The organism is Micromonospora sp. NPDC049559 (genome assembly GCF_040676675.1).
GTDB lineage: Bacteria > Actinomycetota > Actinomycetes > Mycobacteriales > Micromonosporaceae > JBFAPK01.
Map to the genome: position 1 here is coordinate 1 of NZ_JBFAPK010000049.1, position 56,640 is coordinate 56,640.

52 protein-coding genes and 2 pseudogenes (1 of these 54 only partly in view) are annotated in these 56,640 nt (G+C 73.6%); 21 read left to right on the forward strand and 33 right to left on the reverse strand.

Annotated elements, in window-relative coordinates; genetic code table 11:
- Positions 1–92: 92 nt before the first annotated feature.
- The 4 genes from dxs to AB0J86_RS34520 form a co-directional block, all read right to left on the reverse strand.
- A complete protein-coding gene (gene dxs / locus AB0J86_RS34505; protein ID WP_363861898.1) occupies positions 93–2,078 on the reverse strand; it encodes a 1-deoxy-D-xylulose-5-phosphate synthase in 1,986 nt (661 codons plus the stop codon).
- A gap of 309 nt (positions 2,079–2,387) precedes the next feature.
- On the reverse strand, positions 2,388–3,551 hold the full coding sequence (locus tag AB0J86_RS34510) for an anhydro-N-acetylmuramic acid kinase (RefSeq protein ID WP_363861899.1): 1,164 nt from the start codon (positions 3,549–3,551) through the stop codon (positions 2,388–2,390).
- Positions 3,552–3,607: 56 nt separating this feature from the next.
- Positions 3,608–4,831 carry a TRAM domain-containing protein gene (locus AB0J86_RS34515; RefSeq protein ID WP_363861953.1) on the reverse strand — a complete coding sequence of 408 codons (1,224 nt, stop codon included), beginning with the start codon at positions 4,829–4,831 and terminating at the stop codon, positions 3,608–3,610.
- 104 nt (positions 4,832–4,935) lie between these two features.
- Positions 4,936–7,047 (reverse strand): APC family permease, encoded by a 2,112-nt coding sequence (locus AB0J86_RS34520; protein ID WP_363861900.1) that lies wholly within the window; start codon positions 7,045–7,047, stop codon positions 4,936–4,938.
- A 172-nt stretch (positions 7,048–7,219) separates the two neighbouring features.
- Between AB0J86_RS34520 and AB0J86_RS34525 the strand changes: the two genes are divergently transcribed.
- Both AB0J86_RS34525 and AB0J86_RS34530 read left to right on the forward strand, forming a co-directional pair.
- Positions 7,220–7,885, forward strand: a complete 666-nt coding sequence (locus tag AB0J86_RS34525) for a TrkA family potassium uptake protein (RefSeq protein ID WP_363861901.1) — start codon at positions 7,220–7,222, stop codon at positions 7,883–7,885.
- A gap of 2 nt (positions 7,886–7,887) precedes the next feature.
- Positions 7,888–8,577, forward strand: a complete 690-nt coding sequence (locus AB0J86_RS34530) for a TrkA family potassium uptake protein (RefSeq protein ID WP_363861902.1) — start codon at positions 7,888–7,890, stop codon at positions 8,575–8,577.
- Positions 8,578–8,623: 46 nt separating this feature from the next.
- Here AB0J86_RS34530 and AB0J86_RS34535 read toward each other — a convergent pair whose 3' ends face one another.
- The 4 genes and pseudogenes from AB0J86_RS34535 to dut form a co-directional block, all read right to left on the reverse strand.
- Positions 8,624–9,295 carry a DUF3159 domain-containing protein gene (locus tag AB0J86_RS34535; RefSeq protein ID WP_363861903.1) on the reverse strand — a complete coding sequence of 224 codons (672 nt, stop codon included), beginning with the start codon at positions 9,293–9,295 and terminating at the stop codon, positions 8,624–8,626.
- A gap of 43 nt (positions 9,296–9,338) precedes the next feature.
- Positions 9,339–9,719, reverse strand: a complete 381-nt coding sequence (locus AB0J86_RS34540) for an OB-fold nucleic acid binding domain-containing protein (protein WP_363861904.1) — start codon at positions 9,717–9,719, stop codon at positions 9,339–9,341.
- A gap of 395 nt (positions 9,720–10,114) precedes the next feature.
- Positions 10,115–10,738: pseudogene (locus tag AB0J86_RS34545) on the reverse strand (DUF3710 domain-containing protein); the annotation flags it as partial.
- A gap of 19 nt (positions 10,739–10,757) precedes the next feature.
- The gene (gene dut, locus AB0J86_RS34550) at positions 10,758–11,243 is read right to left on the reverse strand and encodes a dUTP diphosphatase (protein WP_363861905.1); all 486 of its coding nucleotides are present in this window, start codon (positions 11,241–11,243) and stop codon (positions 10,758–10,760) included.
- Between the two features lie 160 nt (positions 11,244–11,403).
- Between dut and AB0J86_RS34555 the strand changes: the two genes are divergently transcribed.
- Complete coding sequence (locus AB0J86_RS34555; protein WP_363861954.1) at positions 11,404–11,913, forward strand: DUF3093 domain-containing protein; 510 nt, start codon at positions 11,404–11,406, stop codon at positions 11,911–11,913.
- Positions 11,914–11,994: 81 nt separating this feature from the next.
- On the opposite strand, the gene AB0J86_RS34560 is transcribed toward AB0J86_RS34555, so the two are convergent.
- Both AB0J86_RS34560 and AB0J86_RS34565 read right to left on the reverse strand, forming a co-directional pair.
- Positions 11,995–12,894 carry a hypothetical protein gene (locus AB0J86_RS34560; RefSeq protein ID WP_363861906.1) on the reverse strand — a complete coding sequence of 300 codons (900 nt, stop codon included), beginning with the start codon at positions 12,892–12,894 and terminating at the stop codon, positions 11,995–11,997.
- A gap of 160 nt (positions 12,895–13,054) precedes the next feature.
- Positions 13,055–13,351, reverse strand: a complete 297-nt coding sequence (locus AB0J86_RS34565; RefSeq protein ID WP_121159124.1) for a DUF4193 domain-containing protein — start codon at positions 13,349–13,351, stop codon at positions 13,055–13,057.
- Positions 13,352–13,790: 439 nt separating this feature from the next.
- On the opposite strand from AB0J86_RS34565, the gene AB0J86_RS34570 reads away from it, so the two are divergent.
- Positions 13,791–14,315, forward strand: coding sequence for a LytR C-terminal domain-containing protein (locus AB0J86_RS34570; protein ID WP_363861907.1), 525 nt, complete (start codon positions 13,791–13,793; stop codon positions 14,313–14,315).
- Between the two features lie 98 nt (positions 14,316–14,413).
- Here the strand turns inward: AB0J86_RS34570 and AB0J86_RS34575 are convergent, their stop codons facing one another.
- Positions 14,414–15,238 carry an inositol monophosphatase family protein gene (locus AB0J86_RS34575; protein WP_363861908.1) on the reverse strand — a complete coding sequence of 275 codons (825 nt, stop codon included), beginning with the start codon at positions 15,236–15,238 and terminating at the stop codon, positions 14,414–14,416.
- A gap of 286 nt (positions 15,239–15,524) precedes the next feature.
- Here AB0J86_RS34575 and AB0J86_RS34580 point away from each other — a divergent pair, with 286 nt between their 5' ends.
- Positions 15,525–17,132: an RNA polymerase sigma factor gene (locus AB0J86_RS34580; RefSeq protein ID WP_363861909.1), complete on the forward strand. Its 1,608-nt coding sequence runs from the start codon at positions 15,525–15,527 to the stop codon at positions 17,130–17,132.
- A 244-nt stretch (positions 17,133–17,376) separates the two neighbouring features.
- Positions 17,377–17,610: a hypothetical protein gene (locus tag AB0J86_RS34585; protein WP_363861955.1), complete on the forward strand. Its 234-nt coding sequence runs from the start codon at positions 17,377–17,379 to the stop codon at positions 17,608–17,610.
- Between the two features lie 175 nt (positions 17,611–17,785).
- Here AB0J86_RS34585 and AB0J86_RS34590 read toward each other — a convergent pair whose 3' ends face one another.
- The 3 genes from AB0J86_RS34590 to AB0J86_RS34600 all read right to left on the reverse strand — a co-directional run bounded on the left by AB0J86_RS34590 (position 17,786) and on the right by AB0J86_RS34600 (position 20,710).
- Complete coding sequence (locus AB0J86_RS34590) at positions 17,786–19,510, reverse strand: DEAD/DEAH box helicase (RefSeq protein ID WP_363861910.1); 1,725 nt, start codon at positions 19,508–19,510, stop codon at positions 17,786–17,788.
- A 228-nt stretch (positions 19,511–19,738) separates the two neighbouring features.
- Positions 19,739–20,452, reverse strand: a complete 714-nt coding sequence (locus tag AB0J86_RS34595; protein WP_363861911.1) for a TRIC cation channel family protein — start codon at positions 20,450–20,452, stop codon at positions 19,739–19,741.
- 39 nt (positions 20,453–20,491) lie between these two features.
- Positions 20,492–20,710 carry a DUF3039 domain-containing protein gene (locus AB0J86_RS34600; RefSeq protein ID WP_363861912.1) on the reverse strand — a complete coding sequence of 73 codons (219 nt, stop codon included), beginning with the start codon at positions 20,708–20,710 and terminating at the stop codon, positions 20,492–20,494.
- A gap of 112 nt (positions 20,711–20,822) precedes the next feature.
- Between AB0J86_RS34600 and AB0J86_RS34605 the strand changes: the two genes are divergently transcribed.
- The gene (locus AB0J86_RS34605; RefSeq protein ID WP_363861913.1) at positions 20,823–21,755 is read left to right on the forward strand and encodes a pseudouridine-5'-phosphate glycosidase; all 933 of its coding nucleotides are present in this window, start codon (positions 20,823–20,825) and stop codon (positions 21,753–21,755) included.
- On the forward strand, positions 21,752–22,666 hold the full coding sequence (locus AB0J86_RS34610; protein WP_363861914.1) for a PfkB family carbohydrate kinase: 915 nt from the start codon (positions 21,752–21,754) through the stop codon (positions 22,664–22,666). The genes AB0J86_RS34605 and AB0J86_RS34610 overlap by 4 nt, the downstream gene beginning before the upstream one ends.
- Before the next feature lie 80 nt (positions 22,667–22,746).
- On the opposite strand, the gene AB0J86_RS34615 is transcribed toward AB0J86_RS34610, so the two are convergent.
- On the reverse strand, positions 22,747–23,106 hold the full coding sequence (locus AB0J86_RS34615; protein WP_363861915.1) for a DUF3099 domain-containing protein: 360 nt from the start codon (positions 23,104–23,106) through the stop codon (positions 22,747–22,749).
- A gap of 127 nt (positions 23,107–23,233) precedes the next feature.
- Between AB0J86_RS34615 and AB0J86_RS34620 the strand changes: the two genes are divergently transcribed.
- The gene (locus AB0J86_RS34620) at positions 23,234–23,521 is read left to right on the forward strand and encodes a hypothetical protein (RefSeq protein ID WP_363861916.1); all 288 of its coding nucleotides are present in this window, start codon (positions 23,234–23,236) and stop codon (positions 23,519–23,521) included.
- A gap of 12 nt (positions 23,522–23,533) precedes the next feature.
- Complete coding sequence (locus AB0J86_RS34625; protein WP_363861917.1) at positions 23,534–23,845, forward strand: hypothetical protein; 312 nt, start codon at positions 23,534–23,536, stop codon at positions 23,843–23,845.
- Positions 23,846–24,105: 260 nt separating this feature from the next.
- On the opposite strand, the gene AB0J86_RS34630 is transcribed toward AB0J86_RS34625, so the two are convergent.
- The 3 genes from AB0J86_RS34630 to AB0J86_RS34640 all read right to left on the reverse strand — a co-directional run bounded on the left by AB0J86_RS34630 (position 24,106) and on the right by AB0J86_RS34640 (position 26,186).
- Positions 24,106–24,687: an HhH-GPD-type base excision DNA repair protein gene (locus AB0J86_RS34630; RefSeq protein WP_363861918.1), complete on the reverse strand. Its 582-nt coding sequence runs from the start codon at positions 24,685–24,687 to the stop codon at positions 24,106–24,108.
- 70 nt (positions 24,688–24,757) lie between these two features.
- A complete protein-coding gene (locus tag AB0J86_RS34635; RefSeq protein WP_363861919.1) occupies positions 24,758–25,129 on the reverse strand; it encodes a nuclear transport factor 2 family protein in 372 nt (123 codons plus the stop codon).
- 175 nt (positions 25,130–25,304) lie between these two features.
- Positions 25,305–26,186 carry a helix-turn-helix transcriptional regulator gene (locus AB0J86_RS34640; RefSeq protein WP_363861920.1) on the reverse strand — a complete coding sequence of 294 codons (882 nt, stop codon included), beginning with the start codon at positions 26,184–26,186 and terminating at the stop codon, positions 25,305–25,307.
- Positions 26,187–26,650: 464 nt separating this feature from the next.
- Between AB0J86_RS34640 and AB0J86_RS34645 the strand changes: the two genes are divergently transcribed.
- The 4 genes from AB0J86_RS34645 (at position 26,651) to dtd (ending at position 29,505) form a co-directional block, all read left to right on the forward strand.
- Positions 26,651–26,905: a hypothetical protein gene (locus AB0J86_RS34645; RefSeq protein WP_363861921.1), complete on the forward strand. Its 255-nt coding sequence runs from the start codon at positions 26,651–26,653 to the stop codon at positions 26,903–26,905.
- A gap of 8 nt (positions 26,906–26,913) precedes the next feature.
- Entirely contained in the window at positions 26,914–27,402 is a 489-nt protein-coding gene (locus AB0J86_RS34650) for a cupin domain-containing protein (RefSeq protein WP_363861922.1), read from the forward strand.
- Positions 27,403–27,542: 140 nt separating this feature from the next.
- On the forward strand, positions 27,543–29,027 hold the full coding sequence (locus AB0J86_RS34655) for a methyltransferase (protein WP_363861923.1): 1,485 nt from the start codon (positions 27,543–27,545) through the stop codon (positions 29,025–29,027).
- 4 nt (positions 29,028–29,031) lie between these two features.
- Positions 29,032–29,505, forward strand: a complete 474-nt coding sequence (gene dtd, locus AB0J86_RS34660; protein WP_363861924.1) for a D-aminoacyl-tRNA deacylase — start codon at positions 29,032–29,034, stop codon at positions 29,503–29,505.
- Between the two features lie 68 nt (positions 29,506–29,573).
- Here the strand turns inward: dtd and AB0J86_RS34665 are convergent, their stop codons facing one another.
- On the reverse strand, positions 29,574–30,362 hold the full coding sequence (locus AB0J86_RS34665; protein ID WP_363861925.1) for a sporulation protein: 789 nt from the start codon (positions 30,360–30,362) through the stop codon (positions 29,574–29,576).
- A 282-nt stretch (positions 30,363–30,644) separates the two neighbouring features.
- On the opposite strand from AB0J86_RS34665, the gene sigB reads away from it, so the two are divergent.
- Positions 30,645–31,682, forward strand: a complete 1,038-nt coding sequence (gene sigB / locus AB0J86_RS34670; protein ID WP_363861926.1) for an RNA polymerase sigma factor SigB — start codon at positions 30,645–30,647, stop codon at positions 31,680–31,682.
- Positions 31,683–31,778: 96 nt separating this feature from the next.
- Here the strand turns inward: sigB and AB0J86_RS34675 are convergent, their stop codons facing one another.
- A complete protein-coding gene (locus AB0J86_RS34675) occupies positions 31,779–32,279 on the reverse strand; it encodes a MarR family transcriptional regulator (protein WP_363861927.1) in 501 nt (166 codons plus the stop codon).
- Positions 32,280–32,440: 161 nt separating this feature from the next.
- Between AB0J86_RS34675 and AB0J86_RS34680 the strand changes: the two genes are divergently transcribed.
- A complete protein-coding gene (locus AB0J86_RS34680) occupies positions 32,441–33,739 on the forward strand; it encodes an MFS transporter (RefSeq protein WP_363861928.1) in 1,299 nt (432 codons plus the stop codon).
- Positions 33,740–33,858: 119 nt separating this feature from the next.
- Here the strand turns inward: AB0J86_RS34680 and AB0J86_RS34685 are convergent, their stop codons facing one another.
- The 3 genes from AB0J86_RS34685 to AB0J86_RS34695 form a co-directional block, all read right to left on the reverse strand.
- The gene (locus tag AB0J86_RS34685) at positions 33,859–36,414 is read right to left on the reverse strand and encodes a GNAT family N-acetyltransferase (protein ID WP_363861929.1); all 2,556 of its coding nucleotides are present in this window, start codon (positions 36,412–36,414) and stop codon (positions 33,859–33,861) included.
- Positions 36,415–36,444: 30 nt separating this feature from the next.
- Positions 36,445–37,626 carry an acetoin utilization protein AcuC gene (locus tag AB0J86_RS34690; RefSeq protein ID WP_363861930.1) on the reverse strand — a complete coding sequence of 394 codons (1,182 nt, stop codon included), beginning with the start codon at positions 37,624–37,626 and terminating at the stop codon, positions 36,445–36,447.
- Between the two features lie 80 nt (positions 37,627–37,706).
- Positions 37,707–38,558, reverse strand: coding sequence for a sulfurtransferase (locus AB0J86_RS34695; RefSeq protein ID WP_363861931.1), 852 nt, complete (start codon positions 38,556–38,558; stop codon positions 37,707–37,709).
- A 150-nt stretch (positions 38,559–38,708) separates the two neighbouring features.
- On the opposite strand from AB0J86_RS34695, the gene AB0J86_RS34700 reads away from it, so the two are divergent.
- From AB0J86_RS34700 to AB0J86_RS34710, 3 genes are all read left to right on the forward strand, one after another.
- Positions 38,709–39,395, forward strand: a complete 687-nt coding sequence (locus AB0J86_RS34700; protein ID WP_363861932.1) for a metal-dependent transcriptional regulator — start codon at positions 38,709–38,711, stop codon at positions 39,393–39,395.
- Between the two features lie 336 nt (positions 39,396–39,731).
- Positions 39,732–40,805 carry an MBL fold metallo-hydrolase gene (locus AB0J86_RS34705; RefSeq protein ID WP_363861933.1) on the forward strand — a complete coding sequence of 358 codons (1,074 nt, stop codon included), beginning with the start codon at positions 39,732–39,734 and terminating at the stop codon, positions 40,803–40,805.
- Between the two features lie 92 nt (positions 40,806–40,897).
- Entirely contained in the window at positions 40,898–41,467 is a 570-nt protein-coding gene (locus AB0J86_RS34710) for a DUF4232 domain-containing protein (RefSeq protein ID WP_363861956.1), read from the forward strand.
- Here AB0J86_RS34710 and AB0J86_RS34715 read toward each other — a convergent pair.
- The 6 genes and pseudogenes from AB0J86_RS34715 to nrdR all read right to left on the reverse strand — a co-directional run bounded on the left by AB0J86_RS34715 (position 41,464) and on the right by nrdR (position 48,683).
- Entirely contained in the window at positions 41,464–42,012 is a 549-nt protein-coding gene (locus tag AB0J86_RS34715) for a hypothetical protein (protein ID WP_363861934.1), read from the reverse strand. The genes AB0J86_RS34710 and AB0J86_RS34715 overlap by 4 nt on opposite strands.
- A 167-nt stretch (positions 42,013–42,179) precedes the next feature.
- Positions 42,180–43,532: an L-2-hydroxyglutarate oxidase gene (gene lhgO, locus AB0J86_RS34720; protein WP_363861935.1), complete on the reverse strand. Its 1,353-nt coding sequence runs from the start codon at positions 43,530–43,532 to the stop codon at positions 42,180–42,182.
- Between the two features lie 128 nt (positions 43,533–43,660).
- Positions 43,661–43,906, reverse strand: a pseudogene (locus tag AB0J86_RS34725) (DUF5522 domain-containing protein); the annotation flags it as partial.
- A gap of 108 nt (positions 43,907–44,014) precedes the next feature.
- The gene (locus AB0J86_RS34730; protein WP_363861936.1) at positions 44,015–44,998 is read right to left on the reverse strand and encodes a hypothetical protein; all 984 of its coding nucleotides are present in this window, start codon (positions 44,996–44,998) and stop codon (positions 44,015–44,017) included.
- Positions 44,999–45,215: 217 nt separating this feature from the next.
- Positions 45,216–48,104: a vitamin B12-dependent ribonucleotide reductase gene (locus AB0J86_RS34735; protein WP_363861937.1), complete on the reverse strand. Its 2,889-nt coding sequence runs from the start codon at positions 48,102–48,104 to the stop codon at positions 45,216–45,218.
- Between the two features lie 66 nt (positions 48,105–48,170).
- Complete coding sequence (gene nrdR / locus AB0J86_RS34740) at positions 48,171–48,683, reverse strand: transcriptional regulator NrdR (RefSeq protein WP_363861938.1); 513 nt, start codon at positions 48,681–48,683, stop codon at positions 48,171–48,173.
- Positions 48,684–49,323: 640 nt separating this feature from the next.
- On the opposite strand from nrdR, the gene lexA reads away from it, so the two are divergent.
- Positions 49,324–50,103 (forward strand): transcriptional repressor LexA, encoded by a 780-nt coding sequence (gene lexA, locus AB0J86_RS34745; protein ID WP_363861939.1) that lies wholly within the window; start codon positions 49,324–49,326, stop codon positions 50,101–50,103.
- 193 nt (positions 50,104–50,296) lie between these two features.
- On the opposite strand, the gene AB0J86_RS34750 is transcribed toward lexA, so the two are convergent.
- Positions 50,297–52,279, reverse strand: coding sequence for a hypothetical protein (locus AB0J86_RS34750; RefSeq protein WP_363861940.1), 1,983 nt, complete (start codon positions 52,277–52,279; stop codon positions 50,297–50,299).
- 64 nt (positions 52,280–52,343) lie between these two features.
- Positions 52,344–53,795 carry a GTPase HflX gene (hflX, locus tag AB0J86_RS34755; protein WP_363861941.1) on the reverse strand — a complete coding sequence of 484 codons (1,452 nt, stop codon included), beginning with the start codon at positions 53,793–53,795 and terminating at the stop codon, positions 52,344–52,346.
- 235 nt (positions 53,796–54,030) lie between these two features.
- On the opposite strand from hflX, the gene AB0J86_RS34760 reads away from it, so the two are divergent.
- The gene (locus tag AB0J86_RS34760) at positions 54,031–55,554 is read left to right on the forward strand and encodes an NAD-dependent malic enzyme (protein WP_363861942.1); all 1,524 of its coding nucleotides are present in this window, start codon (positions 54,031–54,033) and stop codon (positions 55,552–55,554) included.
- A 106-nt stretch (positions 55,555–55,660) separates the two neighbouring features.
- Here AB0J86_RS34760 and dapF read toward each other — a convergent pair whose 3' ends face one another.
- Together dapF and miaA are read right to left on the reverse strand one after the other, a co-directional pair.
- Positions 55,661–56,533, reverse strand: a complete 873-nt coding sequence (gene dapF, locus AB0J86_RS34765) for a diaminopimelate epimerase (protein ID WP_363861957.1) — start codon at positions 56,531–56,533, stop codon at positions 55,661–55,663.
- A gap of 8 nt (positions 56,534–56,541) precedes the next feature.
- Positions 56,542–56,640, reverse strand: partial view of a tRNA (adenosine(37)-N6)-dimethylallyltransferase MiaA gene (gene miaA, locus AB0J86_RS34770; protein ID WP_363861943.1) — the final stretch only. 828 nt of this gene lie beyond the right edge of the window; the window shows 99 of its 927 coding nt (coding positions 829–927); its start codon lies off the right edge, out of view; the stop codon is at positions 56,542–56,544.

Genomic DNA, 56,640 nt, shown 5'->3' on the forward strand with positions numbered 1-56,640 from the left:
GCCCGCCGACGAGTTGGCGGCGCACGGCGTGGCCGAGCGGGACCTGGACGCGCCGCGCGCCGGCGGTCCCGGTGGCGCCGCCGACGGCTCGCTCACCCCTGGCGGGTGGTGTGCCCCTTGCCCGCGCCGTTACCGGCCGTGCCGCCGTTGGCCGGTACCCGGACCGGTTCGATCGACTGGTCCAGCAGGGAGATCCAGCCGGTCACGTCCCGCGCCACGTCCTGGGCGGTGAGGCCGAGGTCGGCGAGGATCTGGGCGCGCGTGCCGTGCGGGTGCCACTGCGCCGGTACGCCGAGGTCGCGCAGCGGCACCTGGACGTCCGCGTCGCGCAGCGCCTTGGCCAGGGCGTCGCCGACGCCGCCGGTGCGTACGCCGTCCTCGACCGTCACCACGAGCCGGTGCGCGCCGGCCAGCGCGACCAGTTCCTCCGGCACCGGGCGCACCCAGCGCGGGTCGACCACGGTCACGCCGTAGCCCTGCTCGGCCACCCGGCTGGCCACCTCGACGCCGAGCTGCCCGAACGCGCCGACCGCGACCAGCAGCACGTCGGTACGGGCCGACTCGGCGAGCACGTCCACGCTCCCGATCCGGCGTACCGCCGGCAGGTCGGCGGCGACGGTACCGGTCGGGAAGCGCAGCACGGTCGGGCCGTCGTCCACGGCCACCGCCTCGCGCAGCTCCTCGCGGAGCGTGGCGGCGTCGCGCGGCGCGGCGATGCGGATGCCGGGCACCACGCCGAAGACCGACATGTCCCAGATGCCGTAGTGGCTCGGCCCGTCCGGTCCGGTGATGCCGGCCCGGTCGAGGACGAAGGTGACCGGCAGCTTGTGCATCGCCACGTCGAGCAGCACCTGGTCGAAGGCGCGGTTGAGGAAGGTGGCGTAGACCGCCACCACCGGGTGCAGCCCGCCGAGCGCCAGCCCGGCCGCGGAGGTGGCCGCGTGCTGCTCGGCGATGCCGACGTCGTAGACCCGCTTCGGGTACTTGCGGGCCAGCGCGGCGATCCCGGTCGGCTCGGCCATCGCGGCGGTGATGCCGACGACGTCGGGCCGCTCGTCGGCGATGGCGACCAGTTCGTCGGCGAAGACGTGGGTCCACTTGACCGACGGGGCGGCCAGCAGCTTGCCGGTCTCGATGTCGAACGCGCTGCTCGGGCCGTGCAGGCGGTCGGCCTCGTCCTCCTCGGCCGGGCGGTAGCCGTACCCCTTGCGGGTGACCGCGTGCACGATGACCGGCCCGCCGAAGTTCTTGGCGGCGCGCAGCGCCGACTCGACCGCGGGCAGGTCGTGCCCGTCGACCGGGCCGACGTACTTGATGCCGAGGTCCTCGAACATCGCCTGCGGCGCGACGGCGTCCTTGATGCCCTTCTTGACCGCGTGCAGCACCTCGTACATCGGGCGGCCGACCAGCGGCGTCGACCCCAGGGCGTCCTTGACCACGTCGAGAACCTTCTCGTAGCCGGGGTTGAGCCGCAGCGTGGAGAGGTGCTCGGCCAGGCCGCCGATGGTCGGCGCGTACGACCGGCCGTTGTCGTTGACGACGATGACCAGCGGGTTGCGGGCGGCGGCGATGTTGTTCAGCGCCTCCCAGCACATCCCGCCGGTGAGCGCGCCGTCGCCGACGACGGCCACCACGCTGCGCGGCTCGCCCCGCAGCGCGTACGCCTTGGCCAGCCCGTCGGCGTAGGAGAGTGCCGTGGAGGCGTGGGAGTTCTCGATCAGGTCGTGCTCGCTCTCGGCCTGGCTCGGGTAGCCGGAGAGGCCGCCCCGCTGCCGCAGCCGGTCGAAACCGTCCTGCCGCCCGGTGACCATCTTGTGCACGTACGCCTGGTGCCCGGTATCGAACAGGAAGCGGTCTCTGGGGGAATCGAAGACGCGGTGCATGGCGAGCGTCAGCTCCACCACCCCGAGGTTGGGCCCGAGGTGGCCGCCCGTGCGTGACACCTTCGCGACCAGGAAGTCGCGGATCTCGGCGGCGAGCAGCCGCAGCTCCTCGGTCGACATCCGCTTGACGTCCTGCGGACCGCGTACCGACGCGAGCAGGCGGCCGTGGTTGGCCGAACCGTCTTCAACACTCATGACGGCAGAGTCTATCGGTCATGAGGACCGGCGCAGGCCGAGACGAGATCATCTTTACCGGACCCTCACAACCGGAGGGTGCCGCCCGCCACGGGCTTCCCGCGTCTGCCGCGCGTGACGGCCCCGGAACTCGCGGTGCCGCAACTGTGACACGCCCGAGGCGCGACACGCCGACCGGCGGTACCTACGACGGCGGCGCGACCGCCTATCCGACCCGGGGCGAGGCCCGCGGCGGTACTCACGAGCCGCCCGTCCGGTGCTCAGGTCGGCCCGCCGGCCCGGTGGCCCCCCGCACCTGCGGTAGCGCCGTCAGCGGTCCACCCGCAGCCGCCGGGGCGCCGGCACGGGTCCCGGTGGCCGGGGCGGCCCGCTCGGCGTCCAGGAGCCCAGCACGGCGGCCTCCCGCGCGCCGGTCACCGACGGCAGCGCGCCGGGCAGGCCGTGCCAGGAGAGCCAACCGAGCAGCGCGAACGCGTACGCCTCCTTCGCCTGCGCCGGTACGCCCAGCTCGTCGACGGTGCGCAGCCGCCAGCGGCCGGCGCCCAGCTCGCCGAGGCGGCGCCAGAGCACCGGATTGCGCACCCCTCCCCCGGCGGCGACCACCTCGCCGACCCCGTGCCGGTCGCAGGCGTCCGCGACGATCCGGGCGGTCAGCTCGGTCAGCGTCGCGACCAGGTCGTCCGGCGCCACGGCCGCGTCCAGGGCCGCCAGCCGGTCGTCCAGGTAGCCCGGGTGGAAGAGTTCCTTCCCCGTCGACTTCGGCGGCGGCGCGGCGTAGTAGGGCTCGGCGAGCAGCAGCTCCAGCAGCCGAGGGTGCACCCGCCCGGCCGCCGCGTGCCGCCCGTCGGCGTCGTACGGCTCGCCGTACCAGCGCCGCACGGCCGCGTCGACCAGGGCGTTGGCGGGCCCGATGTCGTACCCGATCACCGGCGCGTCCGGGGCGAGGACGGTGAGGTTGGCGATGCCGCCGAGGTTCAGCGCGGCCCGGGGCGCCCCGCCGTCCGGTGCGAGCAGCAGCGCGTCGAAGGCGGGGACCAGCGGCGCGCCCTGCCCGCCGAGCGCGATGTCGGCCCCGCGCAGCCCGCTGAGCACCGGTACGCCGGTCCGGCGGGCGATCCAGGTCGCCTCGCCGAGCTGGAGGGTGCCCCGGGCCCGGCCGCCCTCGACCCAGTGGAAGACCGTCTGCCCGGGCGAGACGACCAGGTCGGCCCGGCCGCCGGCCAGTTCGAGCCCGGCCGTGGCCGCCTCGGCGAAGACCTGGCCGAGGCGGGTGTCGAGCCGGCAGACCGCCTCGATGGTGGTGGCCGCCGGCGGCAACAGCCCCGAAATCTCCGCCCTCAGCTCCTCGTCGTACGGCAGGCTCCGCTCGCCCAGCGGTCGCAGCCGGAGCGTCTCCCCGTCGACCCGGAACGAGGCCACCGCGACGTCCACCGCGTCGTACGAGGTGCCCGACATCAGCCCGATGATCCGCACGCCGAAACGGTAGCGGTCCCCCCGCCCGGCGCGCCGCCCGCCGCCCGCCGGGCGCCTCAGCGGCCCGGCGGGAGCAGCAGCCCGACCAGCTCGACGTGCTGGGTCATCGGGAAGAGGTCGTAGCCGCGCAGCGCGGCCAGTCGCCAGCCGGCCGCCCGGAACGTGCGCACGTCCCGGGCGAAGGCGGCCGGGTCGCAGGCCACGTAGGCCACCGCCCGCGCACCGGCGTCCGTGATCGCGCGGGTAACGGCGGCGCCGGCCCCGGTACGCGGCGGATCGAGCACCACCAGGTCGACGGGGCCGGTGATCCGGCGCCGGGCCAGCGCGGTCTCCACCCGGGCCGCCACCACCTCGACCCGCGGCAGGTCCCGCAGGTTCTCCCGGGCCGCGGCCACGCCGGCCAGGGCCGCCTCGACCAGGGTGATCCGGCCGTCCGGCCCGGTACGGCCGGCGAGCGCGGCGGCGAAGAGCCCGGCACCGCCGTACAGGTCCCAGGCCGACTCGCCCGGCCGGGGGTCGAGCAGCTCCAGCACGGCCGCCGCGAGCGTCTCCGCCGCCGCGGGGTGCACCTGCCAGAACGCCTCGCCCGGCAGCACCCACTCGCGTCCGACCGCGACCTCGCGTACCGCCGCCGGGCCGCGTACGGCCCGCGCCTCGCCCTCGACCAGCTCGTAGAGGGCCACGTCGCCGGCGGTGGAGGCGACCGCCTCGACCGCGTCGGCGTCCGGCCACCGGTGCCCGTCGGGCGCCAGCACCGGCAGCTCCTGGATGGCGGGGTGGGCGATCAGGCACCGGTCGATCGGCACCACCTCGTGCGAGCGGTGCTTGAGCAGTCCGGCCCGGCCGGCCGCGTCCACCGCGTAGCGGACCCGGGACCGCCAGCCGAGCTGCCCGCCGGGCAGCGCCTCGACGCGTACCGCCAGCGCGTCCAGCTCGGCCTCGGCCAGGCCGCCCAGCCGGTGCAGCTGTTCGCGCACCACGGCGGCCTTCCAGTCCCGCTGGGCGGCGGGCGCGACGTGTTGCAGGTCGCAGCCGCCGCAACGGTCGGGACGGGCGTACGGGCACGGCGGGGTGACCCGGTCGGCGGCGGGTTCGAGCACCTCGACCGCGTCGGCGCGAAGGAACCCGCGGTGCACCTCGGTGATCTCGGCCACCACCCGCTCGCCCGGCAGCGCGTGCCGCACGAAGACGACCTGCCCGTCGAGCCGGGCCACGCAGTGCCCGCCCGGGGCGGGCGCCCCGACGGTCAGCTCGACCCGCTCGGCCTCGCCCACGCCCACCGGCGCCGCGCGGTCGCCCGCCGGGTCGGCACCGTCCAGGGGGCGGGCGTCGCGGGGACGGCGATCCCGGGGGCGAACCTCGGCTCCGCCGGGCCGTTCCGCGCTCACCGCGGCCGCGCCGAGGGGTCGGGGTCGGTCTCCGAGGCCGTCCGGCCGACCGCTCCGGGCGCGGGCGGCGCGGCGGTCTGCACCCGGGGCGGCGGCGAGGGCGCGAGCAGGCCGCCGAGGCTCGCGCCGCGGGGTCCGCGGGCGGGGCCGCGGCTGAGCGTCGCGTCGAGGCGGTCGAGGTTCTTGTTGGCGGTGGAGGCGAGCTGCCACGGCACGCTGGTGACCATCACGCCGGGCTCGAAGAGCAGCCGGCCCTTGAGCCGCAGCGCGCTCTGGTTGTGCAGCAGGTTCTCCCACCACTTGCCCACGACGTACTCGGGGATGAAGACGGTGACCACGTCCCGCGGGGACTCCCGGCGGACCGAGGCCACGAAGTCGAGGATCGGCCGGGTGATCTCCCGGTACGGGGAGTCGACGACGGTCAGCGGCACCGGTACGCTGCGCCGCTCCCACTCGGCCTGCAACGCCCGGGTGTCCTTCTCGTCCACGTTGACGGTCACCGCGGTCAGCGTGTCCGGGCGGGTGGCCTGGGCGTACGCGACGGCCCGCAGGGTCGGCTGGTGCACCTTGCTGACCAGCACGATCGCGTGGTTGCGGGCGGGCAGCACGGGCCGGCCCTCGTCCGGGGTCAGCTCGCTGGCGACCCGGTCGTAGTGCCGCCGGATGCTGAGCATGAGCAGGTAGATGACGGCCATGGCGACGATCGCGATCCAGGCACCGAGCAGGAACTTGGTGACCAGGACGATCACCAGCACGGTGCCGGTCATCGCCATGCCGAACGCGTTGATCGCTCGGGACCGGGTCATCTGCCGCCGGGCCTGCGGGTCGCGCTCGGTACGCAACAGCCGGTTCCAGTGCCGGATCATGCCGCCCTGCGACAGGGTGAAGGAGACGAAGACCCCGACGATGTAGAGCTGGATCAGCCGGGTCACCTCGGCCTGGAAGGCGATGATCAGCAGCGAGGCGAAGAGCGCCAGCATGATGATGCCGTTGGAGAAGGCGAGCCGGTCGCCGCGGGTGTGCAGCTGGCGGGGCAGGTACCGGTCCTGGGCCAGGATCGAGCCGAGCACCGGGAAGCCGTTGAAGGCGGTGTTGGCGGCCAGGAAGAGGATCAGCGCCGTCATGCCGGCGACCACGTAGAGCAGCACCGAGCCGTTGCCGAAGACGGCCTCGCCGAGCTGGGTGGTGACGGTCTTCTGCACGTACCCGGCGGGGCCGGAGATGATCTGGGTGGAGGGGTTTTCCACGAACTGCAGCCCGGTCAGCAGGGCGAGCCAGACGATGCCGACCAGCATGGTGATCGCCACCAGGCCGAGCAGGAGCAGGGTGGTGGCCGCGTTGCGGCTCTTCGGCGGCCGGAACGCCGGTACGCCGTTCGAGATGGCCTCCACGCCGGTGAGGGCGGCGCAGCCGGAGGAGAAGGTACGCAACAGCAGGAAGACGAGTGCGAATCCGGTCACACTGTGCTCGGCGCGGATCTCCAGTCCGGCGCTGGGGGCCTGGATGTGGTCCCCGAGGACGAAGACCCGGAACAGCCCGGTGAGGATCATGCCGATGATCACGATCATGAACCCGTACGTGGGGATCGCGAAGGCGGTGCCGGATTCGCGCAGCCCGCGCAGGTTCATGGCGGTCAGCACCACCACCGCCGTGACCGCGACGCCGACCCGGTGCTCCGAGACGAACGGCACGACCGAACCGAGGTTGGCCACCCCCGAGGAGACCGAGACCGCCACGGTCAGCACGTAGTCGACGAGCAGGGCGCTGGCCACCCCCAGCCCGGCCCGCCGCCCCAGGTTGACGGTGGCGACCTCGTAGTCGCCGCCGCCCGAGGGGTAGGCGTGCACGTTCTGCCGGTAGCTCGCCACCACCGTCAGCATGACCACGACGACGGCCAGGGCCACCCATGGCGAGAACAGGAACGCGGAGGCACCGGCGATCGAGAGCGTCAGCAGGATCTCGTCCGGGGCGTACGCCACGCTCGACAGGGCATCGGAGGCGAAAACGGGCAGGGCGATGCGTTTGGAGAGCAGGGTGTGCTGGAGCCGGTCGGAGCGGAAGGGCCGACCGAGCACCAGTCGTTTCAGCATGGAGGTGGGACTGGCCACAACCGGTAAGGGTACGGCGCGCCGGGGGCCGTCGCCGATGGGTGCCTGGTCACCTTCCCTGCCGGCCGAGGCGGTACCGTCGGCGGCGGCGGCCGGCACCGGCATGGCACCCTTCTGGTGAGACCCGGTCCGCGATGCGCGGGTCACGCGGTTCACCCCAGGAGGAACAGCCGTGCACGTCGTGATCATGGGTTGCGGGCGCGTCGGGTCGACGCTCGCCCACAGCCTGGAAGCCCGAGGGCACTCGGTCTCGGTGATCGACCAGGACGCCGACGCCTTCCGTCGGCTCGGCCCCGACTTCGGTGGGATCACCGTCACCGGGACCGGCTTCGACGGCGACGTGCTGCGCCAGGCCGGCATCGAGCGGGCGGACGGCTTCGCCGCGGTCTCCAGCGGCGACAACTCCAACATCATCTCGGCCCGGCTGGCCCGGGAGACCTTCGGCGTCAGCCGCGTGGTGGCCCGCATCTACGACCAGCGCCGGGCGCAGGTCTACGAGCGGCTCGGCATCCCGACCGTCGCCACGGTCCGCTGGACCGCCGACCGGGTCATCCGCCACCTGGTGCCCGAGGGGACCGTGGAGATCTTCCGGGATCCGACCAGCACCGTCTCGATCATCGAGGTACCGGTGCACAAGGACTGGATCGGCCGCCCGCTGCGCGACCTGGAGGCGGCCGGGGGTGCCCGGGCCGCGTACCTCAACCGGTTCGGCATTGGCACGCTCCCCACCGCCTCCACCGTGCTGCAGGAGGGGGACCAGCTGTTCATGCTGGTCACGGACGACATGGCGGCGTCGGTGACGACGGTCGCGGGGGCTCCGCCCGAAGGAGGACAGTGATCATGCGGATCGCGATCGCGGGCGCCGGCAACGTGGGTCGCTCGATCGCCCAGGAGCTGATCGAGAACGGCCACCAGGTGATGCTCATCGAGCGGAAGCCGAAGATGCTGCGCCCGGACCGGGTACCGGCGGCCGAGTGGGTGCTGGCCGACGCGTGCGAGGTGGCCAGCCTGGAGGAGGCCGACATCGCGGGCTGCGACGTGGTGGTGGCGGCCACCGGCGACGACAAGGTCAACCTGGTCGTCTCGCTGCTGGCCAAGACCGAGTTCGCGGTGCCGAGGGTGGTGGCCCGGGTCAACCGGGCCGAGAACGAGTGGCTCTTCACCGAGCAGTGGGGCGTCGACGTGGCGGTCAGCAAGCCGCGCGTGATGGCCGCGCTGGTCGAGGAGGCGGTCACCGTCGGCGACCTGGTCCGGCTGATGACCTTCCGGCAGGGCGAGGCGAACCTCGTCGAGATCACCCTGCCGCCGTCGGCCCCGTACGTCGGGCACCCCATCCACGCCGTGCCGCTGCCCCGGGACGCCGCGCTCGTGGCCATCCTGCGCGGCAAGCGGGTGCTCGTACCGAGCCCGGACGACCCGCTGGAGGCGGGCGACGAGCTGATCTTCGTCTGCACGGCGGACACCGAGGACGCGGTACGCGCCGTGATCCTCGGGGCGGACAGCGTCGAGCGGACCCGCGAACTCGGCTGAGCCCGCCCGCGCCGCCCGGTACCGGCGGTACCGGGCGGTCCGCCGGTCAGTTCGCCAGCGCCGGCTCGGTACGGGTCACGCGGCGCACCGTCCAGACGGTGATCGCCAGCAGCAGCGCGTACGGCGGGTAGCCCAGCAGCAGCCGGGCCACGCCGAGCGCGTTGTTCATGTGCGCCGCCCAGAAGACCGCCTGCACCCCGACCTTGAGCAGCCAGACCACGCCCCAGAGCACGGTCAGCCAGGTGAAGGTGCGGACCAGTCGGGGATCGTCGCGCCACTCGGAGCGCCCGCCCGCCATCAGTACCGACCAGAGCCAACCGACCAGCGGCTGACGGATCGCGGCGGAGAGCAGCAGCGCCAGCCCGTAGCCGATGCCCTGGAGGATGCCCGGCAGGTAGAAGTCCCGCTCGTCGCCGGTGCGCCAGGCGATGAAGGCGCCGATCGCGATGCCGAAGAGGCCGTTGACGGCGTGCCGGATCGGGCGGCGCTGGGCCAGCCGTACCGCCGCGATCGCCACCGCGACGGCGACCGAGGCGATCAGCGCGGGGTTGAGCTCGCTGACGACGTTGACCAGGACGAAGACGACGACCGGGATGCTCGACTCGGCCAGCCCGCGCCAGCCGCCGATCTGCTCGGCGACCTGCTCGGCCATGCTCGGCAGCGGCGCGTCGTCCGGGTCGGTCTCCGCCTTCTCGGTGTGCTGCGGTCCAGTCGTCATCTACGCGTCTTCCGTTCGCCGGTGTCGCTGTTCCGCCGCTGGCTCACCGCGGCAGTTCGAGCTCGTAGTGCGGGTTGTAGATGACTTTACGGTCATCGCGCATCGCCACGCGACCACGCGCGATGACTTGCCGGCCCGGTTCGATGCCCGCGATGTGGCGGCGACCCAGCCAGACCAGGGTGACCACGTCGCTGCCGTCGTAGAGGTCGGCCTCCAGCGTCGGCAGGTTGGTACGCGGGGTGTAGACGACGGTACGCAGCCGCCCGGAGACGCACACCACCTGACCGCGCCGGCACTGCCCGGCCGGCATGCCGCCGGCCTCCTCGCTCTCCCGCTGCAGCTCCTGCGCCTCGATCTCCGCCTCGCTGGCGGTCAGCCGGTGCAGCAGCCGCCGGAACGACGTGCGACCTCCGTCGGTCGTCATGACCCGGTCTCACCCCTCTGGGCGCGTTCGGAACCGCCGGGGCGCCCGCTCCGGCCCGGCCGTCACGCCGGCCGTAGCGCAAAGCGTACGCCGGGTGGGCCTCTGGCAGCCGTCCGGCGGGTACGCCGCCGGGGCGGCCGGCGGTCGGGGCGGGACCGGTGGTCGGGGCGGGGCCGCTTCTTCCCGGGCGGGACGGCGAAGGGCCCCTGTTCCGCGCCGGAAACGGCGGGAAGGGGCCCTTCGGGACGGTTCGGGGGTCAGATCGAGCCGCGCGGTCGGGGGGAGGGTCGGCCCGGGAAGCCGCCGTCGCCGGGGGCGCCGTTGACCTGGCCACCCTGGCCAGCCGGGGGCCCGACCGGAGCCCCCGGCGCCCCGGCGTCCTGCTGTCCGGCCTGCTGCTCCGCGACCTCCCGGGGCAGCCGCAGCGGCAGCGGTTCCCGTACCGGCTTCGCCTCGCTGCCGCGGTCGACCACCAGGCCCTCCAGGCACTCGGCCAACGGGCCGGCCGCGCCCGGGTCCGCGGCGGCGGCGCCCTGGTAGACCCCGCGCACCATCCAGCGGGGCCCGTCGATGCCGACGAACCGCAGGTCGGTCAGCCCGTCGGGGCTGGAAACCCGGGCCCGCAGCTCGACGCCGTACTCGCCCTCGATCTCCTCGGCGGCCACGCCCTCGTTGAACAGGGAGGTACGGATCTCCTCGCGTACCTCGTCCCAGATCCCCTCCGAGCGGGGGGCGGCGAAGACCCCGAGCTGCAGGGCGCTCTGGCCGTGCACCAGCACGACCTGCTGGATGGTGCCGTCGGGATTCGCCTGCACCCGCACCTCGACGTCCTGCACGGCCGGGATGTGCAGGCTGCCCAGGTCGAGCCGCTGCACGTCGTCCGGGGCCGCCGAGATGTCGTACGGACCGCGCGCCGGAAGCTGGGCCTCGGCCTCGACGTGCTGCTCCTGCGGATCGCTGTCCCGCCGGCGCGACCGGGAGTGCTTACCGGAGCCGCCGCGTCCTCGGGAGAAGATCACTTTATCCGCCTTCCGTTCCTCAGCTCTGCTCGCTCGCGCCCGGCGGCGTGAGCAGCCCGGCGTGTCCGCCGGTCGACCCGTGCCCGCCGGCGCCCCGCGCGGAACCGGGCAGTTCGTCGACGATCTCGAACCGGGCCCGCTCCACCCGCTGCACCACGAGCTGCGCGATCCGGTCACCGCGGGCGATCTTCGCCGCGGTGGTCCGGTCGTGGTTGATCAGGTTAACCAGAATCTCGCCCCGGTAGCCGGCGTCGACCGTACCGGGCGCGTTGAGCACCGTGACGCCGAGCCGCGCGGCCAGGCCCGAGCGCGGATGCACCAACCCGACGAAGCCCTCCGGCAGGGCGATGGCGACGCCGGTACGCACCAGCGCCCGCTCCCCCGGCGGGATCTCCACCTCCTCCGCCGCCACGAGATCCGCGCCGGCGTCGCCCTGGTGGGCGTACGTGGGCAGCGGCAGATCCGGGTCGAGCCGGCGCAGCGGTACGGGCACAGCCTGGGTCACGCTCTGGCCCCTTTCCTGGGTCCGAGGGTCAACGCTTCGGGTCCGGCGGTCGTCGGTGCCCCGGGCTCCCGGGGTCGTCCCCCGTCATCCTGCCGGTTACGACGGCTCCCATCCTGCCCGGTACGGACGCCACGCCGCGCCGTACCCTCGAACCGTGGCACTGTCCGAATCCTCACCCGCCGCCGCGCCGACCTCCGCCCCGCCGGACGGCGCGGGCTACACCGAGCGGCTGCGGCTGCCGTGGTGGCTGTGGCTGGCCGGACTGGCCGCCGCGGGGCTGCTCGCCACCGAGGTCTGGATGGGTGCCGACGGCGTACGGGCCTGGCTGCCGTTCGTGGTGCTGCCGCCGCTGACCGTGGCGGCCCTGTGGTGGCTCGGCCGGATCCGGGTGGCCGTACTCGACGGCGAGTTCCTCGTGGACGACGCCCGGCTGCCGGTGCGCTTCGTCGCCGACGCGATCGCGCTGGACGCCGACGGCCGCCGCGAGGTGCTCGGCGTGGGCGCCGACCCGCTCGCGTTCGTGGTGCAGCGTCCCTGGGTGGCCGGTGCGGTGCAGGTGGTGCTGGACGACCCGGCGGACCCGACCCCGTACTGGGTGGTCAGCTCCCGCCACCCGGTCCGCCTCGCCGGGGCGATCCTCGCCGCCCGCGACGCCCCCGCCCGGGGCTGAGCCGCCGCGACGGAGCACGACGAGCCGATCCACCGCGACGCCGCCCACCGGGGCCGCCCCGCCGCGACGCCGGGCCGGCGGCTAGGCCGGTCCGGCGGAGATCATCTTTCGCTGTTGACGGCGCAGGTCGTCGCGGATCGCGTCGCCCAGCCCCCGGGTGGCGCGCCGGTTGAGGAAGCTCGCCACGGCGGCACCCGTGAGGAACGGCCCGAGCGTGGTGAGGTTGCGCCCGAACCGCCGCAGCAGCGTCTCCCGCAGCTCCCGGCGGGCCGCCGTACCGAGCACGGCCGCGACGCCGACGCCGGGCGTGAGCGGGTTGATGCCCCGTCGGGTGGCCCAGGCGTGGATCAGGGCGACCGCGCGCTGGGTGCCGGTCCCGGGCAGCGGTACGCCGTACGCCTCGTGCAGCTCGCCGATCAGCTTCAGCTCGATCGTCACCACCGCGACGGTCTCGGCGGCGAGCAGGATCGGCGCCGAGAGCAGGGTGGGCGTGACCGTCCACTCCACCGCCGCCAGTCCCCCGCCCGCCGCGCCGACGCCGGCCGTCGCCCGGGCGGCGTTGCGGACCAGCCGTTCGGCGAGCGCGTCGCCCTCCAGCCCGCCGAGGTGACGCCGGAGCGTCTCCTGGTCCCGGATCGGGATGCGCGGGGCGATGTCGCCGACGACGTCGGTCAGCCAGCGGATCGCCGCCCGTGGCTTGAACAGGTCGCCGACCCCGCGGGTACGCAGCTCGCCCACGAGCCGGCCGAGCAGGTGCCGCCGCCGGGCCGTGTCGATCTCGTCCTCGGCCAGGGCGGCGACCGTGGCGCCGAGCCGGCCGTCGTCCGCCCCCGAGCGGCCGATCTCCTCCACCGGCGCGCCCGTACCGCCCGGGCCGTCTCCCGTGCCGCCGCCCGGCCGGTCCCCCGTACCGCTCGGGCCGGCGACCTCGGTCCGGTCGGCGGCTGTCGGCTCCTCCGGTGCGCGGTCGGGACGGCTCATGCTCTGACCTCCAGCCGGGTCGATCGGTCCAGCGGCAACGCTCTCGCGACCATCAAGGTACCCATGCCGGGGCAAGCGAACTCGCGTCTCGCCCGCGCACCTCAGCCGTACCGCGGCGACCTCCACACCCGAGGCCGCCGCCCCCCTTCGTCTCCCTCGGTCAGGCGCACTCGCGGCAGATCAGTTCGCCGTTGCGCTCGACGGCGAGCTGGCTGCGGTGGTGCACCAGGAAGCAGCGCGCGCAGCGGAACTCGTCCGACTGCATCGGCAGCACCTTGACCGTGAGTTCCTCGTCGGCGAGATCCGCCCCGGGAAGCTCGAAGCTCTCGGCCACTTCAGCCTCGTCGACGTCCACGGCACCCGACTGTGAGTCGACCCGCCGGGCCTTGAGCTCCTCCAGGCTGTCCTCGCCGAGGTCGACCTCGTCGCGACGCGGAGCGTCGTAGTCGGTGGCCATCGGTTTCACTCTCCCATATCGATATTGTCGCCTGCGGTTGTAACGCCCGACGACACTGTTTCGGTTCCCGCTGGCCGGCCCTGTTTCCGGTCGCTCGGTCCGGCGTGTGCGGCCGGATCGCAGCCGCCAGGGCGAACCACCCCGGCGAGCGCGGTACCTTACCCCCCTTTTGGGAAGGCATGTATACCGCCCTCGCGGCAAAGTTGTACGCCCGCGCGCGCGGAGATGTTCCCAATGTGACTCAGGCGACACGAAGATAGGGGCAGGAGTACCCGGATCGCCGTCGGCGCGCCGGCATGAGCGGCTGTTTCCGCGCGCGCGACGGACACCCGCTAACCTCAGCGGCGTACTCGGTAGCCGTCGCCGGCGGGTCCGACCCTGCCCACGGTATCCGGCCAACACACAGCACGGGGAGAGCCTCCGGATGAGTTTTGCGCGGGTGCGAGCCCTCGTTGTCGTCGGCGCGCTGGTGGTCTGTGCCCTGATCTTCGTCGTGGTCGCCATCGTGCGGGACAGCCAGGGCGGGCAGGTCAGCGCCGAGAACTGCCCGAAGGGCTTCAAGCTGGCCAACCTGACGTTGCCGGACGAGAAGGACGTCAAGATCAACGTCTACAACGGCACGAACGAGGCCGGCCTCGCCACCGGCGTCGGCAACGACTTCAAGAACCGCAAGTTCCAGGTCCTCAAGACCGGCAACGACCCGAAGAAGAAGGGGTACGACGGGGTCGCCGTACTCCGCTACGGCCCGAAGAGCATCGGCGCGGCCACCCTGCTGCAGGCGTACTTCCTGCGGCAGGCGGAGAACGACTTCGACATCAACCGCGACGACGACGTGATCGACGTCGTGATCGGCGGCGCGTTCCAGCAGTTGGCGACGCCGACCGAGAAGAACCAGTCGCTCGGCGACATCGGCCGCCCCTCGCCCGAGCCGGGCACCTGCCCGTCGCCGGACAAGGACAGCTGAGCCGCGTACCGCCGCTCGTCGCCGGCCCGATCGCGCCCGGCGCGGCCCCACCGGGCGCCGCGCCGGATCCGAGCCTCGTCCGCGACGGTGGGCGCCCGTCAGGGGCCGCCGGCGGCGTCGAGCCGGGCCAGCCGGTCGTGCAACTGGTCGAAGAGCGCCGGCGGCGCGGCGACCACCAGGTCCGGGCCGGGAGCCGCGCCGTGCAGGCCGGCGACCCGCAGACCGGCCTCGGCGGCGACCAGCCCGCCGGCCGCGTGGTCCCAGGCGTTGAGGCCCTTCTCGTAGTACGCGTCGACGGCGCCCTCGGCGGCGAGGCAGAGGTCCAGCGCCGCGGCGCCGAACCGGCGGATGTCGCGCACGTACGGGATCAGCCCGACCAGTACGTTCGCCTGGTGCGTACGGCGCGCGGCGTCGTAGCCGAAGCCGGTGGCCACCAGCGCCTGGCCGAGGTCCGTCTCGGTCGAGGCGCGCAGCCGCCGCCCGTCCCGCCAGGCACCGCCGCCGCGTGTCGCGGTCCACTCGTCGCCGGTCGCCGCGTTGCGGACCACCCCGGCCACCACCTCCCCGTCGACCTCGGCGGCGAGCGAGACGGCGTACTGGGGCAGCCCGTAGAGGTAGTTGACGGTGCCGTCGATCGGGTCGAGGATCCAGCGCACGGCACCCGGGGCGGCCGTGGCACCGGCGCCGCTGTCGCCGTACTCCTCGCCCAGCACCGTGTCGTCCGGGCGCAGCCGCCGCAGCTCGGCCACGGCCTGGCGCTCCACCGCCCGGTCGGCCGCCGTCACCACGTCCGTGGCGGTGCTCTTGGTGGTCACCCCGGAGACTCCCTCGGCCCGCATGGCCTGGGCGGTCCCGGCCGCCTGGCGCGCGACCGTGACGGCGATCTCCAGTAGCTCCGCCGGAGCCGGTGTACTGCTCTGCATCACGTCCCCTTCCCGCACGAGTGCGGCGTCCCGCGCCCGGCGCGAGTATCATCCTTACAAAGTCCACATACGTTCCAAGTCGGCGGCCTGGCCGCCTGTCCGGCGTGCGGCGCGGGATGATCGCCCCAGACGGCGTTACAATTCACGCCTGCCCACGTGCCACGGACCACCGCCGACCGGCCGGCCCGGAACATGGGGGCCCTCAACCACATCGGCCCGGCTCGACGCCCCGCGCTGCGCTGGCCGATCTCGGCCGTGCTCGTTCATCGCCTCCGGAAGGTCATTCGTGACAGAACCCCGCCACACCGGCGCCGACGTTCGCTCGCTCACCGACACCCTGATCGCCCACGCGCAGAACGCCGGCGGCCAGCTCACGTCGGCCGAGCTCGCGCGCACGGTCGAGTCCGCTGAGGTGACTCCGGCCCAGGCCAAGAAGATTCTGCGCGCGCTCTCCGACGCGGGCGTGACCGTCGTCGTCGACGGCTCGGCGAGCACGACCCGTCGCCGGGTCGCCGCCGCCCGCTCCGCCACGCCCGCCTCCCGGGCCACCACCGCCAAGACCACGAAGAAGGCGGCACCGCCCGCGCCGAAGCAGGCACCGGCGGCCGAGGAGTCCGCGGCGCCCCGCAAGGCGGCACCCCGCAAGGCGGCGGCCGCCACGAAGACCGCCGAGGCGCCGGTGAAGGCCGCCACGAAGGTCACCCGCGCCGCGAAGGCCGCGCCCGGTACCGGCCCGGCCAAGGCCGCGAAGGCCGCCACCAAGGCCACCAAGGCCGGCCCCGACGGGATCGAGGGGGACATCGACCCCGAGGAGCTCGCCGCCGAGATCGAGGACGTCGTCGTCGACGAGCCGGTCGAGCTGACCAAGGCCGCCGAGGCCGACGCCGCCGACGCGGCGACCGACAACGACTTCGAGTGGGACGACGAGGAGTCCGAGGCGCTCAAGCAGGCGCGTCGCGACGCCGAGCTGACCGCCTCCGCCGACTCGGTCCGCGCCTACCTCAAGCAGATCGGTAAGGTCCCGCTGCTCAACGCCGAGCAGGAGGTCGAGCTGGCCAAGCGGATCGAGGCCGGCCTCTACGCCGCCGAGCGGCTGCGCGCCGCCGAGGAGGGCGAGGAGAAGTTCCCCCGGGAACTCGCCCGGGACCTGGGGTGGATCTCCCGGGACGGGGAGCGGGCCAAGAACCACCTGCTGGAGGCGAACCTGCGGCTGGTGGTCTCGCTGGCCAAGCGGTACACCGGTCGCGGCATGGCCTTCCTCGACCTGATCCAGGAAGGCAACCTCGGCCTCATCCGCGCCGTCGAGAAGTTCGACTACACCAAGGGCTACAAGTTCTCCACCTACGCCACCTGGTGGATCCGCCAGGCCATCACCCGCGCCATGGCCGACCAGGCCCGCACCATCCGCATCCCGGTACACATGGTCGAGGTGATCAACAAGCTCGGCCGGATCCAGCGCGAGCTGCTCCAGGACCTGGGCCGCGAGCCCACCCCGGAGGAGCTGGCCAAGGAGATGGACATCACACCGGAGAAGGTGCTGGAGATCCAGCAGTACGCCCGGGAACCCATCTCCCTCGACCAGACCATCGGCGACGAGGGCGACAGCCAGCTGGGCGACTTCATCGAGGACTCCGAGGCGGTCGTCGCGGTCGACGCGGTCTCCTTCTCGCTGTTGCAGGACCAGCTCCAGCAGGTGCTGCAAACGCTCTCCGAGCGTGAGGCGGGCGTGGTACGGCTGCGCTTCGGGCTCACCGACGGCCAGCCGCGCACGCTCGACGAGATCGGCCAGGTCTACGGCGTGACCCGGGAACGGATCCGCCAGATCGAGTCCAAGACGATGTCCAAGCTGCGTCACCCGTCCCGATCGCAGGTCCTGCGCGACTACCTGGACTGACCATTTCCGTCAACCAGTTGTGTCGGAATGATCACCAGACGTACAACAGGCATTGGTGATCGGTTGGTTACCCGGTCGTGATCGTTGACGTGGCACCCTTGGTGCACGGCACACTGTGCCTACCACGTGTGAGTTCGGTCCCCCGAGGGCACACTGGGAAGGCAACACCCCGCCAGGGTGTTGCACGATGGGTGAGCAACGACCGAAGAGAGTGTTCATCGGTGACGACCCGAGGAGGAAGGCGATGACCCCGACCCTCACGCCGCCGCCCGAGACGGTGGCTCCCCCAGCCGCCGATGAACGGTGCGACCGCTGCAACGCCGCCGGCAAGCTCCGGATCACCCTGGCGGGTGGGAGCGAGCTGGTTTTCTGTGGGCATCACGCGAACAAGTACGCGGAAGAGCTCGTGAAGATCACCGTACGGTTCGCGGCCGACCCGGAGTTCAGCTGGCGTGGCGCCGATCTGATGGCGAACTGAATCCGCAAACCGACATAGTCGACCGGAGGTACCCACCACGGGTGCCTCCGGTCGACTATTTCCGCCCAGAACACCCACCCGGCCCGCGGCCGGACCGGGAACGCGGACCAGCCAGGGCGCGCGGACCGGACAGAGCACCCGGACCGCGCGGACCGGTCAGAGAGCGCGGACCGGGTCAGAGCGTCTGGACCGTGGCGATCCGCTCTTCGAGCTGCTCGATCGTCGCCTGCGCGCTCGGCGGCCCGCCGCAGAGCCGACGCAGCTCAGCGTGGATCTTGCCGTGCGGCTGGCCGGTACGGTGGTGCCGAGCGGCGACCAGCGCGTTGAGCTGCCGCCGCAGCGCGACCCGCCGCTCCCCCGCGCTCAGCGGCGCGGGCGGGACCTGCGGGGCCGGAGCCGGTTCCTCCGCCGTCTTCCGGCGGCGCTGGGCCGCCAACTGCTCCGCCTGGCGCTTGTTCAGCAGGGTGGCCACCTGGTCGGCCGTGAGCAGCCCCGGCAGCCCCAGGTACTCCTCCTCCTCGGGCGTACCGGCCTGGGCCGCGGTGCCGAACGAGGCGCCGTCGAAGATGACCTGGTCCAGCTCCGCGATCGAGGAGAGCGGCTCGAACCGCTTCTCCAGCTCCCCGCTCGCCTCCTCGTTGCGCTGGGCGCGTTCCAGCAGGTCGTCGTCGAGGCCGTCCCCCCGCTTCGGCGCGCCGAGCACGTGGTCCCGGGCCGCCTCCAGTTCGCTGGCGAGTCCCAGCAGGTGCGGAACGCTCGGTACGAAGACCGAGGCCGTCTCGCCGGGGCGGCGGGCCCGTACGAACCGCCCGATCGCCTGGGCGAAGAAGAGCGGGGTCGAGGCACTGGTGGCGTAGACCCCGACCGCCAGGCGGGGAATGTCGACGCCCTCCGAGACCATCCGTACCGCGACCAGCCAGCGCTGGTCCGAGGCGGAGAAGGCCGCGATGCGGGCCGAGGCACCGGCGTCGTCGGAGAGGACCACCACCGCCTTCTCGCCGGTCAGCCGCTCGATCAGCCGGGCGTACGCCCGGGCGGCCTGCTGGTCCGTGGCGATGACCAGGCCGCCGGCGTCGCTCATGCCGCCGGCCCGCAGCACCTGCAGCCGGGCGTCGGCGGCGCGCAGCACCTGCGGCATCCAGTCGCCGCGGGGGTCCAGCGCGGTACGCCACGCCTGGGCGATCAGCTCCTGCGTCATCGGTTCGCCCAGGCGGGCCGCCAGCTCGTCCCCGGCGCTGGTCCGCCAGCGCGTCTCGCCCGAGTAGGCGAGGAAGATCACCGGACGGACGACGCCGTCGCGCAGGGCGTCGGCGTACCCGTAGACGGAGTCGGCCCGGGAGCGCTGCAGCCCGTCCTGGCCCCGCTCGTAGAGCACGAACGGGATGGGGTTGTCGTCGGAGCGGAAGGGCGTACCGGTCAGCATCAACCGGCGTACGGCCGGCTCGAACGCGGACTTGACGCCGTCGCCCCAGGAACGCGAGTCGCCGGCGTGGTGGATCTCGTCGAGGATGACCAGGGTCCGTCTGGTCATGGTGTGCCGGCGGTGCACCTGCGGCGCCATCCCCACCTGGGCGTAGGTGATCACGGTCCCGTGGAAGTCGGCGGAGGAGTGCACGTCGGCGTTGCGGAACGACGGGTCGAGCTGGATGCCGACCCGGGCCGCGGCGTTGGCCCACTGGGTCTTGAGGTGCTCGGTCGGGGCGACCACGGTGACCGCCTCGACCGTGCCGTCGACCAGCAGTTCGGCGGCGAGGCGCAGGGCGAAGGTGGTCTTTCCGGCGCCCGGGGTGGCCACCGCCAGGAAGTCCTCGGAACGGCGGCGCAGGTACTCCACCAGCGCCTTGCGCTGCCACGCGCGGAGTGCGGGGAAGGAATCAATCGACGGTGGTCGGGCAACCAACGGGACGCTCCTCCTCGAATCGGGCAAGCGGTCTGCTCGTCAGCGGCCGAGCGAGGGCCACGAAAACGCCTCCGCGGATCCGGCGGAGCGCGAAGGCCACCCCAGCATAACCAGGAGTTCCCGCCGGCCCCAGTCGACACCAGCGGTCGCCCCGGCCCCACCCGTCACGCCGTGCGACCGGGGTCGTCCGACCGGTCACAAGGCCGCGCGTCGCGGTCCCCGGCGGGCTCAGTCCGCCCCGGACCGCCGGTGCCAACGGCGGCGCCCGGTGAGACCGCCGCCACCGTCGTCCGGGTCGGGCTCGCCGCGCTGGCGGGGCGGCCGGCCGCGCGGCGGGGCCACCGGCGCCGACCAGCGCCGGCGCAGCGCCACCAGGCGTACCAGGAAGACCAGGACCGCGGCGGCGACCAGCGGCACCGGCCCGGCCAGCCCGGTACGGTCCAGCGCCACCACCGCGAACGAGCCGGCGAGCGCCGCCACCGCGTAGATCTCCCGGCGCAGCACGACGGGGATCTCCCCGGTCAGCAGGTCCCGGCCGAGGCCGCCCCCGATGGCCGCGAGCATGCCGATCACGGCGGCCCCGGCCCCGGGCATCCCGGCGTGCAGCGCCTTGAGGGTGCCGGTGACGGTGAAGAGGGCCAGACCCGCCGCGTCGAGCACCAGTACGGTCGTACGGAGCCGGGCCAGTTGCGGGTGGAGCCAGAAGACGGCCGTCGCGGTGGCCGCCGCGACGGCGGCGTACCGCCAGTCCGCGAAGGCCAGTGGCGGCACCTCGTTGATGACGAGATCACGGAAGATGCCGCCGCCCAGCGCCGCGACGAAGCCGACGAAGATCACGCCGAACAGGTCGAGTCGTTTCGCCACCGCGGCCGACGCGCCCGACGCGGCGAAGACGGCGACGCCGGTCAGGTCTGCCAGGAGCAGCGCGGTGGAGGTGGTCACCGCAGAAGATTACGTGCGGTGGCGCGGTGGCGCGGCGACTCAGTCGGCCATCGAGTCGTATATCTCCTTGCAGCGCGGGCAGACGGGCGAGCCCGGCTTGGCCGCCTTGGTCACCGGGAACGTCTCCCCACAGAGCGCGATCACGAAGGTGCCCATCACGGCACTCTCGGCGATCTTCTCTTTACGTACGTAGTGGAACATCTCCGGGCCGGTATCCGCGTCCTTCAGATCCGGGCGCTCGAGAACATCAGTGCTCACGGTTACACCTCCAACTTGCCAGTTTGGCAGGCCACGGCCGCCCGGTCCACCGCAGGCCCGCCCGAGCGGTCCAGCGCGGGCCCGGTCCGGCCCGGGTCGTACGGTAATGATCGTGAAAGACTTCCACATCCGGTACGGGGCCGAGGTGGCCGAGGCGCTGCGCGACGGGCGGCCGGTCGTCGCCCTGGAGAGCACGATCGTCTCGCACGGCCTGCCCCGGCCCGACAACCTGCGCGTGGCCCGGGAGATCGAGCGGACCGTACGCGACAACGGCGCGGTGCCCGCGACCATCGGCATGATCGGCGGCGAGCTGGTGGTCGGCCTGGACGACGCCCAGCTGACCCGGCTGGCGAGCGCCGACGGGGTGAGCAAGCTCTCCGTACGCGACCTGGCGGTGGCGGCGGCGACCGGCGCCGACGGGGCGACCACCGTGGCCGCGACCAGCGCGGTCGCCGCCGCGGCCGGGATCGGGGTCTTCGCCACCGGAGGGCTCGGCGGCGTGCACCGGGAGGCGGCGCAGACCTTCGACGAGTCGGCCGACCTGGTCACGCTGGCGCGTACCCCGATCGCGGTGGTCTGCGCCGGGGTGAAGTCGATCCTCGACGTGGGGGCGACGCTGGAGCGGCTGGAGACGCTGGGCGTGACGGTGCTGGGCTACCGGACCCGCCGGTTCCCGGGCTTCTTCATCACCGACGGCGGCTTCGACCTGGACTGGTCGGTCGACTCCGCCGAGCAGGTGGCGGCCGTGCTCGCGGCCCGGGCCGGACAGGGGGTGCACTCCGGCGCGGTGCTGGTGGCCAACCCGCTGCCGACCGACGAGCAGCTCGATCCGCGACTGCACGACCGTACCCTCGCCGAGGGGTTGGCGCGGCTCTCGGCCGAGGGGATCACCGGCAAGGCGGTGACGCCGTTCCTGCTCGCGTACTTCCACTCCGCCACCGGCGGCGCGAGCCTCGCGGTGAACGTCCGGATCATCCTGCGCAACGCCGCCCTGGCGGCGCGGATCGCGGTGGCCCGGGCGGCCCGGGCCGGCGCCGCCGGATGACGGGTTCGGGGCGGATCGTCACGGTCGGGGACGTGGTCACCGACGTCGTCGCGGTGCTGCGCGCCCCGCTGGCGGCCGGTACCGACACCGCCGCCGCGATCCAGCTCACCGGCGGCGGCCAGGCGGCCAACACCGCGGCGTGGCTGGCCTGGCTCGGCGTGCCGGTGACGCTGGTCGCCGCGGTGGGCGAGGACGAGGCGGGGCGGGCCCGCCTGGCGGAGCTGGCGGCGCTCGGCGTGGACTGCACCGTGCGCCGCGTCCCGGACGCCCCGACCGGCACCGTGATCGTCCTCACCGGGGACGGCGAGCGGACGATGGTCACCGATCGGGGAGCCAACCTGCGGCTCACCGCGGCCGACGTGAGCGCCGCGCTGGCGGCCGCGCCGGACGCGCGGCATCTGCACCTCTCCGGGTACGCGCTGCTGGACGCCGGGTCGCGCGGGGCCGCGCTGCGGGCGCTGGCCGCCGCCCGCGACGGCGGGCTGACCACCAGCGTCGACGCGGCCTCCGCGGCGCCGCTGCGGCAGGTGGGCCCGGCGGCCTTCCGGTCCTGGGTACGCGGCGCGGACCTGCTGCTCGCCAACGCGGACGAGGCGGCGGTGCTGGCGGACGGGGCCGGCGCGGCGGCCCGGGCCAGGGAGCTGACCGGGGTGACGCCGCACGTGGTGGTGAAGAAGGGCGGCGGGGGCGCGATCTGGGCGATCCGGGACGGGGAAGCCCTCAGCGTGCCGGCCCGGCCGACGCCGGTGGTCGACGTCACCGGCGCGGGCGACGCGTTCGCGGCCGGGCTGCTGGCCGCCTGGGTGGCCGGGGCCGGGCCGGCCGGGGCGCTGGAGCGGGCCACGGAGCTGGGCGCCCAGGCGGTCGCCCAGGTCGGTGCCCGCCCGCCCGCGCCCGGTCGTCCCCGCTGACGTAGACACACCCCAGCTCCCGCGGCGCCGGTTCTTGCGGCACCAGCTCCCGCGGTACCGCCTCGCGCGGTCCAGCGGCCTTACTGCTCGGCGTCGATGACCGGGTGCGGGCGCTCCTCGGCCGGCAGGCTCCGGGGTGGCGTCTCGTCCCGCTGCGACCGGTGCAGCCGGTTCGCGAGCCGGTACTTCTCCTTCGGAGGGCCGTCGTTCGCCAGCAGCACGGCCAGCCACGGGATGAGGACCATGCCGACGCCGCAGAGCGAGAGCCAGAGCCAGAGCAGCGGGGGCTTGACCCCCACGAGGATCGCGCCGACCACCAGGCACGCCGCCCGGATGGACATCATCACGATGTAGCGCAGCTGACGACTGCGGAGCTGGTCGTGCTGGCTGCGCGAGGCGTCGGTGATCAGGATCGGTTGGTACGCCTGACGCTTCACCACGTTCCTCCTCGCCGGATCTCCTCCATCCTGTCACCTCCGGCGCGGCCGTGCCGCGCCGCCTCGGCGTGGGCCCCGTCGCGCGGCTCACGCGGGGCGTCGCGTGTTACGTGCGTGGTACGCTCCGGGCGTGGGCAGCAGGTTCAGCTTCACCGACGAGGCACTGGGCAACCTGAAGGTCTACGACGTGACGCCCGGGGAAGTCTGGGAGGCGCTGCACGTTGCCCGCCGGATAATCCGGCATCTCGGCGACGACGTGATGGTCGTCTACTCGACCACGCACCGGGGGCGGCGACTGGCCGTGCTGCTCGCCGAGGCGGAGGGCACCGACAACGACTGGGACATCCTCTCGGCCCGGGAACTCGGCGAGAGCGAGTCCAAGCGCTACGACGAGGCGCTGCGGGGATGGCGACGATGAGGAGGCGGTGAGATGGACCGACAGGACGCGATCAAACAGTTCCACTCCGGCGGCGACCAGCTCGCGGAGCTGATCGACGAGAGCCAGCCGGTCGAGCTGCCGACCCCGGACACCGACACACCGATGGTCAGCCGCTCGGTACGGCTGCCGCTGGAGACGTACGAGCGGGTCCGGGCGGCGGCGGACGCCCGAGGCATCGGGGTCACCACGCTGATGCGGCAGTGGATCGAGGCGGGGCTGGCCGATCTCGACGAGTCGGCGACGGTGTCGCTCGCCGACGTCCGGCGGGCGCTGGCCGCGCTCGCCCACCCCACCGCGGCCTGAGCCGCCGCGTCCCGGGCACCGGCCGACTGACGGTGGGGCGGGGCACCGCCGGCGCCACGCCCAACGGCTGAGCGGTGGCCTTCCCCCGCCCGGGAAGGCCACCGCAGCTCCGGCGTCCGGTTACCGACCTGAGCGGGCCTGCTCCGGCCACGCTCGCTGGTCCGATCCGCTCGGCAGAGCCTAGGAAGCCGGCCTCCCCCGGCCCACCGCCCCGGCCGGAATTTGACCGTTTCTTGAGCTTCGGCCGGCCTGCCGGGGCCTCACGGCTTGGCCTTGGCCGCCGCCTTCTGCCGCTGCTTGTACTCCCTGACCCGGGTCAGCGAGTCCGCGTCGGTGATGTCCGCCACCGACCGGTACGCGCCGGCCTCGCCGTACGCGCCGGCGGCCTCGCGCCACCCGGGCGCCGCGAGGTCGAACCGCTTGCCGAGCAGGGCGAGGAAGATCTGGGCCTTCTGCTTGCCGAATCCGGGCAGTTCGGCGATGCGCTTCAGCGCGTCCCGGCCGTCGCTCGCCTCGGTCCAGATCCGCTCCGCCCGCCCGTCGTACCGCTGCACCAGCAGCCGGCAGACCTCCTGGACCCGCGCCGCCATCGCCTTCGGGAAGCGGTGCAGCGCCGGCGGCTTCGCGAAGATCTCGACCAGCGCCTCCGGGTCGTACCCGGCGATCTCCTCGGCGGTCGGGGCGTGCCCGAGCCGCTGGGTCAGCACGTACGGCGAGGAGAACGCCTTTTCGAGCGGAATTTGTTGATCGAGGACCATGCCGATGAGCAGCGCCAGCGGGTCCCGTTGGAGCAGCGTGTTGGCCTCGGCGTCGATGGGCAGCGACAGCGTCATGCCTGCCATCTTCGCCGGTCAGGGCGGTGGCGTACGACATCGGGGCGGCCCCGGGAGCGCCGGGGCCGCCCACGGCGGCTCACGCGCCGGCCGGAACCTTGTCGAGGAAGCCGTGTACGGCGCGGATCCGGCCCTCGGCGGTCAGCGTCGCCACGTCGAAGCCCTCGACGATCGACTCCCCACCGGAGGGGGCGACCAGTTCCCAGCCGAACCGGACGAGGTCGTGGTGCCCGTCCACGGCGCCCCTGGCGCGGAAGACCAGGCCGGGAAACATCTCGCGGGCGCCCGCGATCACGGCGGCGATGCCGTCGTGGCCGGCCACCTCGGCCAGCGGGTCGGTGTAGGTCCCGTCCTCGGTCCAGAGTTCGCGGACGGCGCGGCCCCGCGCCTCGGCGTCCGGCTCGTTCCACGCGGCGAGGTACCGGTCGACGACGGCGGCGAAATCGGTCATGAGAGGTGTCCTTTCTGACGGGCCGGCGGCGGCCGCGAGACCTCGGGCGACGGGGCCTCGGGCGGGTTGACGTCCCACCGCCGGCACCCGGAAATCTCTCACCGGGGCGGCGGTCGCGTCGATTACCCGACAGGTAAGACGGTCCTCGGGCCGGCGGCGCCCGGTGCGGGGACGTTCACTCCGCCAATTCCGCCAGCACCGACCTGAGCAACGCCCGGGACTGCGACTCGTCCAGGGCGACTTTGTCGAGTCCCGCCCACGCCTCCTCGTACGCCGCCACGTCGGTGTCCCGGGAGAGATACCCGCCGCCGGTCAGCGACTCCCGGAAGACGGTGGTCGGTTCGCCCGCGGTCATCCCGTCGCCGGGCGGGAAGTCGAGAATGGTGAACGCGCCGGCCGCCGCCGCGAGGGTCGGTCCCGCCTCCAGCGGCAGTACGCGCAGCGAAACGTTCGGCCAGCCGCTCGCACGGTCGAGGTGGTCGAGTTGGTCCCGCATTCCCGGCCGGTCGGCGATGCGCCGCCGCAGCACCGCCTCGGAGAGGACCACCTCGTACCGCGGTGGCGGCGGAAACTGTCGGCTGAGCAGGCGCTGCCGCCGGGCCCGGATATCGTCCGCCCGGTATCGCTGCGCCTCGGTGAGATCGGACCGGTACGGCCCGATCGCGGTCGCGTAGCGCACCGTACGCAACAGCTCCGGCACCAACTCGCCGTTGTAGTGCCGTAGACGTTCCGCGGCGGCCTCCAGTCCGAGGCCGAGGGAGAGCCACTCCGGAATGCCGTCGCCGTACGCGTGCCACCAGCCCTTCGCCTGCGTACCGCCGGCGAGGTCGGCTAGTTCCCGGGTGATCCGGGGCCCGGCGAGGTACAGGTTGCAGAGCACCTTCACATCGCGGGGCCGTACCGGAACGGCGCCGGACTCGATCCGCCAGATCTTCTGCCGGGAACAGGCCAGCGCGGTCGCGGCCTCGTCCTGCGAAATGCGGGCCCGCTCGCGGAGTTCTCGCAGGTAACGCCCGAGGCGCCGACGCGCGACGGTGGAACCGACCTCGACAGCCATGCAACCCCCTACTTTCGATTACCAAAATGCATCTTGCAGATTTTTGATCCGATCCGCTTGCCGATGGTGCCGCAGCCCGATATTCGCAGCACAAGGAGACGGAAACAACATTGTGCTGACGGTCCAATTCGTCGCATGCTGATCAGCAGCGGCGTCGACTCCCTCGCCGACACCGCGGTACCGATGCCTGCACCGATCACTCAACCAGGGAAATGCCTGGTCAGCGACCCATACCAAGGGGGCGAGAGAATTGAGTGCCGCCGACCAGCTTTCAGAATTCGCGGCTTTTGCCATAGATCTTGCGCTCGCCCATCGCCCGAAATGGAAATTCCATCAGCTGGCGCTACGCAAGATGTGCGCGTGCGGAAACCCCCTGCCCTGCCGCAGACTCACCGCCCTCCCCGCCGATCTGTCCCGGTCCCGCGCACAGCCGGGCGCATTGTCTGCCGACTATGGAGGACGGAATGACTGAGTACCCGCCCATTCACGCGCCGTCCCGCCCGGACTGGTCCTGTACCGCCTGCGCGGACGCCTGGCCCTGCAACACCCGGAAACTGCAGCTGCGGGACCTGTTCCAGGACAACACCGCCGGTCTGGTGAACTACCTAGCCCAGTACCTGACCGACGCGAACCTCGAGCTGGGCCACCTGAGCAGCGTCGAGGTGAGCGAACGGTTCGTCGACTGGTGCGCGCCTGGGGCGGGCCGGGCCACGGCGTAGGGTCGCGGATGTCCGCGTACCGGGGAAGGAAGCTCGCCGAAGTGAACAGCCCGCAGCACCTCGACCCGCAGCGTCCCGAGTTGGCGGCGCAGCTCGACCTCGCCCCGCACCCGGAGGGTGGGTGGTTCCGCGAGACGTGGCGCTCGTCGCAGAGCTTCCGGCCCGACGGGTACGACGGCACCCGCAGCGCCGCCACCGCCATCTACTTCCTGCTCAACCCCGGCGAGCGGTCCCGCTGGCACGTGGTCCGCTCCGACGAGCTGTGGCTCTGGCACTCGGGCGGCCCGCTGATCCTGCGGCTCGGCGGGTCCGGCGACACGCCGGCGTCCGACCCGGAAGAGGTGCTCCTCGGCGCCGACGTGGCCGCCGGCCAGCGGCCCCAGGTGGTGATCCCCGGCGGGGTGTGGCAGGCGGCGGCCCCGGCCGCCGACCGGCCGGTCCTGGTCAGCTGCGTGGTCGCCCCCGGATTCGACTTCGCCGACTTCCGGATGGCCTGACACCGCCCGCGCCACCGGCCGCCCGCCCGGGGCGCGACAGCGCCGCCGTGGGCCGGCGGATCGCCGCGCGACGGTACGCGGCCGGCGGGTCTTGGCGGGTGAGCTGCCGGTCCGGTGGTCGGGACAGGCAAGATGTCAGCGTGGACGAACACGACATGCTCCTGTCGCCGGCCGGCGTCGAGCAGCTGCGCGCCGCGCTGACCGGCGCCGGCTACACGTCGAGCGGCATCGCCGAGCGGCTCGGCTCGGCCGCGACCAGCGGACTCACCCGCAACGACTTCCGGGCCGCGCTGCGCGCGACCGAGGAACGTGATCCGCTCGCCACGCTGATCCGGCTCTTCGTCTGCGGTCAGACGGAGCCGGAGGCCGCGGTCACCGCCGCGCTGGCCCCGCTGCCGCTGGCCGAGGCGCTCGCCGCCGGGCTGGTCGAGCGGTACGGCGACGGGCTGCGCCAGGGCGTCGACCTCGAACCGTACGGGGACGCCTGGTGGGTCCTCTCCGACGTGCCGGCCAGCGCCCGGCCCGGCCAACCGCTCCGCTCCGACCACGTGCTCGGCATCGGCGGCGCCTCCACCACGCTGGTCGGGGCCACCATCCGCCGGCCGGTCGGCACCGCCCTCGACCTCGGTACCGGCAGCGGCGTCCAGGCGCTGCACCTGGCCACGCACGCCGACTCGGTCACCGCCACCGACCTCTCCGACCGCTCGCTGCGCTTCGCCGCCACCACCGCCGCGCTCAACGGCCAACGCTGGGAACTGCTCCGGGGCGACCTGACCGCGCCGGTCGCCGGACGGCGGTTCGACCTCGTGGTGAGCAACCCGCCGTTCGTGGTCGGGCCCGGCACCACCACGCACAGCTACCGCGACTCGGGGCGGGTCGGCGACGCGATCGCCGTCGAGCTGGCCGGCGCCGCGACCGGGCTGCTGGCCGAGGGCGGCACGATGCAGTACCTGGCCAACTGGGTACACATCGCGGGCGAGGACTGGGGCGACCGGGTGGCCGGCTGGTTCGCCGGTACCGGGCTGGACGCCTGGGTGATCCAGCGCGAGGTCGCCGATCCCACCGCGTACGTCGACCTGTGGCTCGCCGACGCCAGCGAGGCGGCCGACCCGCAGCGGGTGGCCGCCTGGCTGGACTGGTTCGACACGCACAAGGTCGAGGCGATCGGCTTCGGGATCATCAACCTGCGCCGGGGCGGCCACGACGATCCCCTGGTACGCGTCGAGGACCTGCGCCAGTCGGTACAGCCGCCGATGGGCGAGCAGATCGCCGCCTGGTTCGACCGGCAGGACTGGCTCCGGGGCCGGGACACCGACGGGCTGCTCGCCGCCCGGTACCGCGCCGCCGACGGGCTGCAGCTGCGGCAGGAGGCGACCATGGGCGAGCAGGGCTGGGCGGTCGACCGGCAGGTGCTGGCGATGCCCCGGGGCCTGCGCTGGACCGAGGAGGTGGACCCGCTGGTGCTGGCGCTGGTCGGCGGCTGCGACGGCCGGGTGCCGCTGCGCGAGCAGCTGGCCCTGCTCGCCATCGCGCACGAGGTACCGGAGGCGGACCTCGCCGAGGCGGCCGGGCCGATCATCGCGCACCTGGTCGAGCGCGGCCTGGTCACTCCGGTGGCGGGCTGACGCCGTGCGCGCGGTGGTACAGACGGTCAGCCGGGCCAGTGTGACGGTGGACGGCGTCGTGGTGGGCGAGATCTCCGACGGGCTGCTGGTGCTGCTCGGGGTGACCCACGCCGACACCGACCTGACCGCGCAGACGATGGCCCGCAAGGTGCACGAGCTGCGCATCCTCGACCCGCGGCCCGACCCGGGCGAGGAGGAACCGCAGGGTGGGGAGACGCCGCGGGGCGAGCGCTCGGCCGCCGACCTCGGCGCGCCGATCCTGGTGGTCAGCCAGTTCACGCTCTACGGCGACGCGCGCAAGGGGCGGCGCCCGACCTGGCAGGCGGCGGCACCGGCGGAGGTCGCCGAGCCGCTGGTGACCGCGTTCGTCGAGGCGCTGCGCTCGCGCGGGGCGAAGGTGGAGACCGGCCGGTTCCGGACCCACATGCTGGTGGAGAGCGTCAACGTCGGACCGCGGACGATCATCCTCGACCTCTGAGCCCCGGCGCCGGGTGCCGCCAGCCGGACCGGGCTGGCGGCGCGGGCGCCGGAGGGAACCCGGGCGGGTCAGAAGAAGAGGCCGCGCCGCTGGACCGACTCGCGCAGCCACCCGTCGAGCCGCGCGGCCCAGTCCGTCCGCGCGACGTCCGCGTAGTCGACCGTGAAGCGGCCGAACGCGTCCCGTCCCTCGGTGAAGAGGCCGCCCCGCTTGTCGATCTCCAGTACCACCTGGAGGTGGTGCGGGGTGGCGACGAAGGTCAGTTCGAGCTGGTTGAGCGCGCGGGCGTACTGCGGCGCGGGATAGAACTCGATCTCCTGGTAGAACGGCAGCCGCTGCTGTACGCCGTAGATGTGGCCCCGCTCGACGTCCGCGCGGGAGAAGCGGAAACCGAGCCGCAGCAGCGCGTCGAGCACCTGCTCCTGGGCCGGCAGCGGGTGTACCGCCACCGCGTCGAGGTCCCCCTTGTCGACGGAGCGGGCCACCTCCAGCTCGGTACGCAGGCCCATGGTCATGCCGTGCAGGTGCTGGCCGTACAGCTCGGTGATCGGCGTCTCCCAGGGGACCTCGACCCGGAACGGGATGCTGTGCCGCTGGCCGCTGTCGAGGTGGAACGCGCCGGTGACCCGGGTGCGGTGGAACTCCTGCGTGGTGTCGTACTCGCTGTCGCCGCTCTCCACCTCGACGCGGGTCACCAGCCCGAGCGCGACGTACTCGATGTCGACCGGGTGGTCGCCGCCGACCACGTGCACCTGGCCCTCCAGCTGACCGCCGGGGCGGCAGTTCGGGTTGGCCAGCACGGTGTCCACCGACGGACCGCCGACACCCATCGCTCGCATGATGCGCTTGAAGACCACGATGCTCTCCCTCGACGTGCCGTCGGTCCGATCGCCGCTGTCGTTCGCCGCTGGGTGGCACGGTAGCCAGCACCGACAAGCGCGCCGGGCGTCCCGAATCGGCCCGCCGTCCTCGACATTATGGACAAATGCCGTGAGGTGCCGCGATGGCGCGTCGTCGTGGTACCAGATTCATGCCACTCGAACGTCTCCTCACCTCCGCTTCACGCCCCACCGGCCAAGCTGTTTCCACCAACGCCAATCGGCCTTGGGAAAGGCAGTCGACGCGGGGAGGCGACTGAGATGGTCCTGAAGATCGTGAAGGATGAGCACGTGCCGGCCGCCACGGCTGGATCGGATATCGACGCGCAGGCGGAGGGCAACACCGAGAACCTGGTTGACCTCGACGCGACCGACGAGCGCGGCGTCTCGGCGGACCTGGTCCGGGCCTACCTCAACGGCATCGGTCGCACCAAGCTGCTGACCGCGGTCCAGGAGGTGGAGTTGGCCAAGCGGATCGAGGCCGGGCTCTACGCCGAGGAGAAGCTCGCCGAATCCGAGGCCATCCTTCCCGTCGAACTCCGCGCGGATCTCGCGATCGTCGCGACGCAGGGCCGGGCCGCGAAGGACCACCTCCTGGAGGCGAACCTGCGGCTGGTGGTGAGCATCGCCAAGCGGTACACCGGTCGCGGCATGGCCTTCCTCGACCTGATCCAGGAAGGCAACCTCGGCCTCATCCGCGCCGTCGAGAAGTTCGACTACACCAAGGGCTACAAGTTCTCCACCTACGCCACCTGGTGGATCCGCCAGGCCATCACCCGCGCCATGGCCGACCAGGCCCGCACCATCCGCATCCCGGTACACATGGTCGAGCAGGTGAACCGCATGGTCCGCGCCCGCCGCGACCTCGCCACCGCCCTCGGGCGGGAGCCCAGCATCGCCGAGATCGCCAAGGCGATGGACGTACCGGAGTTTCAGGTGATCGAGCTGATCTCGTACGACCGGGAGCCGGTGAGCCTGGACCAGGCCGTCGGCGAGGACGGGGAGAGCGCACTCGGTGACTTCGTGGCGGCGGTCGACCCACGGGACGAGCCCGGCGACGCCGCCACCCAGGGCCAGCTCCGCAACGAGGTCGAGATCGTCCTCGCCACCCTCTCCCAGCGGGAGCAGGCGGTGATCCGGCTGCGCTTCGGCCTCGACGACGGCCGGCAGCGCACGCTCGACGAGGTGGGCCGGGAGTTCGGCCTCTCCCGGGAGCGGATCCGCCAGATCGAGAAGGTGACCCTGCTCAAGCTCCGCCACCCGTCCCGCGCCGAGCGGCTGGAGGCGTACGCCAGCTGACCCGCCCGCTTCCTACGCCGAGCCCCTCGACGTCCCACCGGACGTCCGAGGGGCTCGGCGTTTCCGCGCGGAGGCGGTACCGCCGCCCGCCGCCCTTCAGCCGGCGTCGGCCTCGACGAGCAGCCGTCGCAGCAGTCCGGCGAGCTGGTGGCGCTCGTCACCGCTGAGGGCTGCCATGATCCGGTGTTCCTCGTCGCCCAGCCCGTCGATGGCGCCGCGCCAGACCCGGTGACCGCGCTCGGTGAGCTGGACGATCACCTTCCGCCGGTCGTCGGGGGACGGCTGCCGGCGCAGGAAGCCCCGCTGCTCCATCGCGTCCAGCCGGCCGGTCATGGTGGCCGGGGAGACCCGCAGGTCGGTGGCGAGTTCCGAGGGCCCGGCCCGGTACGGCCGGCCGCGGCGGGCGAGCGCGTGCAGCGTCTCGTACTCGAAGTTCTGCAGCCCGTGCTCGGCCAACTGGGCCTGCTTGACCCGGCTCAGGTGCTTCACCAGGTAGTGCATCCGGGTGACCGCGCCCTCGACGTCCGGGTCGAGGTCGGGCAGTACCCGCCGCCACTGCGCGATGTGCTCGTCAACCCTGTCGCCTACGTCGGTCACCGGTCAAGTGTGCCCGCCCACCGCTCCGGCTGTGGCCCACGCCGCTCGGCCCGCACCGCTCGGCGCGTCGCTCGGCCCGCACCGCTTCGTTGGGCGCGCGTCGAGGCGGGGGGAGGATCATTTCGTTGCCAAATTTTTCGGTACCGAAATACTATGCCGGCATGCGCGCATCCCCGGAACGGAACTTCCGGCTCTTCTGGCTCGGCTACACCCTCTCCATGTTCGGCGACTTCCTGGTGCCGGCCGCCCTGGCCCTGGCCGTCGTACGGGCCACCGGCTCGGCCGGCGCGCTCGCCCTCGTCCTGGGCTGCGCCGCCGTACCGCGACTGCTCCTGCTCCCGCTCGGCGGGGTGCTCGCCGATCGCTGGCAGCCACGGCGGGTCGCCCTGGTCGCCGACTGGGTACGCGCCGCCGTGCAGCTGGCCGTCGGCCTCGAACTGGTCGGCGGCGTCTTCCGGCTGACCGACCTGGCGGTCGCCGGCGTGATCAGCGGCGCGGCGTCGGCGTTCGCGCTGCCGACCAGATCGGCGCTGATCGCCGCGACCGTGCCGGCGACCGGGCGAGCCCGCGCCAACGGCCTGCTCGGCATCTCCACCAGCGCGGCGCGGGTGCTCGGTCCCGGCGCCGCCGGAGCGCTGATCCTCACCATCGGTCCCGGCTGGGCCTTCGTCCTCGACGCCGCCACCTTCGTGGTCAGCGCCCTCGCGCTGCTCGCCGTCCGGATCGCCGCGCTGCCGGCCGCCGCGCGCCGGCCGGTACACCGGGATCTCGTGGCGGGCTGGAGTGAACTGCGCCGGCACGACTGGCTCTGGACCAGTCTGATCGGCCACGCGGCCTGGAACCTGGCATCGGCCGTACTGCTCACCCTCGGGCCGTTGATCGCCGTACGGCAGCTCGGCGGGGAGGCCGTCTGGGTGGCGACGCTGCAGGCCGGAGCGCTCGGACTGCTCGCCGGTTCCCTGCTGGCCGTCCGGACCGGCGGCACCGGCCGGTTCCGCCTGCGGATCGCGCGGCCGGTCCTGGCCGCCAACCTCGCACTCTCGCTCTACGCTCTGCCGCTCGCCCTGCTCGCCGCCGCCGCGCCCGCACCCGCCCTGCTGGTCGGCTACGCGCTCGCGCTGGCCGGGCTCGGCTTCCTCAATCCCGTCTGGGACACCGCCGTGCAGCAGCACATCCCGGCGGACCGGCTCTCCCGGGTCAGCTCCTACGACATGCTGCTCTCCTTCGGGGCGATGCCCCTCGGGTACGCGGTGGCCGCCCCCACCGCCGCGGCCTTCGGCAACGCCGTGCCGCTGCTGCTCGCGGCCGTACTGGTGCTCGTCTGCACCGCCGGTACCGCCGCCGTTCCCGGCGTACGCAGGTTGGGCGCCGCGCCCGCGCCGGCCCCCGCGACCGGCGAGCCCGGGTCGGCCGCCGCGACCGCCGGGCCCGAGCCCGCCGAGACCGCCGCGGCGCGGTGAGGCGAAGCGCGGTACGCGGTGCCGCCGCACGCGGCACGGTAGGCGGTGCCGCCGCACGCGGCCCCGGACACGCGACGCGGCGCGCCGGGAACCGGGCGGGTGCCCCGGGAACCGGGCGGTCAGAGGCGGCGCGGACCGGTGTCCGGGCGGACGGCCGGCGCGCCCAGCCGGACGCTCGCGTGCAGCACCGAAAAGCCGTCGGGCCGGGCGAGCACCGGGTTGAGCCGCAGCTCGCGGACGTCGGGGTGCTCGTCGGCCAGCCGGCCCACCCGCAGCAGCAGGTCGGCCAGGGCGGATCGGTCCACCGGTACCGCGCCCTGGTGGCCCCGGAGCAGCGGCGCGGCGCGCGGCTCGTCGACCAGCGCCGCCGCGTCCCGGTCGGTGAGCGGCGCCGCCCGCCACGCCCGGTCGCCGAGCAGCTCGGTCACCACCCCGCCCAGCCCGAACCCGACCACCGGCCCGAAGGCCGGATCCTCCACCAGCTCCACCACGCAGGAGACCCCCGGCGCCACCATCGGCTGCACCAGTACCTCCGTGCCGAACCCCTCGGCGACCTCGGTGTACGCCCGGCGCACCGCCGCCTCGCCGGTCAGGTCCAGCCGCACCGCCCCGAGGTCGAGCCGGTGCCGCACCCCCGGCCGGGCCGACTTGAGCGCCACCGGGAACCCCAGCTCGCGCGCGGCGTCGGCGGCCTCGCCGGCGGAACCGGCCCGGAGCTCGGGAACGACCGGCACGCCGTACGCGCGGAGCAGCCGCTCGGCCAGCTCCGGCCCCGGATCGGCCAGCGCCACCTCGGCCGCCGCCGGGTCGATCCCCGGCAGTTCGGGCAGCCCGCCCGGTGCCCGGCGCAGCCAACCGGCGTAGCCGACCACCCGGGCCAGCGCCCGGACCGCCTCCTCCGCGGACGGGTAGGAGGGGACCCCGGCCGGCAGCCGGCCCGCGAGGAAGGTGGTCACCGTCGGCTTGTCGCCGGCGAGCGCCACGCCGGCCAGCGCGGCGCCGAAGTCGTCCGGGCGGTCGGGCAGCTGACCCGGCAGCGGCGGCGCGAAGACCACCACCAGCGCGTCGACCCGGTCGTCGGCCGCGGCGGCGGCCAGCGCGGAGGCGAACTCCCCCGCGCCGGCCGCCGGCCCGACCTCGGCGGGATAGCCGGACGCGACCGTGAGCCCGTAGTCGCGGCAGGCGCGCGCGGCCAGCCCGGCCAGCGCCGAGGAGTTGCCGACCACCCCGACCCGGTCCCCGGCCGGCAGCGGCTGGTTCGCTAGCAACAGGCCGACGTCGAAGAGCTCCGCCACCGTGTCGACCCGGATCACACCGGAGTGGGCGAAGAGCGCGGCCACCGCGGCGGCGTCCGGGCCCGGCGCGTCTCCGCCCAGCCCGGTCGGACGTACCGGCGAGGCGACCGCCACCACCGGCTTGGTCCGGCCGATCCGGCGGGCCAACCGGGCGAACTTGCGGGGATTGCCGAACGTCTCCAGGTAGAGCAGGATCGCGTCGGTGCCCGGATCGTCCTGCCAGTACTGCAACAGGTCGTTGCCGGAGACGTCGGCCCGGTTGCCGGCCGAGACGAAGCTGGACAGGCCGAGCCCGCGCCGTTCCGCCTCGGCCAGCAGCGCCACCCCGAACGCCCCGGACTGGCTGAAGAAGCCGACCCGGCCGGGCGCCGGCAGGCGCGGGGCGAGGGTGGCGTTGAGGCGTACCGCCGGGTCGGTGTTGGCCACGCCGAGACAGTTCGGCCCGACCAGCCGCATCCCCGCCGCGCGCGCCAGCCGGAGCAGTTCCCGCTGCGCCTCGGCCCCCGCCGCGCCCGCCTCGGCGAACCCGGACGAGACCACCACGAGGCCGTGCGCCCCGGCGCGCGCGGCGTCGGCGACCGCCTCGGCGACGGTGTCGGCCGGTACGGCGATGACGGCGAGATCCACCGGCGCGCCCGCGTCGGCCGCCGACGGGTACGCGTCGAGCCCGGCGACCCGGCCGGCGTACGGGTGTACCGGCACGACGGCGCCGGTGAACCCGCCGTCGCGCAGGTGACCGAGGAGCGCCGCCCCGACGCCCTGGCCGGTGGCGCTGGCCCCGTAGACGGCTACCCCGCGCGGGGCGAGCAGCCGGGCGATCGAGCGCGCCTCGGTCCGCTGCTCCCGGCCGTGCTGCACCTCGATCGACTCCTCGGTGGGCGCGATCGGGAAGCTGAGGTGGACCACACCGTCGGCGTACCGGCGCTGGACCCGGTAGCCGAAGTCGGCGAAGACCCGCAGCATCGCCGCGTTGGCCGGCAGCACCTCGGCGACGAAGCGGTCGATCCCCTCCTGCCGCGCGGCGGCGGCGAGGTGTTCCAGCAGCACCGACCCGATGCCCCGGCCCTGGTGGGCGTCCTCGACGACGAACGCCACCTCGGCCTCGGGCGCGCCCGGCCCGAGGCGCTCGTACCGGCCGACGGCCAGGATCCGGTCCGCCGCGACCGCCACGAACGCCTCCCGGTCGCGGTGGTCGACGGTGACGAAGCGGCGCAGGTCCCGCTCGGGAATCCGCGGGTACGGGGAGAAGTAGCGCAGGTAGCGGGTGCGCTCGGAGAAGCGCGCGTGCATCGCCACGATCGCCGGCGCGTCCGCCGGGCGGATCGGTCGCAGTTGGACGGTCGTACCGTCGCTGAGCAGGACGTCCGCGGAACGGTCCACGGGTGCGCCTCCCACCTCGGGCGGTACGGGTCAGTCCCGCGGGTCGTGCGGGTCGAGCCCGTGCAGCGGGAAGACGGCCCGGCGGGTGGCGGTGATCGCCCGGTCCACCGCGTCCGGCTCGCCGGTCGGCTGCCACGGCTCGTACGACGGGTCGGCGTCGTCGGTCATCCGCAGCGGCACCTCGCGCTGCGGCCGGCGCTGCTTGGCCAGGTCACGCCAGTCCGGCGGGGTCAGCGCGGCCGGGTCGACCGGCTCCCCGGTGGCGATGGCGAGCAGGTGCGTCCACGCCCGGGGCACCACCTCGACCAGGGCGTACCCGCCGCCGCCGGTGGCGACCCAGCGTCCCTCGCAGAGCTCGTCGGCGAGCGCCCGCAGCGCCAGGTAGCTGGCCCGCTGCCCGTCCACCGACAGGCGCAGGTCGGCCAGGGGGTCGAGCCGGTGGCTGTCCGCGCCGCACTGGGTGACGAGCACCTGCGGCCGGAACGCCCGCAGCACCGACGGGACGACCGCGTGGAAGGCGCGCAGCCACCCGGCGTCGGCGGTACCGGGCGGCAGCGGCACGTTCACCGCGCTCCCCTCGGCGCCCGGCCCGCCGGTCTCGTCGGAGAAGCCGGTGCCCGGGAAGAGCGCCAGCGGCGTCTCGTGCAGGCTGATGGTGAGCACCCGGGGATCGGTGTAGAAGATCTCCTGCACGCCGTCGCCGTGGTGCACGTCGACGTCCACGTAGGCGACCCGCTCGGCGCCGAGGTCGAGCAGCCGGGCGATGGCCACGGCCGGGTCGTTGTAGACGCAGAAGCCGGCCGCCCGGCCCGGCATGGCGTGGTGCAGTCCCCCGGCGATGTTGACCGCGCGCCGCACCTCGCCCCGCCAGACCGCCTCGGCGGCGGCGAGGCTGGCGCCCGCGACCAGCGCGCTGGACTCGTGCATCCCCGGGAAGATCGGGTTGTCGGAGGTACCGAGGCCGTAGCCGGAGAAGAACGGGTCGTCCGGTGCGGCGCGGACGGCGTCGAGGTAGTCGGGGCGGTGCACCCGGGCCAGCGCCTCGTCGTCGGCCGGTTCGGGGGCGAGCAGGCGTACCCCGGGCCGGCCGAGGATGCCGTACTGGCGGGCGAGCGCGATGGTCAACTCCACCCGTACCGGGTCGAGCGGATGCTCACCCAGGTCGTACGCCAGCAGGGCCTCGTCCCACACCACCAGAGTGTCGTCCGACATGGCGCCATCGTCGCACGGGTCCGGCCCGTACGCGGAGCACGGGCGGTGCACCCGGGTACCCGCTCCGCACCCGCCGCAGGTCAGCCCCGCTCGGCCCGGGCAACCGGCCGGGTCGTGTCGGTCACCCACTCGCTCCAGGATCCGACATACAGGGCGGCGTCGGTCCGGCCGGCCAGGTGCAGCGCGAGTACCGCCTGCGCGGCGGTCACCCCCGAACCGCAGTACGCCCCGACCGGTACCCCCGGCTCGACGCCGGCCAGCGCGAACCGCGACCGGAGCCGGTCCGCGGCGAGGAAGCGCCCGTCCGGATCGAGCTGCTCGGTGATCGGCAGGTTCACCGCGCCCGGGATGTGCCCGGCCACGGGGTCGATCGGCTCGGTCTCGCCCCGGTAGCGCGCCGCGGCCCGGACGTCGACGAGCACGCCGTCGCCGGCGGCGAGCTTCGCGGCCCCGGCGGCGTCCAGCACGGGCAGCGATCCCGGGCGCACCACGATGTCGCCGGGCGCGGGGGCGGGCGCGGACGTGCTCACCGGCCGCCCGCTCGCCAGCCAGGCCGGGTAGCCCCCGTCGAGGACCCGGACCGGGCGGTGGCCGGCCCAGCGCAGGGTCCACCAGGCGCGGGACGCGGAGAGGCCGGAGCCGCCGTCGTAGACGACCACCGGGTGGTCCCGGCGTACCCCGGCCGCGCGCAGCGCGCGCTGCAGCGACTCGGGATCCGGCAGCGGGTGCCGCCCGCCGGGGCCGGGCGGCCCGCAGAGGTCGCGGTCGAGGTCGACGAAGACGGCCCCCGGGACATGACCGGCGTCATAGTCCTCGCGCCCGGGCGGACCGCCGAGGCTCCACCGCACGTCGAGGAGGGTGGGCGGCCGGTCGGAGGCCAACTCGTCGGCGAGACCGGTGACGTCGACAACAAGATCACCATTGCGCGGCATGCCGCCAGTCAACACCATCCCGCAGGCCAACCACAGTTCGGCTGACGGATGATGTCGGTCCGTCGAGGTAGCATCGACATCCTGGAGGGCGGCTGACGTGAACAAGCTTGTCGATACCACCGAGCACCGGTACGTCTTCGGGGGAGGGTGTTGATCGTGAATGACCTAGTCGATACCACCGAGATGTACCTCCGCACCATCCTCGAACTGGAAGAGGAGGGTGTCCCGCCGCTGCGGGCCCGGATCGCCGAGCGGTTGAGCCAGAGCGGCCCCACCGTCAGCCAGACGGTGGCGCGGATGGAGCGCGACGGGCTCCTGACTGTCGAGGGCGACCGTCACCTGTCGCTCACCCCGAGCGGCCGGCTCGCCGCCATCTCGGTCATGCGCAAGCACCGCCTCGCGGAACTCCTGCTGGTCAACGTGATCGGCCTGCCCTACGAGGAGGCCCACGACGAGGCCTGCCGCTGGGAGCACGTGATGAGCGACGCGGTGGAGAAGCGGGTCTACGACCTGCTCAACCGCCCCACCCGCTCGCCGTACGGCAACCCGATCCCGGGGCTGGAGGCGCTCGGCGACGCCGAACCGCAGCCCACCGATCCGGGCAGCGAGCGCAACCTGGCCTTCCCCGGCCTCACCGGCCCCGTCGTGGTGCGCCGCATCTGCGAGAGCGTCCAGAAGAACAGCGACGTCCTACGGCAGTTGCACGCCGCCGGGGTCGACCCGGGCGCCACGGTCACCGTGGCGCAGGAGCGGGACGGGGTGACGATCAACCGCTCGGGCGACAAGATCCGGCTGCCCCGCGAGGTCGCCTCCCGCGTCTTCGTCGCCGCCGGCTGACCCGGCACAGACCCGAGTACCACCGAACGGCCAGTTCCCCCGGGGGAGCTGGCCGTTTCTTCTCGCCCGCCCGCCCGGCCCGGCTCGGCTCTGCCCCCGGCCTGGCTCGGCTCCGGCTCGGCTCGGCTCGGCTCGGCGATCATGGAGTTTGTGGCCGGAATTTTGCTCCTTATGTCGACTTCTTGACGACCACAACTCCTTCATCGGCGAGCCGGGGCCGGCGTTGGCGGCGAGCCGGGGCGGGCGTTGGCGTGGGTGTGAGCTGGGGTGATATCGGATTCGATATCGCGAGGTGCCGATCTTGGTGTTGGCCCGGGGGCGGCCTCCGTTGCTTCGATGAGCGGGTTCGTCACCAACGGGAGGACAAGCACCATGTGTGAGAGCTGTGCAGCACCCGGGCAGCCCGGCGCCCAGCAGGGGCTCAACCGGCGCGGACTGCTCCGTGCCGCGGCGGTCGGCGGCGTCGCCGCCACTGGCATCGCCGGGATCGCACCCGCCGCCTCGGCGGCCGTGCCCGCGGCGCGGGCCGCGGCGACGGTACGCCCCGCCGGGCGGGCCGGTGTGTCGATGCGCTGGCTCGGCGTCGCCGGCTGGGAGCTGAACATCGACGGTCGGATCCTGTACTTCGACCCGTACGTGAGCCGGTTCGACTACACGGCCGAGGGCGGCGCGCTGCGGCCGGACCCGACGGTGGTCACCACGCTGCTCGCCACCGGCCGGCTCGCCGGCCCACCGGAACTCATCATGGTCAGCCACGGCCACTGGGACCACCTGAGCGACGTACCGCAACTGCTCGGCCGACCGGGCTGGGGCGACGCGGTGATCCGCACGATGGGTGGCGAGACGCAGCGGAACCTGCTCACGGCGATGGGCGTGTCCGAGCAGCGGCTGGCGAACTTCATCACCGTCAGCGGCGGCGAGGACCTCACGTTCGGCCCGTACCAGGTCCAGGTCGTCCGGAGCCTGCACAGCCAGTCCAAGGGGTACGGCTACGGCTACCCGGGGCTGCGGGTCGCCCCGCCGCCCCCGCCGACCAAGGTCTCCGAGCTGGTCGAGGGGGGCACGCTCGCGTACCAGGTGACGGTGCCGGACCGCATCAAGATCCTCATGTTCGGCGGTACCAACTTCGTCGAGCGCGAGCTGGCCGGGCTCCGCCCGGACGTGGTGGCGATCTCGATGACCGACTTCAGCTCGGTCAACCGGTACCTGGAGCGCCTGCTCACCGTCCTCGGCGGCCCCCGGTACGTGATCCCGGTGCACAACGACGACATGATCACCGGGTACGACTCACCGAAGCTGCCCGACACGGTCAACCGGGCCCCGGTGGAGCAGCTCAGGGCGACCATCTCGGCGCTGCGGCTGAGCACGCAGGTGATCGAGCCCCGTCACCTGGAGCCGATCAACTTCTAGCCGACCGCCGCGGCCGGGGTGCGCCACCGCACCCCGGCCGCGGCGGCGACCTGCGTGAACCCTTGAAAAGATCGAATGGAAGGCTCGTGACCATGGCCCCGAAGAAGGCAGATCTGTCGACCACCCGCCGGCTCGGGCTGCTGCTCGGCGCGGCGGCGCTGCTCGGCGGCTGCGACGGTGTCGAGCCGCTGCCCAAGCCGGTGCCGCCGACGACGACGGCCACGGCGACCTGCCCCGCGTCCGGTGTCACCGTCACCGCCGGCGAGGTCGACGGCGCCGGCGGCCTACGGGCGCTCGGCATCCAGCTCACCAACTGCGGCGGCGCCACCTACCGGGTGCAGGGCTTTCCGTCGGTACGCGTCCTGGACGCCGACCGGAAGCCCCTCCCGGTCACCGTCGGAAACGGCTCCTCTCCCGTCAGCGCGCCCGACGGCTGGGACACCCCGCCGGTGCCGCTGACGCTGGCGGCCGGGGAGAGCGCCAGGGCGCGGGTGCTGTGGCGCAACACCGTGACGGACTCGACCGCTCCCGCCGCCGAGGGCAGCTACCTGGAGGTCACGCCCGCCGCGGGAGAGCCCGCCCAGCTCGTTGCCGTACGCGGTGGGATCGACCTCGGCAACACCGGCCGGCTCGCGGTCAACGCCTGGTCCCTGCGGAGCTAGACCTTCCGGACGTCGAGCTTCTTGGCCAGCTCGACGAGCTTCTCGGCGAACGCGTCCGCGTCGTCCGGGTTCTGGTCGGCCGGGAACGTGTACCGCATGATGACCAGCCGCCCGTCGTTGCTGAGCCAGCCGACCTCGACCGCCGGCCCGGCGCCCCGGGCCGGCGCGGAGGTCTGCCGGTACGCGGCCTTGCCCAGCCCGCTCACCGCCTTGGCGCCCTGCGGCACCATGTCGGTCTTGAAGCCCTGGGCGTCCGACGAGCTACGGGTGACCGAGAGGGCCAGTTCGGGCTGGGTCGTCTCCTGCGAGCGCAGCACGCAGGTGTGCGTCTGCCGCACCTGGCTCGCCGCGGAGACGTCGAACCGCGCGCCGGTGGCCTGCTCGACCACCGCGAAGTCCAGCGCCGCGCAGGCGCCGCCGGCCGACGCGGCGGGCAGTTCCACCGCCTCCGGCGGGCCGAGGACGGGCCGGTCCGCCGCCGGGTCCTGTGCACAACCGGCGAGCACCAGCAGGCTCGCGCCGATGAGACAGAGCCGCGCTCGCACAGCCACCTCCCGCTAGCCCCGGCCGGCTCGGCCGAGGAGTCCGTCGGACACCGTACGGGGTCGGGGCGTCCGCCGGTAGGCCGGTCCCCCGGGTTCGGGCGGGCTCCGCCGGCAAAACTCCCGCCGCCGTCCGGTCGACCCGGATTCGGCCTGATCACGGGGGTGGGTCAGTGTGGAAGTCCCGCCACGATGTGCCGGGCGATCTCCAGCGAGCTGGTCGCGGCCGGGGACGGCGCGTTGAGCACGTGCACCTGGCGCTCGCCGCGCACCACCAGGAAATCGTCCACGAGGGATCCGTCCGGGGCGACCGCCTGGGCCCGTACGCCCGAGTGGGTGGGGGCGATGTCGTCGCCGGTCAGCTCGGGCACGAGCCGGGCCAGGCTGACCGCGAACCGGCGGCGCGACAGCGAGCGGCGTACCTCGGTCACGCCGTGCCGCAGGTGCCGGCGGGCCAGCCGCCACAGGCCCGGATAGCCGGCGAGTTCGGCCAGGTCACGCGGGTCGATACTGGCCCACGAGTACCCCTCCCGGGCCAGCGCCAGCACCGCGTTCGGGCCGGCGTGGACGGTACCGTCGATCATCCGGGTCAGGTGCACCCCGAGGAACGGCAGCCGCGGGTCGGGTACCGGGTAGATCAGCCCGCGGACCAGGTCCCGGCGCCCCGGGCGCAGCTCGTAGTACTCGCCCCGGAACGGCACGATCCGCGCGGGCGGGATCACGCCGGCGAGCCGGGCCACCCGGTCGGCGTGCAGCCCGGCACAGTTGACCAGCACGTCGGCGACGACCTCGCCCGGCCCGCTCACACCGCCGCCCGGCCCGCTCACACCGCCGCCCGGCCCGCTCACACCGCCGCCCGGCCCGCTCACACCGCCGCCCGGCCCGCTCACACCGCCGGGACCGGAGCTACCGGCCTCCGCCGGGCGGACGCCGTCCCCGGGCGCGCCAGCACCCGGCGGGTACCCCTCCGTGTGGACGATCTGCTCGCCGCCGCGTACCTCGATCCCCGTGACCCGCGTGCCGAGCCGTACCGACGCGCCGGCGTCACGCGCCAACCGGGCCAACGCCGCGCAGACGGCGGTGAAGTCCACGATGCCCGTGCTCGCCACGTGCAGGGCCGCGAGGCAGCGCGCCGCCGGCTCGTACTCGCGCGCCTCTGCGGCGCCGACGAGCCGGGCCGGCAGGCCGTTCGCCACCGCCCGTTCGTACAGCGCCCGCAGCCGGGGCAGTTCCGGCTCGTCGATGGCGACGATGAGCTTGCCGCAGACCCGTACCGGCACGCCGTTCTCCCGGCAGAAGTCCACCATGGAGCGGTTGCCGGCGCGGCAGAGTCGGGCCTTGAGGCTCCCCGGCCGGTAGTAGACCCCGGCGTGGATGACGCCCGAGTTGTGCCCGGTCTGGTGGGCCGCCAGTCGCGGCTCCTTCTCCAGCACCGTCACCTCGGCGTCCGGCCGGTCCAGCGTGATCCGGTACGCGGTGGCGAGCCCGACGATGCCACCGCCGATCACGACGTACCGCGTCATGGCCGCAGACGCTACCCGCCGGACGCGGCTCCGTCGGCCGGCGCGCCCGGCGCGGCGGCATCCGACGGGCCGAAGTCGCTCGACGGGCCGAAGTCGCTCGACGCGTCACCGTCGCCGTGCGGATCCGTGTCGACGTACGGGCAGTGCCGGCAGCCACGACCGCAGCAGGTGCCGCGCCGGGCCAGGAAGCCGGCGGTCAGCACGAACAGGCCCGTACGCGGATCCGGGTAGCCGGCGTCCCCGGCGGCGAGGGCGGCGGAGTGGGCGGCGAGGATCCGCTCGCGGTCCGGGTCGTCGGGCGGCAGCCGGGAGGGGTGTGGCTGGTCCAGCGGGCGGGGCGCCAGCGGCAGCCGCCGTCCCCGCTCACCGTCCACGCGGCCGACCCTACGCCACCCGGCCCGCGCCCCGACGGGCCAGCGCGCCGCGCGGTGGGATCGGCCGGCGCGACCCGAGCGGCCCGGCTTAGCCGTCGGGGTGAGCGTTCAGTCCGATTCGCGGAGCCGGTAGCCCTCCGCTTCCGCCGGCCGCACCCCGCGCACGACGGCAGCCAGGAGCGCCAGGCCGACGCCGATGGCCAGGCTGTGCTCGGCCACCGCCAGCATCGGGTACTCGGCGGTGACGAAACCGCCCGGTCCGAGGATCACCATGGGCAGCTTCCAGCCGCTCCACGCGAACAGGGCGCCCGAGGCCCCGAAGGCCAGCACCAGCGGTACCCACCGCCGGATCCGGGCCGGTCGGCCACGGATCAGCGCCGCCACGCTCACCGCACCGAGCAGCGCCCACAGCCCCGCGCTCGTGTTCAGCAGCCGCCCGTTGAGATCCCAAGCAGCGCGACGGGCCGGATCGAGCCCCAGCGTCCCGCCCAGGCCCCAGTAGCACCAGAGCGCGCCGAGTCCGACGGCCCCGACCACGGCCACCACGGCCACCGCCGTGACCAGCGGCGACGTGACCAGCGGTGACGCGGCGGCGGGCGCCTCGGCGAGCCGGCCGAGGAAGGCCCCCGGCCAACGCTCGCGGAAGTAGACCGGCAGACCCACGGCAAGCCCCAGTGCCATGCCCGCGAAGCCGATGGAGATCAGGGCGCTCTCCCACCCCGGGGCCGCGTCCGCGCCGTCGTCCCCGCCGCCCGTACCGACGCCGAGCGCCGCGAGGGCGGTCTGGAGCGCGAGGTACGGGAGCATCGGCACCAGGAAACCGGCGCCGACCCAGGAGAAGAGGACCACGGGTACGGCGGGCAGCCGGCGTCCCCACGGCTGGGCCAGCGCCAGACCCAGCGCGATCCCCGTCCCCGCCATCACGAGGGTGACGCCGTTCAGCAGCAGCCATCCCGTCGTGCCGAAGCCCTCCGGGGCCGGCCGGAACAGGGCCACGATCACCCAGACGAGCTTGACGACCACGTAGCACGACATGCTCAGCGCCGCGCCGTACCCCGCCCACCGGCGCAGCCGGCGCCAACCCGTTCCCACGCCCGGCGCCGACGCGACCGCGTCCGACCCCCGTCTCCCCCGACCCGCTGTCCCCCGCGCGATCCGATCCATGTCGGCGAGTGTGCGGGAGACCGTCGGAGAGGTCCTGTCCCGTCACAGCCCGCGCACAGGAGCGGGCCGGCGCCGCGACCGTGACGGTCGCGACGCCGGCCCGCGTCACCCCTCGGCTTCGGCGATCAGACGCCGCCGTACGTGCTCAGCTGCAACCCGAGGTCGAGCCGCAGCCCTCGCAGACGTAGCAGCTGCCCGCCGGGCGCATCTTCGTGCCGCAGGTGAAGCAGAGCGGGGCGTCGGCCGCCTTGCCCAGCACCGCCTCCAGCAGCTCGGTGGAGGAGCCGACCTGGACGGTCACCGGCTTGGCCGCGGCCCGGTCCGGGCCGGCGGACGTACCGGTCGCGGCCGGCGCGTCCGAACCGCCGGTCGCCTCGCTCTCCGACCGGCTCTCCACCGGCGCGGAGGAGGCCATCGCGGTCAGGTCCACGCCGCTCTCCGCCTCCGCCTCGGCCCGCAGCTGGGCGGCCCGCTCCTTGGCGGTGAAGATGCCCAGCTCGGCGCGGCGCTCGTACGGCAGGAAGTCCAGTGCCAGCCGGCGGAAGATGTAGTCCATCACCGAGGCCGCCATGCGCACGTCCGGGTCGTCGGTCATGCCCGCCGGCTCGAAGCGCATGTTGGTGAACTTGCTGACGTACGTCTCCAGCGGCACGCCGTACTGCAGGCCGATCGAGATGGCGACCGAGAAGGCGTCCATCACGCCGGCCAGCGTCGAGCCCTGCTTCGACATCTTCAGGAAGACCTCGCCGAGCCCGTCGTCCGGGTACGACGACGCGGTGAGGTAGCCTTCCGCCCCGCCGACCGAGAACGAGACGGTCTCCGACGGCCGCTTCTTCGGCAGCCGCTTGCGCACCGGACGGTACTCGACGACCTTCTCGACCGCCTTCTCCGCCTCGACCGCGGCCGGCTCGGCGGCCTTGCCCGTCTTCGCGGCCGAGAGCGGCTGCCCGACCTTGCAGTTGTCGCGGTAGATCGCCAGGGCCTTGAGGCCGAGCCGCCAGCCCTCGAAGTAGATCTCCTCGACGTCCTCGACGGTTGCCGACTCCGGCATGTTCACCGTCTTGGAGATGCCGCCCGAGATGAACGGCTGCACCGCCGCCATCATCCGGACGTGCCCCATCGGGGCGATCGAGCGCTCGCCCATGGCGCAGTCGAAGACCGCGTAGTGCTCGGGCTTGAGGCCGGGCGCGTCGACCACGTGGCCGTGCTCGGAGATGTGCTCGACGATCGCCTCGACCTGCTCCTCGGGGTAGCCGAGGCTGCGCAGCGCGCGCGGCACGGTCTGGTTGACGATCTGCATCGAGCCGCCGCCGACCAGCTTCTTGAACTTGACCAGCGCGAGGTCGGGCTCGACCCCGGTGGTGTCGCAGTCCATCATCAGGCCGATGGTGCCGGTCGGCGCGAGGACCGAGGCCTGGGCGTTGCGCCAGCCGGACTTCTCACCGATCTTGTTGCCGAGCTGCCACTGCCGGGTCGCCTCGCGGACGATCTCGGTGGCGACCGCGCCGGACGGGCGGATCTCGTCGTTGGCGGCGGCGTGCTTGCGCATCACCCGCTTGTGCGGTTCGGCGTTGCGGGCGTAGCCCTCGAACGCCCCGACGACACCGGCCAGCTCGGCCGAGCGGCGGTACGCCGTGCCGGTCATCAGCGAGGTGATCGCGGCGGCGACGGACCGGCCCTGCTCCGAGTCGTACGGCAGGCCGGAGGCCATCAGCAGCGCGCCGAGGTTGGCGTACCCGATGCCGAGCTGCCGGTAGGCCCGGGTGGTCTCGCCGATCTTCTCGGTCGGGAAGTCGGCGAAGCAGATCGAGATGTCCATCGCCGTGATGACGAACTCCACCGAGCGGACGAACTTCTCGACCTCGAAGCCGCCGTCGGCGCGGAGGAACTTCATCAGGTTCAGCGACGCCAGGTTGCACGAGGAGTTGTCCAGGTGCAGGTACTCCGAGCACGGGTTGGACGCGGTGATCCGGCCGGTCTCGGGGCTGGTGTGCCAGTCGTTGATCGTGTCGTCGTACTGCAGGCCCGGGTCGGCGCACTCCCAGGCGGCCTGGGCGATGGTACGGAAGAGCTTCTTGGCGTCGATCGTCTCGATCACCGCGCCGTCGAGCCGGCCGCGCAGGTCGAAGGTGCCGCCGTTCTCGACCGCGCGCATGAACTCGTCGGAGACGCGGACCGAGTTGTTGGCGTTCTGGTACTGCACGCTGACGATGTCGGCGCCGCCGAGGTCCATGTCGAAGCCGGCGTCCCGCAGCGCGCGGATCTTGTGCTCCTCGCGCGCCTTGGTGATCACGAACTCCTCGATGTCCGGGTGGTCCACGTCGAGGATGACCATCTTGGCGGCCCGGCGGGTGGCGCCACCGGACTTGATCGTCCCGGCGCTGGCGTCGGCGCCGCGCATGAAGCTGACCGGCCCGGAGGCGGTACCGCCGCTGGAGAGCAGCTCCTTCGAGGAGCGGATCCGGGAGAGGTTCACGCCGGAGCCGGAACCGCCCTTGAAAATCAGACCCTCTTCCTTGTACCAGTCGAGGATCGAGTCCATCGAGTCGTCGACGGAGAGGATGAAGCACGCGCTCACCTGCTGCGGCGAGGCCGTGCCGACGTTGAACCAGACCGGCGAGTTGAAGCTGAACACCTGGTGCAGCAGCATCCAGGTCAGCTCGTGCTCGAAGATCTCGGCGTCGGCCGGGGTGGCGAAGTAACCGTGCTCCTCGCCGGCGCGCCGGTACGTGCCGACCACCCGGTCGATCAGCTGCTTGAGCGACCACTCGCGCTCCGGAGTACCGACCGCGCCCCGGAAGTACTTGGTGGTGACGATGTTCGCCGCGTTGACGCTCCACGACTCCGGGAACTCCACGCCGCGCTGCTCGAAGTTGACCGAGCCGTCCCGCCAGTTCGTCATCACGACGTCCCGGCGTTCCCACGTCACCTCGTCGTACGGGTGGACGCCCTCCCTCGTCCAGACCCGCTCCACCTTGAGCCCCGTGGTGGTCCGGGTCCGTGCCTTGCTTCCTGTCACGCTCTCCCCCGCCATCTCATCCGCCCCCTCACCGGCACACGGCAGCCCGCCGCGGCCCATCTCCGTGCTGAAAAAGAAGAACTAGCTGGTACGTTCGCCGGCCGGCTGGGCGGGCGCGGTGGGCGCGGCCTGGGCCTGCGCCTTCGCGGCCGCCGCGGCGCGCAGCGACTCGATCTCCCGTTCGAAGTCCGCCAAGGAGTCGAACGAGCGGTAGACGCTGGCGAAACGGAGGTACGCCACCTCGTCCAGCTCCCGCAGCGGGCCGAGGATCGCCAGGCCCACGTCGTGACTCGGGATCTCGGCCGCGCCCTTGGCGCGCACCGTCTCCTCCACCCGCTGGGCGAGGAGCGCGATGGAGTCCTCGTCGACCGGGCGCCCCTGGCACGCCTTCCGAACCCCGCCGATGATCTTCGTACGGCTGAACGGCTCGGTCACGCCGCTGCGCTTGACGACGGCGAGCACCGCCTCCTCGACGGTGGTGAACCGCTTGCCGCACTCGGGACACGAGCGCCGCCGCCGGATCAGCTGACCGTCGTCCGCCTCGCGCGAGTCGACGACCCGGGAATCGGGGTGGCGGCAGTACGGGCACCGCATCGCCGTCCTCCTCTCCTTCGACCGGGTCCGACCCACGTGCTCCCGGGCACGCCACAGGCCCGGCGCAGTCACCGCTGGGTGACCGCCGCCGGTACGGGCGGTACGGGAACCGTTGGTAGTTGACCCCAACCTGTGGCCAACTTACACCCTTGTCACTACTAGATGTTGGGGTCGACCGTATTCCGCCCGACAGCCTAGGTCAAGCTGAACGGGCCTGTCGCGGTGGGTGTGTCATCCAACCAACACCACCGGGTGACCCGTGGTTACCGGCCGCCGCGAGGCGGGTCCGAACGGTGACCGGAACGCCGGCCCGAACGCCGACCGGGGCGCCGGTCGAGACACCCGGGGCACACCGCGCACTCCTCCCCACCAGTCCCCACCAGCACGCTCGTACGCCTGTTCGAGTGCTGCGGCGTACGATGGTTTATCAGAACTGGCGTACGGATGTCGAGTTCAAGGGCGCGACACGCCGAGATCACGTCGTACAGATGTTTGAAAATGTCCTAACCCGCCTATACGGTCGTGAACAACCGAGGTGGGCCCGAGACGCCAGGGCCGGACATCGGGAACAGACGCATCGTGTGTGTGCCCCACCGCACCAGTGCCGACCAGGCACCCTACGCCGACCAGGAGGACGGACGTGTCGACCGACGACCGGACGAGCCGGCAGCAGCCCGCGCAGGAGAGCGACGCCACGGCGGGCCGCCGTCGCGGGGCGGCCCGGACTCGCAGCGCGGAGCCGGCCCTGCGCGCCGTCACCTCGGTGGTGAGCACGTTTCCGGACCTGGTGACCGCCGAGCTGACCGCCCGGCAGCGCCGCATCCTGGAGTTCATCCGCGACTGGGTGGAGCGCTACGGCTACCCGCCGAGCGTGCGCGAGATCGGCGAGGCCGTCGGGCTGGTCTCCCCGTCGAGCGTGGCGTACCAGCTCAAGGAGCTGGAGCGGAAGGGCTACCTGCGGCGCGACCCGAACCGGCCGCGCGCGGTGGACGTACGCCCCCCGAGCGACCTGGTCGACGACGAGTCCACCCGGGCCCAGCGCCCCGCCCCGGCCTACGTACCGCTGCTGGGCCGGATCGCCGCGGGCGGTCCGATCCTCGCCGAACAGGCGGTCGAGGACGTCTTCCCGCTCCCCCGCGAGCTGGTCGGGGAGGGCGAGGTCTTCATGCTCCAGGTCAAGGGCGACTCGATGCTGGAGGCGGCGATCTGTGACGGTGACTGGGTGGTCGTCCGGCAGCAGCCGACCGCCAACTCGGGCGAGATCGTCGCGGCCATGCTCGACGGCGAGGCGACGGTGAAGACCTACCGCCGCCGCGACGGGCACGTCTGGCTGATGCCGCAGAATCCGGCGTTCGACCCGATCCCGGGCGACGACGCGACCATCATGGGCCGCGTCGTGGCCGTCCTGCGCCGCATCTGACGCCCGCTCCGTCCGCTCCCCGGTGCGCGGGGAGCGGACGTCCGAGGATCGGCTGTGAACACCCGGGAGGCGGACCGTGGGCGGGCAGACCGCCCCGGTCTCAGACGCCCCCGGTCTCAGACGCCCCCGGTCTCGGCGCGCCGGTCCGGAACCCGGCCTCAGCGTGCCGCCGCCGGCGTGCCCGGTGAGGCCGTCAGCGGTAGCCGCCGTCGTCCTGGTAGCCACCGCCCGGGTAGCCCTGCGCCGGTCCGTACCCGCCGCGCTCCTGGTCCCGGTCGGGGCGGCGCCGGCCACCACCGCGCTGGTCCGGTCCGTAGCCGCCGCCCGGCTGCTCCGGCCCGCCGCGGTACCCGCCGCCGCCGTGGCCGCCCTGGCGCCCGCCCGGTGGGCCGCCGTAGCCGCCGCCATCGCCCGCCGGACCCGCCGGCCGGCCGCCGCCGTAGACGCCACCACCGGGACCACCCGGCCCGCCCCGTCCGCCGGGGCCGCCCTGGCCACCCTGCCCGCCGGGAGCACCCGGCCCACCGGGGCCACCGGCCCGGCCGCCGCCGTAGACGCCGCCACCACCGCCGGAGCCGCCCTGCCGGCCGCCGCCACCGGGGCCGCCGCCGTAGACGCCACCGCCGGGCCCGCCCGGCCCACCCGGAGCGCCCTGCCCACCGGGGCCACCGGCCCGGCCGCCGCCGCCGTACACGCCGCCACCGCCCGCGGGGCCGCCGCCATAGACGCCGCCGCCCGTGGGGCCGCCGCCGTACACGCCGCCGCCGTTCGGGCCGCCGTAGACACCGCCCTGGCGGGACCCGCGCCCGGGCTGCTGGGGATAGTCGCCCCGGCCGCCGCCGTCGCCGTACCCGTCGTAGCCGTCCGGGCCCACCGAGGCGAGCATCGGCTCCTCGTCACGCCCGGGCTTCGACCCGCGCCGACCGCCAGGTTCCCCACCATCCTCGGCGGCCCGCTTCCGGGCTCGCACGATGCCGAAGATGCCGAACCCGACCAGCAGCGCGCCGCAGAACCCCACCACGGCGGTGATCAGGTAGATCCTGTTCTCAAGGGACAACTTGTCGCTCCACGATCTGGCGTCGCTGGTCTTCGCGGCGGGCTCGGCCACCTCCGGGGTGGCCGCCACCGTCGGGGTGTAACTCAAAATCGACACCTCGGCGGAGTCACCTAGGCTACCCGCGTCCGAGACGGTCAGGAATCTACTACCGTCCCCGCTGTAGGCGATCGCCTCTCCGAACGGATCGGCCAGCGGCGTCGCGCGGGGCGTACCGGTGGTCAATGCCCGAACGAGATCTCCGTCCGGAACGTCCCATTCGAAGGCGTCGGCGTACGTACGCAGCACCACCCGCTTCCCGTCCGGCGACCGCGCCGCGCCCGTGACCGCCACCCGACCGGCCGCCGAGAGCGGGTTCTCCGTCCTCGACGCCGGTAACGTCACCTCGCCGACCCGCTTCATCGGCACCGGATCGGCGTTGTTGGTACGAAGCGCCCCGCCGGGTACGAACACCTCGGCCTTGCCGAGCGTCTTCGTCACGATCACCGGCGTGCCGTCGTCGGCGAGCAACAGGGCCTCGGCGTCGCGGGGCACCCGGTCCGGGTAGCTCAACCGGTGCAGGACCGGCCGCTGGGAGCCGTCGAGCGGCATGCTCCAGAGCGCCACCTTCGTCCGGTGCCGGGAGCTGGTGATGTTGTCGCCGGTGTCGGCGATCCAGAGCGTTCTGCCGTCGGCCGAGACCGCCAGGTCCTCGGTGTCGTACGGCCCGTCGCCGCTGTACGGCACCGCCTTGCGTACGGCGCACCGGCCGTCGAGGAAGAAGACCTGCTTCCGGCTCTCGATCTCGGTGCCGTCGTTGACGACGACGTAGCCGGAGCCGGTCGCCACCAGCCCGGAGAGTTCCCGCAGCCGACCGTCGGAGATCCGGCAGACCCGCTGCGGCGCCGACGCCGGCCCCGGGGCGCTCGCCGAGGGGGCCGGCGCCGCCAGGACGGCCGTGCCCGGTCCGGACGCGGCGGGCCCCGTGAGCGCGGCCCGGGCTTCCACGGCGGGCCCCGCGAGCGCGGCCCGGGCCTCCACGGCGGGCCCCGCGAGCGCGGGCGCCATCGCGGCGGCACCCGGCACGAGCCCCGCACCCACCAGCCCGGACAGCACCGCGGCCGTGGTAAGCGCAGGCCACATCCGCTCAGTGTCGCACGCGACCGGCGCCCCCGACGGTTACCGCGAAAACAAACGGAACGACCGGTCAGCCGAGCCGGACGGCCGGCCGATCTTCCTCGATCCGGTACGGCGCGAGTTCGGCGGCGAGCGCCTCGTCGACCCGTACGTGCAGGACCGTCCCCTCGCCGGTGTGGCTGGTGCTCAGCACCTCGCCCCGCCGGTGCACCCGGGCGACCAGGTCACCCCGGTCGTACGGCAGCACCGCCCGCACCTCGACGGCCGGCCTCGGCAGCCGCTGCTCGATCCGGGCGGACAGGTCGTCGATGCCGCGACCGGCCCGGGCCGAGACGAAGACCGCGTCGGGCCAGGTCCGCTTCAGCCGCAGCAGCGTCTCCTCGTCGGCCGCGTCGGTCTTGTTGATCACCAGCAGCTCCGGCAGCCGGTCGGCGCCGACCTCGGCCAGCACCTCGCGGACCGCGCGCACCTGCTCCTCCGGGTCGGCGTGCGACCCGTCGACCACGTGCACGACCAGGTCGGCGTCGGCGACCTCCTCCAGGGTCGAGCGGAACGCCTCGACGATCTGGTGCGGCAGGTGCCGGACGAAGCCGACCGTGTCGGAGAGGGTGTAGACCCGCCCGTCGGAGGTCTGCGTCCGCCGGGTGGTCGGGTCGAGGGTCGCGAAGAGCGCGTCCTCGACCAGCACGCCCGCCCCGGTCAGCCGGTTGAGCAGGCTGGACTTGCCGGCGTTGGTGTAGCCGGCGATCGCCACGGCCGGGATCGCGTTACGGCTGCGACGGGAGCGCTTGGTCTGCCGTACGGTGCGCATGCCCTTGATCTCCCGGCGCAGCCGGGCGATCCGGGTGCGGATCCGGCGCCGGTCGGTTTCGAGCTTGGTCTCACCGGGACCGCGCAGACCCACGCCACCGCCGGCACCGCCGACGCGGGCGCTACCGCCGGTCTGGCGGGACAGGCTCTCGCCCCAACCGCGCAGGCGCGGCAGCAGGTACTCCAGCTGCGCCAGCTCGACCTGCGCCTTGCCCTCCTTGCTCTTGGCGTGCTGGGCGAAGATGTCCAGGATCAGGGCGGTGCGGTCGACCACCTTGACCTTGGTCCGCTGCTCCAGGTTGCGCAGCTGGGACGGGGAGAGTTCCCCGTCGCAGATCACCGTGTCGGCGCCGGAGGCGAGGACGATGGAGCCGAGATCGTCGACCTTCCCGCGACCGATGTAGGTGGCCGGGTCCGGCCGGCTACGCCGCTGGATGAGCCCTTCGAGCACCTGCGATCCCGCCGTCTCGGCGAGCGCGGCCAGCTCGGTGAGCGAATTCTCCGCGTCCGTCACGGTTCCCTCGGTCCAGACCCCGACCAGGACGACCCGTTCGAGCCGGAGCTGCCGGTACTCGACCTCCGTGACGTCCGTCAGTTCGGTGGAGAGTCCCGCCACCCGCCGTAGCGCCTGCCGATCCTCCAGCTCGAGCTCACCGGTGGTGGCATCGAGGTCCTCGTCCGCCCAGCGAACGAAGCTCTCCTGATCTCGCAAACCGGTCTCCTGTCCGTTTGGTCCTCGACGACCAATCGTGACACGTCCCGACGTCAGAGTGCATCCGCTATATACCCCCCGTACGGCGATCGAGCCCTCCGGGACCGGCGGAACCGGCCCGGGACCCTACCGTGCCCGCCGGAACCCGCCCCGGACAACCCGCCCCCGGACAGCCAGGGCCGGACACGGCCTAGATTGGGACGCGGTGCGAGGCGCCTGATCGCGGCGGGTAAGAATGCCAGACGGCGACCGCCCCACCAACGACGGAGGGAACACCGTGGCGACCACCCGCCTGCCGAGTGCTGGATTCTCGATCACGATTCGTATCGGCATCACCGCCGACGCGTCCGCAATCGGCCGGCTCACCACCTGCGTCGGGGAAGCCGGCGCCATCGTCACCGCGCTGGACGTGGTCGACTCCGACCCGACCACGGTGATCGTCGACCTCACCTGCGACACGGCCGACGCCGGCCACGCCGACCAGGTCGTACAGGCGCTCTCCGCGCTCGACGGGGTCGACGTGCGCAAGGTCTCGGACCGTACGTTCCTGCTCCACCTCGGCGGCAAGATCGAGGTGGCGCCGAAGGTGGCGCTGCGCAACCGCGACGAGCTGTCCCGGGCGTACACCCCGGGCGTGGCCCGGGTCTGCCTGGCCATCGCGGAGAACCCGGCCGACGCCCGCCGGCTCACCATCAAGCGCAACACCGTCGCCGTGGTCACCGACGGCTCGGCGGTGCTCGGGCTCGGCAACCTCGGCCCGGCCGCGGCGCTGCCCGTGATGGAGGGCAAGGCGGCGCTCTTCAAGCGCTTCGGCGGGGTGGACGCCTGGCCGGTCGTGCTCGACACCCAGGACCCGGACGAGATCGTGTCGATCGTGCGGGCCATCGCGCCCGCGTACGGCGGGATCAACCTGGAGGACATCGCGGCGCCGCGCTGCTTCGAGATCGAGGCCCGGCTGCGCGAGCTGCTCGACATCCCGGTCTTCCACGACGACCAGCACGGCACCGCGATCGTCGTGCTCGCGGCGCTGACCAACGCGCTGCGCGTCGTCGGCAAGAACCTCGCCGACGTACGGGTGGTGGTCTCCGGCGCCGGCGCCGCCGGTACGGCGATCATGAAGCTGCTGCTGCGCCAGGGCGTCGGCGACATCATCGCGTACGACCGGCAGGGCGTCCTGCACCGCGGGCTGACCGATCTCAACCCGGCCTGGCAGTGGCTGGCCGAGAACACCAACCGCGACAACTACACCGGCGACCTGCGCGGGGCGGTCCGCGACGCGGACGTCTTCATCGGCGTCAGCGCGCCGAACCTGCTCACCGGGGAGGACATCGCCACGATGGCCAAGGACGCCATCGTCTTCGCGCTGGCCAACCCCGACCCGGAGGTGGACCCGCGGGAGGCCCGCCGGTACGCGGCGGTGGTCGCCACGGGCCGCTCCGACCAGCCGAACCAGATCAACAACGTGCTCGCCTTCCCGGGCGTGTTCCGGGGCATGCTCGACGCGCACGCCGAGGAGTTCACCGAGGAGATGGCGATCGCGGCGGCGCGGGCGATCGCGGACGTGGTGGGCGAAGACAAGATCAACCCGACGGTGATCGTTCCCAGCGTCTTCGACGCGCGGGTCGCGCCGGCGGTGGCCGCCGCGGTACGCGCCGCGGCCCAGACGCCGGCGCCGCCGCCCGCGAAGGACCCGGGCCCGGCGGACCTGCCCGAGATCGCCGCCACGGCCGCCGCCGCGGCCAACCCGCTCGCCAACTGACCCGTCCGTCCTCGTCGATCAAGGAGTTGTGGTCGCCCCGAAAGGGGCAAAAAGCGGCGTAACGCCCACCACGACTCCTTGATCGGCGGGAGGTGGGGATGTGGTCTCAGGCGGGCAGCGGGAGGTCGACGGTGCCCCGGGCGACCAGCACGGCCGGTCCGGCCAGCCAGCAGCTCTCCCCGTCCAGGGTGATGGTCAGCCGCCCGCCCGGCACGTCGACCGCGACCACCCCGGCGGCCAGCCCGGCGTCCCGCAGCGCCACCGCGGCCACCGCCACCGTGCCGGAGCCGCAGGAGAGCGTCTCGGCCGAGCCGCGCTCGTACACCCGCATCAGCACGTGCAGGTCGGCGCCGTCGACCGGCTCCCCCGCCGTGGTGAACTCGACGTTCACCCCGGTCGGGAAGACCTCCGGGTCGAACCCGGGCGCGCGGTGCAGGTCCAGGCCGCCCAGCGCGATCCCGGCCGGCAGCGGGCAGACCAGGTGCGGATTTCCGCAGTTCACCGCCGTACCGGGCAGGGTCAGCGGGCCGAGCGTGGCCGCGGAGGCCCCGGTGATCCGCGGCTTGCCCAGGTCGACCGCGAACTCGCCCTCGGCGACCACGGCCCGCCCCGAGACGGCGGGACCCGACAGCACCCGGACGACCCCGGAGCGGGTCGCGACCGGCAGGGCCTCCTCGACCGGCTCGGCCAGCCCGGAGTCGAGCAGGTACCGGCTGAAGACCCGCACCCCGTTGCCGCACATCTCCGCGAACGAGCCGTCGGCGTTCCAGTAGTCCATGAACCACTCGGCCCGCTCCGCGTAGCCGACCGCCTCGGGGTGCTTGGCCGCGCGTACCACCCGCAGGACGCCGTCGGCGCCGATCCCGCGCCGCCGGTCGCAGAGCGCGGCGACCTCCTCGGGGGTCAGCGCCAGCGCCCCGTCCGGGTCGGGCAGGATCACGAAGTCGTTGCCGGTGCCGTGGCCCTTGATGAACTCCACGGTTCCCATCATCGCCGAACCGCCCCGAGCAGTCCCAGCGCACCCTCGACCAGCTCCGTCCCGCCGGCGTCGAGCCAGGTGATCCGGGGGTCCCGGCGGAACCAGGA

Bases quoted from the DNA above. Each gene is read 5' to 3' on its own strand.
- AB0J86_RS34625 (WP_363861917.1), top strand. From the start codon at position 23,534: ATGGACCGACAGGACGCGATCAAACAGTTCCACTCCGGCGGCGACCAG.
- AB0J86_RS34610 (WP_363861914.1), top strand. From the start codon at position 21,752: ATGACGGGTTCGGGGCGGATCGTCACGGTCGGGGACGTGGTCACCGAC.
- AB0J86_RS34710 (WP_363861956.1), top strand. From the start codon at position 40,898: ATGGCCCCGAAGAAGGCAGATCTGTCGACCACCCGCCGGCTCGGGCTG.
- AB0J86_RS34560 (WP_363861906.1), bottom strand. From the start codon at position 12,894: ATGAGCCGTCCCGACCGCGCACCGGAGGAGCCGACAGCCGCCGACCGG.
- AB0J86_RS34540 (WP_363861904.1), bottom strand. From the start codon at position 9,719: ATGACGACCGACGGAGGTCGCACGTCGTTCCGGCGGCTGCTGCACCGG.
- AB0J86_RS34645 (WP_363861921.1), top strand. From the start codon at position 26,651: ATGACTGAGTACCCGCCCATTCACGCGCCGTCCCGCCCGGACTGGTCC.
- AB0J86_RS34695 (WP_363861931.1), bottom strand. From the start codon at position 38,558: ATGCCGCGCAATGGTGATCTTGTTGTCGACGTCACCGGTCTCGCCGAC.
- AB0J86_RS34705 (WP_363861933.1), top strand. From the start codon at position 39,732: ATGAGCGGGTTCGTCACCAACGGGAGGACAAGCACCATGTGTGAGAGC.
- AB0J86_RS34585 (WP_363861955.1), top strand. From the start codon at position 17,377: ATGACCCCGACCCTCACGCCGCCGCCCGAGACGGTGGCTCCCCCAGCC.
- AB0J86_RS34680 (WP_363861928.1), top strand. From the start codon at position 32,441: ATGCGCGCATCCCCGGAACGGAACTTCCGGCTCTTCTGGCTCGGCTAC.
- AB0J86_RS34530 (WP_363861902.1), top strand. From the start codon at position 7,888: ATGCGGATCGCGATCGCGGGCGCCGGCAACGTGGGTCGCTCGATCGCC.
- AB0J86_RS34575 (WP_363861908.1), bottom strand. From the start codon at position 15,238: ATGCAGAGCAGTACACCGGCTCCGGCGGAGCTACTGGAGATCGCCGTC.
- nrdR (WP_363861938.1), bottom strand. From the start codon at position 48,683: ATGCGGTGCCCGTACTGCCGCCACCCCGATTCCCGGGTCGTCGACTCG.
- AB0J86_RS34650 (WP_363861922.1), top strand. From the start codon at position 26,914: ATGTCCGCGTACCGGGGAAGGAAGCTCGCCGAAGTGAACAGCCCGCAG.
- AB0J86_RS34635 (WP_363861919.1), bottom strand. From the start codon at position 25,129: ATGACCGATTTCGCCGCCGTCGTCGACCGGTACCTCGCCGCGTGGAAC.
- AB0J86_RS34565 (WP_121159124.1), bottom strand. From the start codon at position 13,351: ATGGCCACCGACTACGACGCTCCGCGTCGCGACGAGGTCGACCTCGGC.
- AB0J86_RS34630 (WP_363861918.1), bottom strand. From the start codon at position 24,687: ATGGCAGGCATGACGCTGTCGCTGCCCATCGACGCCGAGGCCAACACG.
- AB0J86_RS34760 (WP_363861942.1), top strand. From the start codon at position 54,031: ATGCCAGACGGCGACCGCCCCACCAACGACGGAGGGAACACCGTGGCG.
- AB0J86_RS34750 (WP_363861940.1), bottom strand. From the start codon at position 52,279: ATGTGGCCTGCGCTTACCACGGCCGCGGTGCTGTCCGGGCTGGTGGGT.
- lhgO (WP_363861935.1), bottom strand. From the start codon at position 43,532: ATGACGCGGTACGTCGTGATCGGCGGTGGCATCGTCGGGCTCGCCACC.
- AB0J86_RS34640 (WP_363861920.1), bottom strand. From the start codon at position 26,186: ATGGCTGTCGAGGTCGGTTCCACCGTCGCGCGTCGGCGCCTCGGGCGT.
- AB0J86_RS34690 (WP_363861930.1), bottom strand. From the start codon at position 37,626: ATGTCGGACGACACTCTGGTGGTGTGGGACGAGGCCCTGCTGGCGTAC.
- sigB (WP_363861926.1), top strand. From the start codon at position 30,645: ATGGTCCTGAAGATCGTGAAGGATGAGCACGTGCCGGCCGCCACGGCT.
- dxs (WP_363861898.1), bottom strand. From the start codon at position 2,078: ATGAGTGTTGAAGACGGTTCGGCCAACCACGGCCGCCTGCTCGCGTCG.
- AB0J86_RS34535 (WP_363861903.1), bottom strand. From the start codon at position 9,295: ATGACGACTGGACCGCAGCACACCGAGAAGGCGGAGACCGACCCGGAC.
- AB0J86_RS34735 (WP_363861937.1), bottom strand. From the start codon at position 48,104: ATGGCGGGGGAGAGCGTGACAGGAAGCAAGGCACGGACCCGGACCACC.